The sequence below is a fragment of the Streptomyces sp. NPDC002476 genome (assembly GCF_042889785.1).
In the GTDB taxonomy this organism is placed as follows: domain Bacteria; phylum Actinomycetota; class Actinomycetes; order Streptomycetales; family Streptomycetaceae; genus Streptomyces.
Window position 1 is genome coordinate 115,343 of sequence record NZ_JBIARH010000008.1, and the last position, 57,671, is coordinate 173,013.

At 70.8% G+C, this 57,671-nt stretch carries 34 protein-coding genes and 2 pseudogenes (2 of these 36 running past the window's edge); 23 read left to right on the forward strand and 13 right to left on the reverse strand.

Annotation, left to right across the window (positions count from 1 at the left end; all coding sequences use genetic code 11):
* The 4 genes in view from ACFYXM_RS12525 to ACFYXM_RS12540 are tightly spaced (each overlapping or abutting the next) and all read left to right on the forward strand, a layout consistent with a single transcriptional unit that may run on beyond the window.
* Nucleotides 1–1,251: the 3' portion of an APC family permease gene (locus tag ACFYXM_RS12525; RefSeq protein WP_389288982.1), read on the forward strand. It extends 282 nt beyond the left edge of the window; 1,251 of the gene's 1,533 nt are visible here — the last part of the coding sequence; its start codon lies beyond the left edge, outside the window; it ends in the stop codon at nt 1,249–1,251.
* Nucleotides 1,248–2,681 (forward strand): FGGY family carbohydrate kinase, encoded by a 1,434-nt coding sequence (locus ACFYXM_RS12530; protein WP_389288983.1) that lies wholly within the window; start codon nt 1,248–1,250, stop codon nt 2,679–2,681. Before ACFYXM_RS12525 ends, ACFYXM_RS12530 begins: the two co-directional genes overlap by 4 nt.
* Nucleotides 2,678–4,114 (forward strand): NAD(P)/FAD-dependent oxidoreductase, encoded by a 1,437-nt coding sequence (locus ACFYXM_RS12535; RefSeq protein ID WP_389288984.1) that lies wholly within the window; start codon nt 2,678–2,680, stop codon nt 4,112–4,114. The genes ACFYXM_RS12530 and ACFYXM_RS12535 overlap by 4 nt, the downstream gene beginning before the upstream one ends.
* Nucleotides 4,111–5,361 carry an NAD(P)/FAD-dependent oxidoreductase gene (locus ACFYXM_RS12540; protein ID WP_389288985.1) on the forward strand — a complete coding sequence of 417 codons (1,251 nt, stop codon included), beginning with the start codon at nt 4,111–4,113 and terminating at the stop codon, nt 5,359–5,361. The genes ACFYXM_RS12535 and ACFYXM_RS12540 overlap by 4 nt, the downstream gene beginning before the upstream one ends.
* Nucleotides 5,362–5,954: 593 nt before the next feature.
* On the opposite strand, the gene ACFYXM_RS12545 is transcribed toward ACFYXM_RS12540, so the two are convergent.
* Nucleotides 5,955–6,764: a class I SAM-dependent methyltransferase gene (locus tag ACFYXM_RS12545; RefSeq protein ID WP_389288986.1), complete on the reverse strand. Its 810-nt coding sequence runs from the start codon at nt 6,762–6,764 to the stop codon at nt 5,955–5,957.
* A gap of 678 nt (nt 6,765–7,442) precedes the next feature.
* Between ACFYXM_RS12545 and ACFYXM_RS12550 the strand changes: the two genes are divergently transcribed.
* Genes ACFYXM_RS12550 through ACFYXM_RS12560 form a run of 3 tightly spaced genes read left to right on the forward strand, consistent with a single transcriptional unit; the run spans nt 7,443 to nt 13,128 of the window.
* Nucleotides 7,443–11,759: a hypothetical protein gene (locus ACFYXM_RS12550; protein ID WP_389288987.1), complete on the forward strand. Its 4,317-nt coding sequence runs from the start codon at nt 7,443–7,445 to the stop codon at nt 11,757–11,759.
* Nucleotides 11,760–12,677, forward strand: a complete 918-nt coding sequence (locus tag ACFYXM_RS12555) for a hypothetical protein (protein ID WP_389288988.1) — start codon at nt 11,760–11,762, stop codon at nt 12,675–12,677.
* Nucleotide 12,678: 1 nt separating this feature from the next.
* Entirely contained in the window at nt 12,679–13,128 is a 450-nt protein-coding gene (locus tag ACFYXM_RS12560; protein WP_389288989.1) for a hypothetical protein, read from the forward strand.
* A 603-nt stretch (nt 13,129–13,731) separates the two neighbouring features.
* Here the strand turns inward: ACFYXM_RS12560 and ACFYXM_RS12565 are convergent.
* From ACFYXM_RS12565 to ACFYXM_RS12580, 4 genes and pseudogenes are all read right to left on the reverse strand, one after another.
* The gene (locus ACFYXM_RS12565) at nt 13,732–15,378 is read right to left on the reverse strand and encodes an alpha/beta hydrolase (RefSeq protein ID WP_389288990.1); all 1,647 of its coding nucleotides are present in this window, start codon (nt 15,376–15,378) and stop codon (nt 13,732–13,734) included.
* 264 nt (nt 15,379–15,642) lie between these two features.
* Nucleotides 15,643–16,077 carry a carotenoid oxygenase family protein gene (locus ACFYXM_RS12570; RefSeq protein ID WP_389288991.1) on the reverse strand — a complete coding sequence of 145 codons (435 nt, stop codon included), beginning with the start codon at nt 16,075–16,077 and terminating at the stop codon, nt 15,643–15,645.
* 373 nt (nt 16,078–16,450) lie between these two features.
* A pseudogene (locus ACFYXM_RS12575) lies at nt 16,451–17,677 on the reverse strand (MFS transporter); the annotation flags it as partial.
* Between the two features lie 241 nt (nt 17,678–17,918).
* A complete protein-coding gene (locus tag ACFYXM_RS12580) occupies nt 17,919–18,788 on the reverse strand; it encodes an endonuclease/exonuclease/phosphatase family protein (RefSeq protein WP_389289103.1) in 870 nt (289 codons plus the stop codon).
* A gap of 481 nt (nt 18,789–19,269) precedes the next feature.
* Here ACFYXM_RS12580 and ACFYXM_RS12585 point away from each other — a divergent pair, with 481 nt between their 5' ends.
* A complete protein-coding gene (locus ACFYXM_RS12585) occupies nt 19,270–19,752 on the forward strand; it encodes a hypothetical protein (RefSeq protein ID WP_389288992.1) in 483 nt (160 codons plus the stop codon).
* 1,023 nt (nt 19,753–20,775) lie between these two features.
* On the opposite strand, the gene ACFYXM_RS12590 is transcribed toward ACFYXM_RS12585, so the two are convergent.
* From ACFYXM_RS12590 to ACFYXM_RS12610, 5 genes are all read right to left on the reverse strand, one after another.
* Nucleotides 20,776–21,990: a beta-ketoacyl-[acyl-carrier-protein] synthase family protein gene (locus tag ACFYXM_RS12590; RefSeq protein WP_389288993.1), complete on the reverse strand. Its 1,215-nt coding sequence runs from the start codon at nt 21,988–21,990 to the stop codon at nt 20,776–20,778.
* Between the two features lie 332 nt (nt 21,991–22,322).
* Nucleotides 22,323–22,721 carry an FGGY-family carbohydrate kinase gene (locus tag ACFYXM_RS12595; RefSeq protein ID WP_389289104.1) on the reverse strand — a complete coding sequence of 133 codons (399 nt, stop codon included), beginning with the start codon at nt 22,719–22,721 and terminating at the stop codon, nt 22,323–22,325.
* Between the two features lie 51 nt (nt 22,722–22,772).
* Complete coding sequence (locus tag ACFYXM_RS12600) at nt 22,773–23,261, reverse strand: hypothetical protein (RefSeq protein ID WP_389288994.1); 489 nt, start codon at nt 23,259–23,261, stop codon at nt 22,773–22,775.
* 57 nt (nt 23,262–23,318) lie between these two features.
* Complete coding sequence (locus ACFYXM_RS12605; protein ID WP_389288995.1) at nt 23,319–23,708, reverse strand: hypothetical protein; 390 nt, start codon at nt 23,706–23,708, stop codon at nt 23,319–23,321.
* A gap of 325 nt (nt 23,709–24,033) precedes the next feature.
* The gene (locus ACFYXM_RS12610) at nt 24,034–24,834 is read right to left on the reverse strand and encodes an alpha/beta fold hydrolase (protein ID WP_389288996.1); all 801 of its coding nucleotides are present in this window, start codon (nt 24,832–24,834) and stop codon (nt 24,034–24,036) included.
* Between the two features lie 610 nt (nt 24,835–25,444).
* Here ACFYXM_RS12610 and ACFYXM_RS12615 point away from each other — a divergent pair.
* From ACFYXM_RS12615 to ACFYXM_RS12650, 8 genes and pseudogenes are all read left to right on the forward strand, one after another.
* Complete coding sequence (locus ACFYXM_RS12615; protein ID WP_389288997.1) at nt 25,445–26,320, forward strand: MurR/RpiR family transcriptional regulator; 876 nt, start codon at nt 25,445–25,447, stop codon at nt 26,318–26,320.
* A 397-nt stretch (nt 26,321–26,717) separates the two neighbouring features.
* Nucleotides 26,718–27,605 carry an NAD(P)-dependent oxidoreductase gene (locus ACFYXM_RS12620; RefSeq protein WP_389288998.1) on the forward strand — a complete coding sequence of 296 codons (888 nt, stop codon included), beginning with the start codon at nt 26,718–26,720 and terminating at the stop codon, nt 27,603–27,605.
* On the forward strand, nt 27,602–29,158 hold the full coding sequence (locus ACFYXM_RS12625; protein WP_389288999.1) for an aldehyde dehydrogenase family protein: 1,557 nt from the start codon (nt 27,602–27,604) through the stop codon (nt 29,156–29,158). Before ACFYXM_RS12620 ends, ACFYXM_RS12625 begins: the two co-directional genes overlap by 4 nt.
* A 9-nt stretch (nt 29,159–29,167) precedes the next feature.
* The gene (locus ACFYXM_RS12630; RefSeq protein WP_389289000.1) at nt 29,168–30,394 is read left to right on the forward strand and encodes an amidohydrolase; all 1,227 of its coding nucleotides are present in this window, start codon (nt 29,168–29,170) and stop codon (nt 30,392–30,394) included.
* On the forward strand, nt 30,391–31,752 hold the full coding sequence (locus ACFYXM_RS12635) for a DUF3100 domain-containing protein (protein ID WP_389289001.1): 1,362 nt from the start codon (nt 30,391–30,393) through the stop codon (nt 31,750–31,752). Before ACFYXM_RS12630 ends, ACFYXM_RS12635 begins: the two co-directional genes overlap by 4 nt.
* A gap of 212 nt (nt 31,753–31,964) precedes the next feature.
* Nucleotides 31,965–32,060, forward strand: a pseudogene (locus ACFYXM_RS12640) (2-deoxy-D-gluconate 3-dehydrogenase); the annotation flags it as partial.
* A gap of 272 nt (nt 32,061–32,332) precedes the next feature.
* On the forward strand, nt 32,333–33,355 hold the full coding sequence (locus ACFYXM_RS12645; RefSeq protein WP_389289002.1) for a helix-turn-helix domain-containing protein: 1,023 nt from the start codon (nt 32,333–32,335) through the stop codon (nt 33,353–33,355).
* 833 nt (nt 33,356–34,188) lie between these two features.
* On the forward strand, nt 34,189–37,578 hold the full coding sequence (locus ACFYXM_RS12650; protein WP_389289003.1) for a S8 family serine peptidase: 3,390 nt from the start codon (nt 34,189–34,191) through the stop codon (nt 37,576–37,578).
* Between the two features lie 68 nt (nt 37,579–37,646).
* Here ACFYXM_RS12650 and ACFYXM_RS12655 read toward each other — a convergent pair whose 3' ends face one another.
* Together ACFYXM_RS12655 and ACFYXM_RS12660 are read right to left on the reverse strand one after the other, a co-directional pair.
* Nucleotides 37,647–38,249, reverse strand: coding sequence for an FAD-dependent oxidoreductase (locus tag ACFYXM_RS12655; protein ID WP_389289004.1), 603 nt, complete (start codon nt 38,247–38,249; stop codon nt 37,647–37,649).
* A gap of 43 nt (nt 38,250–38,292) precedes the next feature.
* A complete protein-coding gene (locus ACFYXM_RS12660; protein WP_389289005.1) occupies nt 38,293–39,120 on the reverse strand; it encodes an SGNH/GDSL hydrolase family protein in 828 nt (275 codons plus the stop codon).
* Between the two features lie 1,506 nt (nt 39,121–40,626).
* Between ACFYXM_RS12660 and ACFYXM_RS12665 the strand changes: the two genes are divergently transcribed.
* The 6 genes from ACFYXM_RS12665 to ACFYXM_RS12690 all read left to right on the forward strand — a co-directional run bounded on the left by ACFYXM_RS12665 (nt 40,627) and on the right by ACFYXM_RS12690 (nt 55,996).
* Nucleotides 40,627–47,430, forward strand: a complete 6,804-nt coding sequence (locus tag ACFYXM_RS12665; RefSeq protein WP_389289006.1) for an SDR family NAD(P)-dependent oxidoreductase — start codon at nt 40,627–40,629, stop codon at nt 47,428–47,430.
* Between the two features lie 8 nt (nt 47,431–47,438).
* On the forward strand, nt 47,439–51,947 hold the full coding sequence (locus tag ACFYXM_RS12670) for a beta-ketoacyl synthase N-terminal-like domain-containing protein (protein WP_389289105.1): 4,509 nt from the start codon (nt 47,439–47,441) through the stop codon (nt 51,945–51,947).
* A complete protein-coding gene (locus tag ACFYXM_RS12675; protein ID WP_389289007.1) occupies nt 51,937–52,266 on the forward strand; it encodes an acyl carrier protein in 330 nt (109 codons plus the stop codon). Before ACFYXM_RS12670 ends, ACFYXM_RS12675 begins: the two co-directional genes overlap by 11 nt.
* Before the next feature lie 2 nt (nt 52,267–52,268).
* Complete coding sequence (locus tag ACFYXM_RS12680; protein WP_389289008.1) at nt 52,269–53,075, forward strand: alpha/beta fold hydrolase; 807 nt, start codon at nt 52,269–52,271, stop codon at nt 53,073–53,075.
* Between the two features lies 1 nt (nt 53,076).
* Nucleotides 53,077–54,345: a glycosyltransferase gene (locus tag ACFYXM_RS12685; RefSeq protein ID WP_389289009.1), complete on the forward strand. Its 1,269-nt coding sequence runs from the start codon at nt 53,077–53,079 to the stop codon at nt 54,343–54,345.
* 283 nt (nt 54,346–54,628) lie between these two features.
* The gene (locus ACFYXM_RS12690; protein WP_389289010.1) at nt 54,629–55,996 is read left to right on the forward strand and encodes a N,N-dimethylformamidase beta subunit family domain-containing protein; all 1,368 of its coding nucleotides are present in this window, start codon (nt 54,629–54,631) and stop codon (nt 55,994–55,996) included.
* 364 nt (nt 55,997–56,360) lie between these two features.
* On the opposite strand, the gene ACFYXM_RS12695 is transcribed toward ACFYXM_RS12690, so the two are convergent.
* Complete coding sequence (locus ACFYXM_RS12695) at nt 56,361–57,416, reverse strand: hypothetical protein (RefSeq protein ID WP_389289011.1); 1,056 nt, start codon at nt 57,414–57,416, stop codon at nt 56,361–56,363.
* Between the two features lie 153 nt (nt 57,417–57,569).
* Between ACFYXM_RS12695 and ACFYXM_RS12700 the strand changes: the two genes are divergently transcribed.
* Nucleotides 57,570–57,671: the 5' portion of an AAA family ATPase gene (locus ACFYXM_RS12700; protein ID WP_389289012.1), read on the forward strand. The gene runs 2,688 nt beyond the window's last position; 102 of the gene's 2,790 nt are visible here — the first part of the coding sequence; its start codon is at nt 57,570–57,572; its stop codon lies off the right edge, out of view.

Genomic DNA, 57,671 nt, shown 5'->3' on the forward strand with positions numbered 1-57,671 from the left:
TACCAGTGGGTGTCGCGGATCGTCGGGCCCGTGTGGGGCTGGATCATGGGCTGGATCTCGTTCGCCTTCCTCGGGGTCGTCGTGGTCGCCGTGGACTACACGATCGCCTCCACGATTCTCCCCGAGCTGTTCCAGTACGTCGGCACGACACAGAACGCCTGGGTCATCACGGCCGGCGTGGTGCTGCTGCAGGCCCTGCTGGTCGCCGCGTCCACGCGCGTCACGCACAAGGTCAACAGCGCGGCGGTGACAGCGCAGCTCATCGGCATGATCACGCTGACGGTGCTGCTGTTCGCAGTGGGCTACTTCACCGGCAAGCTCGACTTCGCCAACCTGTTCGACACCGGGACGATCCCGGAGAGCGGCTACTACGCTCTGGGCGGCGCCACCGACGCCGGCCCCTTCGCCATGGCGTTCCTCCTCGGCGCGTTCACCATCGTCGGATTCGAGTCCGCGGCGAACCTGGCGGAGGAGACCAAGAACCCCGCCCGCGTCATCCCCAAGGCGATGGTCCAGGCCGTCCTGTCCCTGGGTGTCCTCGGCTTCCTCTTCCTGGTCGCCGTGACCGCCGCCGTCGGCCAGGTCGACGGCGCCGCCGAGTCGGCCACCCCGGTGGCCACCGTGATCACCGCCGTGCTCGGGTCCGTGGTGGGCAAGGCTCTCCTGGTCCTCGTCGTGGTCTCGATCTTCTCCTGCGGACTGGTGATCACCCTCAGCGGAACCCGCCTCGTCTACGCGATGTCCAGGGACGAGCGCTTCCCCGGATGGCGCCTGCTCAAGCGCATCCACCCCCGGACGGCGACACCGCTGAACGCCACCGTGTTCATGATGCTCATCGCGCAGATCGTCCTCGCGGTCTTCTCCCGTTCCACCGACGCCCTGTTCCAGCTGTTCTCCGCCGCCACCCTGCTGCCCGCCGTCATCTACGCCGGCACGGTCGCGATGTACGCGGCCAAGCGCTCCTCCCTGCCGCCGTCGCGCGGCTTCTCCCTGGGGCGCTGGGAGGTCCCGGTCCTGATTCTGGCCGCGGTCTGGCTGGTGTACGAGCTGCTCATCTTCCGGGACGCTTCCTTCCGCGGTCCCTGGGCCTACGTCCTGGTGCTGTGCGGGATCGGCGCCGTCTACCTGGCGGCGCTCCTCGTCCGGCGCGGACGCGCCGCCCTGACCATGCCGGACATGGCCGACGTCGACCGTGCCCTGGACAGCGCCGGCGCACCCGCCGCGGCCGACACGGAAGGGGCCCTGCGATGACCACGATCCTCGCCATCGACCAGGGCACCTCGGGCACCAAAGCCATCGTCGTCGACGCCGAGGACGGAACGGTCGCCATAGCCGAGGAGACCATCCGCCCCGCCTACCTGCCCGGAGGAGGCGTCGAACAGAACCCGCACGAACTGCTCGACTCCGTCCTCACCGCCGGCCGCCGGGCCATGAGCATGGCCGGCCGGCCCATCGACGGCGTGGCCCTGGCCAACCAGGGAGAGACCGTCCTGGCCTGGGACGAGGCCACGGGAACGCCGCTGTCCCCGGCGATCGTCTGGCAGGACAGCCGTGCGGAGAGCATCTGCGCCGAGCTGGCCGAGCACCGCGAGGACATCGCGCGGCGTACCGGTCTCGTTCTCGACCCCTACTTCTCCGCGCCCAAGATGGCGTGGCTGCGCCGCAACCTCACCCGTGACGGGGTGGTGACCACCACCGACACCTGGCTCGTGCACCACCTGACGGGCGAGTTCGTCACCGACGCCTCCACCGCCAGCCGTTCGCTGATCTTCGACCTGGACGGCGCGGCGTGGGACGGGCATCTCGCCGATCTGTTCTCCCTCGGCGACGAGCGGCTGCCGCGCATCGTCGGCAGCGACGAGGTGGTCGGCACCACGCGCGCGTTCGGACAGGAGACGCCGGTCGCCGGCCTGATCGTCGACCAGCAGGCCGCTCTGGTCGCCGAGGCATGCCTGGAGCAGGGCACGGCCAAGTGCACCTACGGCACGGGCGCGTTCCTGCTGGCGAACACGGGACCGGTCCCCGTGCGCTCCAGCGCGGGCCTGACGACGTCGGTGGCCTGGCAGGCCGCGGGGCAGACCCGGTACTGCCTGGACGGTCAGGTCTACACCGTGGCCTCGGCCGTGCGCTGGCTGCAGGACCTCGGCCTTCTCCAGTCCGCCACCGACCTCGACGCGCTGGTCGCGGAGGACAGCGAGGGCGTCGTATGCGTCCCGGCGTTCGCCGGACTCGCCGCTCCGTGGTGGGCTTCCGAGGCCACGGCCTCCCTCACCGGCCTGACCCTGGCCACCCGCCGTGAACACCTCATCCTGGCCGTACTCCAGGGCATAGCCGCCCAGGTCACCGAGCTGACGGCCCTCGTCGGCCGCGACCTCGGCCGACCCCTGGACCGGCTGCGCGCCGACGGCGGACTGACCAACTCCGCCGCCCTCATGCAGGCCCAGGCCGACATCGCCCAGCTCCCCGTCGACATCTACCCCAACGCGCACGCCACCCCCCTCGGCGCCGCCGCGCTCGCCCGCTGCGCGCTCGACCCCGCCATCAGCCTCGAAGAGGCCGTCGGCGACTGGCAGCCGACGGCCGTCTACGAACCCCGCTGGTCCGAGGACCGGGCCCAGGAGTTCCGCACCACATGGGCACAGGCCGCCGCTGCCTGCGCCACCAAGGGAGACCACTCATGACCCCCACCCCCCACCGTTCTCACCCCGAAGTCTTCGACATCGTGGTGATCGGAGGAGGCATCGTCGGCTCGGCCATCGCGCGCGAACTGTCGGGCCACGACGTCTCCGTGGCGCTGCTCGAAGCCCGCGACGACGTCGGAGACGGAACCAGCAAGGCCAACACCGCCATCCTGCACACGGGCTTCGACGCGAAACCGGGCACGCTGGAGTCCCGGCTCGTGGCTCGCGGCTACCACCTGCTGAGCGACTACGCCAAGGCCACCGGCATCCCCGTCGAGCACACCGGCGCCGTGCTGGTGGCCTGGAACCAGGAAGAGCTCGACGCCCTGCCCGCCCTGAAGGAGAAGGCCGAGGCCAACGGATACGAGCACTGCCGCATCGTCGACGCGGACGAGGTGTACCGGGTCCTGCCCGACCTCGGCGAGGGGGTGCTCGGCGGCCTGACCGTTCCCGACGAGTCCATCATCTGCACCTGGACCACCAACCTCGCCCTGGCCACGGACGCCAGGCAACGCGGGACGACGATCCTGCTCGAACACGCCGTGACCGGCATCGATGTGGGCGACGACACGACGACGCTGCACACCGCCCAGGGCGACGTGCGGGCGCGCTGGGTCGTCAACGCGGCAGGCCTCGGCGCCGACACGATCGACCGGTTCTTCGGCCACGACCGCTTCACCGTCACCCCCCGCCGCGGCGAGCTGTTCGTGTTCGACAAGCTGGCACGGCCCAAGGCCGGCAAGATCGTCCTGCCGGTGCCCTCCTCCCGCGGCAAGGGCGTGCTCATCTCCCCGACGATCTACGGCAACGTCATGCTCGGCCCCACCGCCGAGGACCTCACCGACCGCACCGACACCGCCACGTCCGAGGACGGCTACGACTTCCTCCTCAGCAAGGGCGCGCGGCTCATGCCGAGCCTGCTCACCGAGGAGGTCACCGCCAGCTACGCCGGACTGCGCGCCGCGATCGACCGCAACGACTACCTCATCGAAGCCACCCCCGAACAGCGGTACCTCCTCGTGGGTGGCATCCGCTCCACCGGCCTGACGGCCGGCATCGCCATCGCCGAGCACGTCACCGGGCTCCTGGCGGAAGCCGGTCTCGGACTCCGTGGCCGCAGCGACCTGCCTGCCCCGCCCCGGATGCCGAACATCGGCGAAGCCACCACACGCCCCTATCAGGACGCCGACCTCATCGCCGAGGACGCCGCCTACGGCACCATCGTCTGCTTCTGCGAACGCGTCACCGAGGGCGAGATCCGAGACGCCTGCCACGCCCCGGTGCCCGCGCGCAGTCTGGAAGGGCTGCGCCGACGCACCCGGGCCATGAACGGCCGCTGCCAGGGCTTCTTCTGCGGCGCTGCCGTCGCCGCCCTGCGTACCCGGCACCAGACCAACGACGGCTGCTGCAACCAGCACAAGGACAACCGATGACCCACCAGCTGCCCCTCATCGAGCCCGATGTCCTCATCATCGGAGGCGGTCCCGCAGGGCTCACCGCAGCCGCCGAACTCGTCGACCGCGGTGCCGGGCAGGTCCTGGTCGTCGACCGGGAGAAGCAGGCCGGCGGCATTCCCCGGCACAGCGACCACACCGGATACGGCCTGCGAGACCTGCGCCGCGTGATGACCGGCCCCGCCTACGCCCGTCACCTGACCGACCGGGCCGCACGGTCCGGGGCGGAGATCCGCACCAGCACCATGGTCACCGGCTGGTCCGACCAGCGCACCGTCGACGTCACCAGCCCCGAGGGCCGCTACCAGATCCGTGCCCGGGCCATCGTCCTGGCGACCGGCGGCCGCGAACGGCCCCGCACCGCACGCCGCATCCCCGGAGACCGCCCCCACGGGGTCTACACCACCGGGCAACTCCAAAACCTCGTCCACCTCCACCACCAGCCCGTCGGCAAGCGGGCCGTCATCGTCGGTGGCGAACTGGTCAGCTGGTCCGCGGCCATGACCCTCCGCGAAGCCGGCTGCACCCCCGCGCTCATGATCAGCAAGTACCCGAAGGCGGAGTCCTACAGCGCCTTCAACGCCGCGGGCCGCACCGTTCTCCGCGTTCCGGTCGCCACCCGCTGCCGTGTCACCCAGGTCCTGGGCAAGGGCCGCTGCGAGGCTGTCGAGATCGAGCACCTCGACACGGGCAGGCGCCGAACCGTCGAATGCGACACCGTCGTCTTCACCGGCGACTGGATCCCCGACCACGAACTCGTGCGTTCCGCGGGCATCACCCTCGACGAAAGCACCCTCGGCCCCCTCACGGACACCGCGCTGCGCACCAGCCGGCCCGGAGTCTTCGCCGCCGGCAACATGCTCCACCCCGTCGACACCGCCGACGTGGCCGCCCTCGACGGCAAGCACGTCGCCCAGCAGGTCATCAACCACCTGGACGGAAGGCGCGAGCCGACCGAGGGGGTCCGCCTGATCGCCGACGCCCCGTTCCGCTGGATCGCACCGCAGATCCTCCGCCCCGGCGACCCGGCTCCGGCCCGGGACCGGCTCCTGCTCTGGACGGACGAGTTCGTCCGCTTCCCGAAGGTGACGGTCCGTCAGGACGGCCGCGTCGTCACCCGCCGCACCCTCGCCTGGCCTGCGGCCCCCGGCCGGGTCTTCCGTATCCCGTCCTCGGTCCTCGACGGGATCTCCCGCACCGGAGGCCCCGTCCACATCACCATGTAGCCTGTCGCGCCACGAGTCCGCGATGGTGCCCCGCATCCGCCGGCCACCGTCGCGGACTCGCTCCGCCTCAGGAGCGTGAGACCTTTTCCCGCGCCCTGCGGGGGGTGTGCCTCCCGACGCGACGTCATGCCCCCTGTCCGACCCCGAGCACTCGTACAGCGGGAACACCTGGTTCTCGCTGGGCCCGCCGCTCCTCATCGATATCGGCATCGCGGTCGTTGGAGTGGTCACCATGCTCGTATGGCGCCTGTTCTCCGCCACCTCCCGGGCGGAACGCCCAAGCGTGGCCGAGCCGGAGTCCCCCGTGCCATCGTGGTGCCGCACGCAACCGCCCCCGCCTCCACGGCCGTTGCTCACGACGGAATGGATGCATGACGCCAACGGTGGGAACCGCCGCTCGGTGGGGTCGTCACCGGGCTGCCGGGCCCCGGTGACGACCGTGGCGGCCGATGCGGTCAGCCACCTGCTTCCGGAAGCGGGGATCCGCGCCATCGGCGCGACGGAAACGGTCTGACGGCCAAGGTGACCACGGCTGACCGGCGAAGGTCAGCCGGACGAAAGAAGCCTCAGCCCATCCACTCGGGCAGGCAACGTCAAGCCTGGCCATGCGCCATCAGGGCTGTGTGAGGCAACGCCAGTACACCGCCCGGACCGGCGAACTCCGCGGACAACGACTCAAAGTGGCTTTTGACCTCGGCGATGACCACCGGGTCCTGACTCGTCACAATCTGGCCGATCGTCGCCACTCCGGCGGCCGGTCCGTGCCACCACTCCTCCAGTGTCGTCCGGTGGTCCCAGGTCAAGGTGTCGCAGAGGACCTCCGTCAGACCCGCCTCACCGAGCAACGCGGCGAAGCCCTGCTCAGTACGGGGGAAGTCGTCCTCGGGAGCAAGAGCCGGCAGGTGAGCTGGACGGGTGATGCCTGCCGCCTGGACCGCCCTACCCAGCAGGGCCTGCCCGGCGGCCGTGGGAACCGCCCAGATGGTGACGGCTATCCGCCCGCCAGGACGCATCACCCGTCGCAACTCCCTCAAGGCTTCCCGAGGCCGTCCGACATGGTTGAGAACGAAGTTTCCGACCACGGCATCGAACTCGTCGTCGGCGAACGGCAAGCAGGGCAGAGCAGCAAGCCGCACGTCAGCTTCCGGAGCCGCCAGCGCGGCCCGGGCGACCATGCCGGGTTCGGCATCCACCGCCGTCACCTTCGCGCCCCGCTCACATGCAACTGCGGCGGCGGTGCCCGTGCCCGTCCCCACATCGAGGACCCGTACACCCTCCCTGACCCCGGCAGTGTCGAGGAGCCCAGGCACCGGATAGGCGCAGAGTTTGGCAAAACTCGCAGCATAGGCGTCAGCCTGCCCCGCCCACGCCCGCCGCTCGGACTCATCAAACGCCGTCTGCACTGCTCGTCCCCTCCCCGTAACAGCCACCGCCGCGACAACAAACCGGCGGACCCCGACGCTAACCCATAGATGATCAACAGCGACCGGGGATCAGAAGCACGCACTCACCGTCCTGCACGAGCGTGCCCCGCACGGGCGGCAAGGGCAGCCAGGACTGCCCGTGATGCTGCCTCGACGGCTCTCTCGTGGGCGCGCTGCCCGATGGAGGCTCGGACGCGACGTTCGAACCACCGGTGAAGGGCCACCGCCGTGCACGCTCGTGACAGCGCGCCCGAGAACGACGAGGCCAGGACCCCGGAGCAACAGGCGGAGCGGGGCGGGGAACGGCGGACTCCGCAGCCCGCGGGGCGTGGCGGCCGTACCCTCGACGCTCGATCCGTTCAGCGGTTGCAGCGCGGGGCGGGCAATGCTGCCGTGTCACGGCTGCTGGCTGCGCAGCGTCCGGCGCGGTCACCGGTCGGTCGGGGGCCGGCGGGCCCGCAGGGCCTCGGGGGCCCGGGGAATCGGGCGCCGGCTGGCCCCCCTGCTCAAGGGCAGACGTACGGCGGGTCTGCGCCGGACCGGCAGGAAGCCGTTCCCGGGACCTCGCCCGGCGCTGCCCCGGGGATGGGCGATTTCGGCGCGGAGGAGGGCGCGGCCCACGCCTCCGAAGCGCGCCCCGACGCCCCTCGTGCCGTCATGAGGCCGCCGAGCGACGAGAAGGCGGCGCGGCCGGATCGGCCGGCCGCGGAGCCCGTCCTGCCCGCACGGCTCCCGGACGGTGGTGCCGCGGCCGCCTCGGCCACCGCGGACGCGCGCAAGGGCGAACTGGAGTCGGCCCGTAAGGGAAAGCGGCCGGGCTCGTCGCTGCTGAAGGAACAACGCGCGGCGGACCCGAAGGCCACGGAGGGGGGCCGGGCGCGGCGGGGGGTGCAGGGGCCGGATCCGGACGGCGTACCGGCGCATGGCAGATCCCGAGGACAGCAGGGGGAAGGGCAGTCGGGGCAGGACCCCGGCAGGCCGGACAGGGGAGGCCAGGAGGGCGGAGGCGGCGACGGGGGCGGGGTCGGCTTCGTGGAGCTGGACGTGGAGCCGCTGCTGCCACCGCTGTGGGGGCAGTCACCGCAGGAGCACGAGGCGGAGGTGCAGGACTACAAGCAGGGGCTGGCGCGGGACCGGAGAGCCGGGAAGGAGAAGGTTGCCGCGTTCGTCAGCGGTCGCCGGGCGAGAGCGGGCCGACTGGCAGCGCTCGGGCCCCAGCTGACCGGGCAGGTCAATGGTGCCAAGGCGACGGCGCTGGCGGAGATCAGGTCCGCCGAGACCTCCGGTGCGGAGGCGGTGCGGGTGGCCGTGCGGCGTGCCAGGGCGAGCGTTCAGGCACAGGCGCGGGCAGCCCGTGGCCAGGTGGAGGCCCGTCACGCGGCGGCGGTCGCGGCGATGGGGACAGCGGTCTCGGGCGCGCGGACCGCGATGGACGGCGGAGCCCGTACGGCGGATCAGGCCGTCACCGGCAAGCAGAACGATCAGCTGTCGGCGCTCGGAGACCTCTACGCCCGTACGGAACAACGGATCCGGGACGCCGCCACGCACGCGGGGGACCTGGCGGTCGGCGAGGCCAGGAAGCGGGCCGAGCAGTACCGCGCCAAGATGATCCACCGCGATGACAATTTCTGGGACGGTCCGCTGACCGACAACCGCTGCAAGGCAAGGGCGGATGCCGCCAAGGCGGTCGGCGACGGGTACAAGGAGCAACTGCCCAAGGCTGCGGATGAGCCCATCGGCGACATACGAAAAGGCCGGCCGGACGCCGAGAACACGGTCCGCGAGATCTCCGACGACGTCCGCAAGAGTCTGGACTCGGTGCTGAAGCAGAGTCAGCAGGGCCTGGCCGATGCGCACCGACAGTCGGCCGGGAGTGCCGACGACGCCAAGGCGGGTGCGCTGCAGGGGATCGGCCGGGCGGTGAGTTCCGCAGAGGCGGGTCTGGCCCGGTTGGAGACGTCGCAACTGGCGGCGATCCGCGCGCAGGCGGCGCAGCAGCGGCAGGCCGCCGAACGCCAGGCCGCCGGTGTCAACGCCGCGATCGGCCAGAGCCTGGCTGCGGCGCGGGCAGGGCTGGACCGGAGCCTGCGGGAGTTCGTACGGATCCTCGGCACGGACGAGGCGCCCGATCCCGACCAGCTGGAAGAGGTGTTACGGGACACCGGCGACCGGATCGACGAGCGGTTGGAGGGGACGGCCGAAGGGCTGCGGGCGCGGGCCGCGCAGGCCGGGCAGTCGCTGGCGGCGCTGGGGGAACGTACGGCGTCGGGGATTTCGCAGACCTCCTCCGCCGCGGCGCGGTCCGCGCAGCAGACCGCGACGTCCACCGGGCAGACGCTGACCACCACCGCCACGCGGACGGCGAGTGGGCTGCGGCAGGTCCAGCAGTACTTCGCCGAGACCGCCAAGACCATGCGGAGCGGTCACGAGGACGCCAACAAGCAGGTACTGCAGGGGCTCGACAAGGCGTACACCGAACTCTCCGGCAAGTTCAAGGAGGGGGCGGACGGGCAGGTCGAGGCCGTCGCGGAAGGCCTGGAAAAAGCGGCCACGGGGACGGGGAAGGACGAGATCCATCCGAAGATCACCGAGGAGGCGGACAAGGCAGCCGCCAAGGTCAAGCCGCGCTGGGTGTCCGTCCTCGTCGTCGTCCTGGTCATCGTCGTCGTCATCGCCCTGACGCTGGTGCTCGGGCCCTTGATCATCGGGCCGATCGGGGCGCTGGCCGGGGCGATGGGGGCGAGTGCCGCCGCCGCGGGGGTGATCGGAACGGTCGTCGGCGGAGCCATCGTGGGGGCGGTGGCGGGGGCCGTGGGCCAAGTGGTGAGCAACGTCTGTTACGGCCTGCCGCCGCTGGAGGGGGTCGGGAAGGCGGCCCTCTTCGGGGCGATCGGCGGGGCGATCGGCGGCGGCGTGTCGGCGGCCGTCGCCAGGACCGCGCTGAGTACGGGGGTCCGCGTCGGTATCGAGATGACGGTCGAGGCGGGGGTCGAGGTCGGCCTCGGCGCCGCGGACGCCGCCATCACCGGCCAGAGCTACACCTTGCGGGACGCGCTGATCGGCGTGGCCACGTCGGTGGCGGTCACCGGCGTGATGGCTCATCCACGCGTGCGAGCCATGACCGAACGGGTCTCCACGAGCGTGACGGCCGGCCTGGGCAAGCTCGGCGTCGAAGTTCCCAAGCTCCCCACGGATGTCAAAACCCCCGACGTGCCCGACGCCCCCGACGTCAACGTCCCCAAGGCGCCCGGCGTCGATGTGCCCAACGCCCCGACCGGGCCCAGGCCGGACGGCTCAGGCCCGGCACCCGGCGGCACTCCCGGGGCCAAGCCCGATGTCGACGGTCCCGGTCCCAGGCCCGGCGGTGACGCCGGCGGCAGCCCGCAGCCGGGCCGCGGCCCCGGCGGTGCCACCTCCTGGGACGGCTCCAGCCTCGACCCCACCGGAGGCAAGGGCAGTGCGGACGGTCCCGTACGCCCTCGCGACGAGGCCGACATCGAAGCGGAACTCCGCAGAGTGCTCGGCCCGTTGGGCGACCGGGTCGATGTCAGGATCGACCCCGAACTGCCCGGCCGCACCGTCCGCGTCCACTACGACATCGACGACAACGGCCTGATCACCAACGTCCGCATGGCCGTCGGCCCCTCCGCCACCCCCACCGACATCCGCCTCCACGCCCCCACCGCCCGCACGATGATGCGCTACGGCGGCCTCTCCGGACGCGTGCGCCAACTCCTTCGCCAGGTGACCGAATGGGTCGGCATCCACGGCTCCCCGCCCGTCGGCTCGATGGCCTGGGAGGCCCGCCTCGAACTCCGCAAGCTCCCCGCCGTCATCGCCGACCGCGCCCGCGCCTACGCCGATGCCGACCCCGCCGCCCGCTCCGAACTCGAAGCCGAACTGAGCTTCCTCATCCAGCAGGTCAACACCCACGCCAACACCCTCAAGGAATGGAATCTGGACCCCGGGCGAGGCTATGTCGCCGCGGACAGCGAGGGGCTGAAGGCAGCCAGGAACCTCGGCTACACCGAAGCGGACCTGCCGGACGGTCATGTCTGGCGCCAGCCCAAGGACAGACCGCTGGAGCTCGTCCAGAACGATACCTCGACAAAGAAGCACTGGTTCATCCCGCCCACCGACGAGAATCCGCTCGGCAGCATCGTCGACCAGAAGCCGGAGACCGCCGCCAACCCCAAGCCGCGGTTCGATGCCGACCCGTCCATCACGCGGGAGGAGGCATTCGACAAGCTGGGCGGCAATGATGAGAGCAAGCCGTTGGGCAAGTTCATCAAGGTGCTCAAGGAGAATGGAGTCATCGGCTCGGAGGCCGATTTCATCGCGAAGATGCCGGATCCGGCGGGTCGCCTTTACGACGACGTGCGGCATGTCGCGAAAATAGACTTCGCGAAACAGCTGGCCGAAAAGGTCGAAAGTCACGCCGATCTTCTGCGTATCAGCAAGGAGCTGCACGGATCCGACCGCGGACCCCTGGGTGAGGCCTGGTACGAGAAGAATCACGCGCCCGACGGAAACTCCCAGGTCGTGATCGCCAAGGACGCCGTCGACGGTGTCACCCTGGAAAAACCTCGACGGCTCGACCTCGTCGAGGACGACACCATCGTGGAGATCAAGAACATCTCCAAGTACGACAAGGAAATAGAAAGTCAGCTCAATGACTTGATCAAGATACCCGGGAAAGATATATCGGTGGGTGGAGAAAGACGGTCGATCAATCTCGTACGGGTGGCTTTCCTGGATCCGCAGGGAGTGAACAGCAACGCGTCCTGGCTCTTCAAGTTCCTCAAGGCCAACGGAGAAGCGGATCTCGAACTCCAAGTGTTCAATGCCCGCGGGGATCCCCGGTTGCTCACCCCGGAGGACTGGAATTCCTTGGACTTCAGTACTGCGGCGGGGCGTGACTTCAAGGCATGGTTGGACGGCAGTACGGCCGAGGCAACGGGAGGCGGACAGTAGATGCTGGAACGGATCACGGTGGCGCTGGAGACCCCGGACGCGAGCGCGGCGGCTCACGCCCTGTGGGAGCACCGGCTGTGGGGCGACGCACAGGTGCCGCGTGAGGTCGACATCGACTCCCGGAGCGCACGCCCCTCACCGGACTGGATCGAGCGCTTCGCGGGCAAGGGGGACACCGTCGCTGCGTACTTCGACGAGAACGCCGAGCACCACCTCATCATGCGCGCCGACGGATACGTCGACGCCACCTTCGACTTCAAGGGCGGCCCGGCCGAGGTGATCGGGCTGCTGAGCGAGCTGCCCTTCCGCGTCGCGTCGTTCAAGACACTCCATGCGCAATGGCGCACCCGTGGCCCGCTGTTCTACCGGGCGCCCGGCTTCGGCGGACATCACCTCCGGCACGGCTGGGCCTGTGCCTTCCAGGGCTCCGGGCACCGCTCGCTGGTATCTCGCCGCTGGCTGGACCAGGACTGCTGGCGGCTGCACCACGGACCGAACGACACCACCCTCGTGCAGTTCCACGATCTGGACCTCGACGCGTCGGCCGCACTCCAGCAGGCGAAACCGGCACACCTGCGTATGGGCATCACGGACGAAGGGGGTTACTTGCAGGAGCCGTACGTCTACGACAAGGACATCCGTGGCTTCTACGACGCGGAACGCCGGGTGCTGGAAGTCGTCGTCCTCGGACGGGCCGTATCGCCGGTCGAGATGCGCGACGCCTGCGCGGTGCGACGTGATCAGGCGCTCGGTCCTGACCAACCGGTCGACAACGTGGCCTTCGTCTTCATGGATCCGGACGAGGCACGCGCCCATCTGCCCCGGCTCTGGCCGTACGAGTTGGAGTGCTGGACCATCGTCGACGAGGTCAAGACCCGACTGGATACCGAAGAGCCGCCCGAAGGAGTGAGTGTCTGAGATGAGTTCCGACACGGATGGCGCGGAGACGGCGGATCGCTTTCTGAAGTCGTTGCGGGCGCTGATGGTCGCATCCGCGGCGCAGGGGAGTGATGCCCGGCGCGTACGGGAGGAGGCGCTTGCCGCCATCGGTGAGTGGTCGGGCACGCCCGGTGCGGCGGGAGGGGACGTCGATGTCTCGCACATCCTGCGGGGGATCACCGCCGGGGACCGGGAACTGCTCGGGAACGCCCTGCAAGTGATCGACGCGTGGGTGCGGGAGCCGGGGGAGGAGAGCGGGAAGCGGGTGGATGACGTGATCGCGCGGGTGCGGCGGGAGTTGGGTCCGCTGATTGCGCGGGACCGGGAGGCGGAGGAGTCTGCGGAGCGGGAACGGCTGGGGAACGAGATACGGGGGGCCATTTCCCGGCGGCTCCGGGAGGCCGGGGCCGTGCGGTCGGATGATGAGTAAGGGCTGTCCCGTAATCCGTGGCGGGCGCGCGACGACAGCTGCGGCACCTCGCCGCGTTGTCGGAACGTCCGCATACTGCCAGTATGCGGACGCCCCTCCGCCTTGCGATGCACCACATCCGACGCCGCACGCTGATCCGCCACGGATTACGGGACAGCCCTTAGCTGACGGCTTGCCTCCCGGAGCTCATGGGACGGTGGTCTCGGAGGGCGGTGGCCAGGGCGAGTCCGTCCCCGAGGCGGCGCAGAGGTAGGGCGAGCCGGTCGCCGTGTTCAGCGGCACCGTTTCGAACAGCACAGCACAACACAACGCAGCACAGCGTGACACAGGACGGCACAGCACAGCACAACACAGGGCAGCACAACGCAGCACAGGACAGCACAGTGACCCCGGAGCCGGACCGATTCCGTGGTTGCCGCGCAGGCCCGGGAGGGGAAGGCCGCGGTGCTGCCCATGGCGGGCCACTTCTGCGCGGGCGACTGCCGCGTCCGCACCGTCGTCGGCGTCCGGCCGTGCCGACGGCGCACGATGGGGGCGGGACCCCGCCGAGAGGTCCCGCCCCGTCTTCAATGGATCATGTGGCAATGGGCCATGCGACCGGGCTCAGAAACGGTCCGGTGCACGTTCCGGGAGCGGAGACCCGGGCAGCACGTCCCGCTTCTGGTTCTTCCGACCCTCCGCGTTCGAGTCGGCGGTCGCCTCGCAGGTCACGTCCTTCGCCGGGAGCTTGCCGTCGAGCAAGTAGCCGGTGACCGTACCGTCCGTGCACGCGTTGCCGTTCGGGTAGACGCCATGGCCCTCGCCGCCGAGGACGGTGACCATTTTCGAGCCCTTCAGGGCCGCGTGCAGGGCCTGACCGCTGGGCAGCGGGGTCTGCGAGTCCCACTCGTTCTGGACGACCAGCGAGCCGACCTTGTTGTTCACCCTGGTCGCCGGTTCCACGGACTTGTCCCAGAACGCACAGGGCTTGATGCTGGACGCGAAGTCACCGAAGAGCGGGTAGCGGCCCTTGTCCTCGATGGCGTCCTGCCGGTAGCTCTCAGGATCGCGGGACCACGCGGCCGAGTTGTCACCGCACACCACGGCCCAGAAGCTCGCCGTTATGTTGTCGGACGGCACCTCGGCGGCGGCATCGGCGGCGCCCGCAGCTCCGGCCTGCCCGGATCCGGTGAACGTCGCGAGCTTCTTCGCGGAGGCGGGCTGGCCGGCCGCGGCCTTCTTCAGCTCCACGAACGCCTCGGTGGCGTACTCCGGGCTGAAGACCGCCCCCCGCATACCGCTTCGGATGTCATCACCGGTGGTCGGCTGCCCGTCCACCTCGATGGGCTCCTCTTCGGCCTGCGCGACCAGGTCCCAGAAGGTCCGGTCGACCTCCTTCGGGGTGTCACCGAGGCCGTACTTCTCCGAACGCGCGGCGGCCCACTCGGTCCACCGGTCGAACGCGGGCTCGGCGCCTTCCGCCCACCACTGGATCATCCCTCGCCAGGCGCGCGCCGGATCGACCGCACTGTCCAGCACGAACCGGTCGGCCCGGCCCGGGAAGAGCTGGGTGTAGACAGCGCCGAGGTAGGTGCCGTACGAGTAGCCCACGTACGAGATCTTTTTCTCACCGAGGATCGCCCGGAGCAGATCCATGTCGCGCGCGGTGTTGCGCGTGGTGATGTGCGGGAGCGTGTCGCCCGCCTTCTCCCTGCACTTGTTCGCGACCTCGCGCGCCCAGGTGACGTCCTTGTCGAACATCTCCTCCTTGTACGGCCGCAGCCAGCTCTCCTCCTCCGGCTCCAGATCGCAGGAGACCGGGCTGCTCAGTCCCACACCGCGCGGGTCGAAGCCGATGAGGTCGTACTTCTGCTGTACGGACTCGGGGAGGCTCTCCTGCATCTCCAGCGGCATGTAGAGCCCCTGTCCCCCCGGGCCGCCGGGGTTGGAGAACAGGACACCGTGCCGCTTGTCCGGCGCGGTGCTCTTGATCCGGGATATGGCTAAGTCGATTCGCTTGCCGCCGGGAACCCGGTAGTCCAGCGGGACCTTGATCGTGGCGCACTCGAACTCCGCCGGAGTGTCGGCATCGCACCGCTTCCACTGCGGCTTCTGCTTCACATACCGGTCCAGTGCGCCCGTGGCGGCGGACGAGGAGGCGGTCGACGTGGTGGCTGCCGTGGCGGCGGTGGCCGTCGAGGTGGCGAGCGCGGGAGCCAGCGTGGCCGTGATACTCACGGCCAACAGGGGCGCGAGACGTCGTCTGCGCACGATATCGATCCTTCCGGTCGTATGTTCGGACAGGAAAGATCATTCAGGAACCGGTCACGCATGCGGATCCCCCGCCGGGCTGCACCTCCCCTCCACCCTGGGAATGACACAACAGCCTTGGTTGGTCCTTGAGTTGTACGGGGCCGGGCCGCCTGCAGCGACGTGGCGAACAGTGCCGCCCGTCGAAAACGAACCTGGAACGCATCGACGGCCGCCTATCGCCGGGTGCGCCGACCACTGACGCCGCCGCGGGCGAGGGAACCGCTACTGGACGGTGTCCGGGATCCAGGAGCCGTGGATCACGGCCGGGACGCGGCGCGGGAGGTGGACCATGGCCACCGGGGGCAGGTCCAGATCGGAGGCGTCGAGCACGAGCAGCCGGGAGCTGTCCGTGTTGAGGTCGCTGACGACGGTCAGGAGGTACCCCCCGTCCTCCTCCATGGCCGCACCGGCCGGGACGAACACCGCCTCGCTGGGGAGCCGCCCGGTGCCGAACGGCTTGATCTGCCGGGCGCCGGTCGCGCGGTCGTACTTGACCAGCGCGTGCGTGCCGAGATCGTCGGGGAACGACAGCGCGTACTGGTAGCGGTGCTCGCGCCCGGTGAACGCATCGTTGATGGTGGGGAATTCGACCGTCAGGTCGTCGGTGTGCTCCTCCGTGACCCGGATCCGCGCGGCCCCGCCCTCGGCCCGGGGCATCACGCCGATACGGGTGGGCTGGGCGTCGCTCCAGGCGTACGGGATGCCGGAGTGCTCGGACAGGTCGAAGGCGACCGATCCCTCCAGGAAGACGACGTGGCTGGGTGGTGGTCTCGTCGGTGGTGGGGGAGCGCCCGGCGGCGCGGCGGGACAGCAGCGGGGTGAGGGCTGCGGCCGTGCCGGCGAGCAGAGCCGCCAGGTGGAAGGCCGCGCGGTATCCGTCGGCGAGCTGCGCCGGGCCTCCGGCCGAGCCGCCTCCGTCGGCGGCGGTTGTCGCGGTGACGGTGGTCGCGAGGGTGCCGAGCAGGGCCAGGCCCACGGCCCCGCCGAGCTGACGCGTGGTGTTCACCAGCCCGCCGGCCACTCCGGCGTCCGCCGGGCGGACCCCGCTGACCGCTGCGCCGGTGAGCTGGACGAAGGCGATGCCGAGCCCGAGGCCGAGAAGGACGGTCGGACCGGCCAGCCCGGCCAGGCCGGTGCCCGGTGTGCTGAGACGGGCCAGCCAGAACAGTCCGGCGGCCAGGGCGAGGAGGCCGGCGGCCAGGGTGCGGTACGGTCCGTGCCGGCCGGCCAGGCGCGGGGCCAGGGTGGAGCCGAGCATGTTGGCCGCGGCGAGCGGGACCTGGGCCAGGCCGGCGGTCAAGGGGCTCGCGCCGAGCACCTGTTGCTGGAGCAGCGTCAGGAAGAAGAACAGTCCGGCCCAGACGGCGCCGAGCAGGGCCATCAGGAGGTTGGCCGGGGCGACGAGCCCCTGCCGCAACAGTCCGCGGGGCACCAGCGGGTCCGGGTGGCGGCGCTCGGCCCGCAGGAAGAGGAGCGTCAGGAGTCCGGCCGCGGCGAGCGTCCCGAGGACGTACGGGTTGGCCCAGCCGGGGCCGCGGGCGGCCGTCAGCCCGTGGACCAGGGCGACGATCGCAATGGTGACGGACAGCGCACCGAGGAGGTCGGCCCGGGGCCGCCCGGCACCCCCACGCGGCTTGCCTGGTCCGCCCGGGCCCGGGGGGCCTCCCGGAACACCGGTGCCGGCGGTACCGGCCGGGAGCAGGCGGAGGGCGGCGGCGAGGGCGAGGACCGCGCCGAGCGCGCAGACGTGGAAGATCCAGGGCCAGCCGAACGCCTCGGTCAGCACTCCGCCGAGCAGCACCCCGGCCGCCCCGCCCGCCCCTGAGACGGCACCCCACACGCCCAGGGCGCGGGCCCGGCCGGCGCCCTGCGGGAAAAGCCGGACGACCAGCGCGAGCGCTGCGGGAGCAGCCGCGGCGGCTCCGACTCCCTGGGCGGCGCGGGCGCCGATGAGCAGCCACGGCGTGCCCGCCAGACCGGCCGCCGTCGAGGCGGTGGCGAAGAGGCCCAGCCAACATCCTGCAGGACCCCAAGGCGCTGGAAGTGGCGCACGAGTGCGTTGCCCGGGGAGAACAGGCCCGGGTCTTCCCCGATGTCGCGCTGAACGTGCTGGTCTGTGACGACCGTTTCGCCGTGGTGTCCGTCGCCGCCCCGAACCGTACGGGACACCACAGTGTCGTCGTGCGGCCGTCGGGGCTCCTGGACGGGCTGATCGGCGTCTTCGAGTCGTACTGGCAGATCGCCGTACCGCTCCCACTGGTCGGTGAGGCCGTCAAGGGCGAGGCGACCCCCGAGGGGCGGCGGCTTCTGAGCTACCTCAGCGCCGGGCTGACCGACGAGTCGATCGCCCGTGAGCTCGGGGTGAGCGAGCGCACCGTCGCCCGGCGCATCGCCCGACGGTCCGGTCCACGCGCTTCCAACTGGTTCGACCGCACCTGCCCTCATCCGCGACGGGCGGTGGCGCCGGCCAGGCGGCGGGCAACATCGGGATCATTCCTTCAGCCCGGTGTGACCCGAGCGATGACCGGCAGGTGGTCGCTGCCGGTGGGCGACAAGGTGCGGATCTGGCGGACCGTCGCCGAGCGGGCCATGACCTGGTCGATACGCGCCATCGGGAGGGCGGCGGGGAAGCTGAAGGCGAAACCTCGCTCCGCTGTGTTCATCCGTGAGGTGAGCGGGGCCAGCCCACGGTCTTCGACGGTGCCGTTGAGATCGCCGAGCAGGAGGACCGTCTTCAGCTTCTCGGCAGCGATGGCCCTGCCCAGCAGAGCGGCGCTCTCGTCCCGCCGGGAGGACGCAAGGCCGCTCGCGCGGACGCGGACGGAGGGCAGGTGCGCGACGTACACCGCGATATCGCCGTGCGGGGTGTGGACCACGGTCCGCAGCCCGCGACTCCACGTCTCTGTGATCCTCTGGGGTTTGATGTCCACCAGCCGGGTAGCGGTCAGCGGATGCTTCGACCAGAGTCCGACGGTGCCCCGGACCGCGTGGTACGGGTAGTTCGGGGCGAGGGTTCGCGAGTACACCGCCAGTGCCGGGGGCACCAGCTCCTCCAACCCGATGAGGTCGGGCCCGGCGCCGGCCAGGGCGCGGGCCGTTCCCGCCGGGTCGGTGTTCTCGTCGCCGACGTTGTGCTGCACGACGACCAGGTCGTTCCGGCCGGGAGCCGCCGCGGGCAGCAGCAGCCCGCCGAAGAGGTGCGTCCAGGCAACCGTCGGCAGCAGCAGCGCCACCAGCGTGGTCACTGAACGGCGCAGCAGGGCCAGGACGAGCAGCACCACGACCACCAGGCCGAGCCACGGAAGGAATGCTTCCAGCAGACTGCCCAGGTGGCCCACGGAGTTGGGCACCGCCCGGTGGAAGGCCATGAGCCCGGCCGTCAGCACCGCGAACACGGCGGGCACCCGCCCCCGTCTCCCGGCCGACCGGCACCCTGGATCCCGCTTCGTACTCCCACCCGCGGCCCGCGGCCCGGATCGGCATCGCGTCCACCGGGCCACTGCTGCCTGCTGCTCCACCATGGCGTCCCATCCGCTTGACCTTGCTGTTCAGGACGAGGCATGAGGGAAATCAGTTTCGACAGCCCCGCTCCCGCCGCTCCGGCCCCGGTGCGGTCGGGGGACGGGTGTGTTCGGAGACGGCGGGCCCACGGACGACGCAGAGGACGGCGCGGCGGGTTCGGCCCTCGCGTGTCGACGACACGGCCGAGTGCCGCATCGGGCAATGCTCGTCGGGTGCCGCATCGGGCAACGCCCGCTGTGTCAGCGGGGAGGGCTATCCTCTGGTGGTCAACCGCGTTCCATCAGCAGGAGGTTCGAGACCCTCATGCCTGCGTCGTCCCGTGACTCGATGCTGGAACTGCTCTCGGCCGACGGCCCGGATCCGGACCATGCCGAGGCGATGATGCTCTACGGCAGGCTGGTCGGAACCTGGAGCATCAGCAACCGATACCGGTACCCCGATCGGCAGTGGCGTACCGCAGAGGGTGAGTGGCGCTTCGGCTGGGCCTTGGGCGGCCGGGTGGTGCAGGACGTGCTCTTCTGCCCGGAGTTCCACGATCGGTACCCCGGCACCACCATCCGCATGTACGACATCATGACCGGTTTGTGGCAGATCACGTGGATCTCGCCGAAGCTTCCGTCGTGCTTTTCCCAGATCGGTCGGCCTGACGGCGCTGGTGGGATGATCCAGGAGGGTACCGACTCCGACGGCAGACGCTCGCGGTGGACGTTCACCGACGTCACGGCGACCTCGTTCCGCTGGCAGGGGTTCAGCGCCGGCCTCGACGGCGAGTTCGAGTTGTTCCAGGAGATGCACGCGACACGCGGGTAGCGCAGCATCCGCGACGGCGCCGGCCACCGCAGCACCTTCCCGCGACTCCGGAGGACTCCTGCCGGGCGTTCGCCAGGGCCCTTGCCGCCGGTAACGGCCCGGCTCTGTGCGCGTTGATCCATCCCTCCGCACAGAGCGAGTTCCTCTCCTCTGCCAACAGGGCCAACGACCGAAGGGCGGAGACGTGCGAGGGCGCGGTCTTCACGTACGCGAGCGAGCGAACCCTGTCGCCGGTACCGAAAGGCGTGGAGATTCCGATCTTCGGGAAAGTGGCCTACGCCAACAACGTGTGGGCGGGCCTGGAAAAGTGCCACGAGACCGGAGACGGCGGTTTTGACACGAATGCGGCTTCCCTCGCCTGGAAGAAGCAGGCAGGCGGCTGGATCATATCCGACGTCGACATCTGGCTCGGCTGCGCAGGTCGAGCCGGTCCGCCGTGGTCCGAGGAGCGCTGTCGTGCCGGGCGGCTTCGCATACGCGCTCCTTCGGCGGCCTGGCGGACAGGTTCGACCACGTTCGCGAGATCACGGAAGCCCTGGTTCTGGGCACCGAGGGAGTCATCGATGTGCCCCCGGACCCGCGGTACGTCACGCGGCTCGCCATGTACGGGACCGTGACCCCGAGCCTGTCCCTGCTGAACGACCGTCGGCTCGACGTGGTCGTGGCCGCCGCAGCCCCGCTCGGGTCCGGCCCCCGAAACGCAGCGCGTCCACCAGCACGGCCGGGGCGTGCTCTTCACCGAGCCGCAGCATGCGGCGGGTCGCCGACGCGATGCGGATCCGTCGCAGCCACGAGGCGTGCATTGTTCCTGAGCGATCGGAGACGGAATTCTGAACATCCCCGCCTGGCCCATGACCTGGCTGTTGCCGCCACCACGGTCACTTGCATCACCACAGTCACTTGCATCACCACAGTCACTTGCGTCACCACGATGGGCACAGCTGCGGCACACGCTGTGACCTCGAAGCGGCAACCGGGCCTGAGGGTCCCATGCCGCCAGGCGTGGCGGTCGAGGTCTCGTCGTCACATGGTGAAGACGAGACTGACGTTGTGTCCGCCGAACCCGAACGAGTTGGCCAGCGCAGCAGACCACTGACCGGTGCGCCGCTCACCGCGCACCACGTCCAGTTCCACGCGCGGGTCGAGTTCGTCGAGGTTGCGCGTGGCCGGCACCGTGCCGTCCCTGAGCGCGAACAGAGCGGCCATGGCGCCAACCGCTCCGGACGCGCCCATCATGTGGCCTGTCATCGACTTCGTCGCCGTCACCGCGGCGTGGCCGCCGATCACCCGGCCGACCGCCTCGGCCTCCGCCAGGTCACCGGACTCCGTCGAGGTGGCGTGGGCGTGCACGACCCCGATGTCCGCCGGGGTCAGACCGGCGTCGCGCAGGGCCAGTTCCATGGTGAAGGCCTGGCCTTCCGCGTCGGAGGCCGTGATGTGGTTCGCGCTCGAACTCACGGCACTGCCGGCCAGCGTGCCATAGGCACGTGCTCCACGGGCCCGGGCGAATTCGGCGCGTTCGAGCACCATCATCCCCGCGCCCTCGCCCATCACGAACCCGGACCGCTCGACGTCGAACGGGCGGGACACGGTCTCCGGGGCCACGGACCGCGTCGACAGGGCCTTCATCTGGGCGAATGCCGCGATGGTGAAGGGGTGCAGGCATGCCTCCACCCCACCTGCGACGACCACGTCCGCCCGCCCGCCGCGGATCAGATCCTGCCCCAGGGCTAGGGCCTCGGCCCCGGACGCACAGGCACTCACCGGAGTCCTGGCGCCTCCCTTCGCGCCCAGGTCCATGCTCACCCAGGCAGCCGGCCCGTTGGGCATCAGCATGGGGACCGCGAACGGTGACAGCCGGCGAATCCCGGCGCGTTCGAAGACGTCGTCCTGCCCCAGCGTGGTGAGGACACCACCGGTTCCAGTGCCGATGACGACGGCGCATCGTTCCGGCTCGACCTGCGGAGCACCGGCGTCCTGCCAGGCTTCCCGCGCACTGAGGATGGCGACCTGCTCACCGCGGTCCAGCTTCCTGGCCTCGGCCCTCGGAAGCAGGGAGGCAGGGTCCACCGTGAGCCCGGCCGCAACGTGCACGGGCAGATCCACGGCCCACTCCTCCTCCAGGAAACGCACCCCCGACTTACCGTCCAGCAGCCCCGACCACGACGACGGCGCATCGGCTCCCAGTGGCGTCATCGCACCGACGCCCGTCACCAGCACACGACCGTTACGAGTCACACGAGCCTCCTTGAATTGTATGAATGCTACATACTTCCTGACGTGCCCTCACGTGGATCATGCCAGCGTCGAGAAGAGAAATCAGGGTTGGAGTCGATCGATTTGAGAGCGGGACATTGTCCTATTACGACAATCGATGGCGAGATTCCGCATGCGCGTCGGGCGGCACCAGGGCGTACGCGACCGGTACGGAGGCATGGGCTGATGCAGGCAGTGGCGGGGTGCGCCGGGGTGTGGGCGAGCCGGTAGACGCGTCCGGCATGGAGCGCACCGGGCGAGGCCCGGGAACTCCGCGCGTCGGGCCGGAGGCGTCGGCGCGGAGGGGCCCCGGATCAGCCGGCCCGATGCGGGCGCGGCGTGAAGACGAATGGGGCGCGGGTCCGGGCCACCAGGTCACGGAGGTCCTCGAGCGTGCCGGTGAGGGCACCGGCCGTCCGCGCCTGCACCAGCACGTTGCCGAGCGCCGTGGCCTCGACGGGACCGGCCAGCACCTTGCGGCCCGACCGGTCGGCCAGACGTCGGCACAGCAGCACGTCGAGCGAGCCACCGCCGACGACGTGGATCCGGTCGATCCGCTCACCGGACAGCTCCTGGGTGCGCTCGACGGCGTCGGTGAACGCCTGCGCGAGACTCTCCAGGACGGCACGGACCAGGGACGGCCGGTCCGCGGGCGCCGGCAGCCCGCGCTCGTCGTACCACTGCGCGATGCGCCCCGGAAGGCCGCCAGGCAGTCTCCGCCCAGTACCTTCGAAGCGAGATGCGCGAAGGAGGGAAAGCGGTGGTCAGGCAGTGGGCCGCACGGGACAGGCCGTCTCGGCGGCCAGGCGCCGTAGGGCGGCTTCGGCCAGCAGGACGAGGGAGAGCACCGCGATCGCGGGCTGCAGGGGTGCCCAGTAACTCAGTGCGCCCGAGGCCCCCAGCAGGAGCAGGACCACCTTGTTGCAGACAGGGCAGCCGACGGCGAGGAAGGACAGCACCGCGCCGGCCGACCCGAGCGAACGCCCGGTTGCGTCGTCACGGCGCGAGACGGGCCGGGTTCGCACATAGGTGGCGAACACCACGGCCGACAGCACGCCGGCGAGGACGAGCACCGGGTAGTTCCACCACACCGGCGGCACCGAGCGGGAGAACAGCGGGGTCGGGATGAGGGCGGTGGGTACACCCAGGAGCAGGACCGCCACTGGTGTGGCCGCAGCCAATGCGGCATATCGGCGTCGGGGCCAGCAGCGCAGGGCGGCCCACGCCGCACGGGGGGAGCGGGAGACAGACAACGGACGACTCTTCCGGTTGAACGGGGTGACAGGGACGCGCGGAAACAACGCGCGGGTCTATACCCGCCGTACGGAGAGTTCGGTGAGGTCGGGAGGAGACGGTCGTGGCCCGGAGTACCGGACACCCGCGTGCCCGGGGCCCCGCACCGGAGGTGTCATTTCATCGGCCTGCGCCGGCAGAGCACGCTCGAGCAGTGCACCGCACCGCAGGTGCTCCTGCTTCGGCTGAATCTTCTTCAGGCACGACGCCTTTCCTGCGGAGACAGGTGCGTCGTGACTGGCGTCGTCCAGCGTCTCGTGACGTGGCGCCACGTGCAGGTCGGCAGCCGTCGAGGAGGGTGTCGCCCGGAACGCGGGCGGGGAGACGGTCGTGGCGCAGAACAGTGCGGCCAGCAGGGTCAGCAGCGCGAGGGCGGCGCCCATGGTGCCGTGCCGCTCGCGAAGCATCGCCGTTCCCCCGTCCCTCGGTCTCGACACCATAGCCCAGGCGCCGCCGGGAGTATCGACGCCGGAGCCACGCGCGTCACGAGAGACGGACCGGAGAGCACACCCTTGTGCCGACGGAGGGCCACGTGCCCTATGACGGCCGGTAGGACTTCCGCATCGGTCACGAGGGCGTCAGCCGTCGTGCCTGGGCTTCGGCCACCTCGGGCTGCCCGAGATCCGCGCCGAGCACCACCTGGACAACCCGGCCTGCGGCCGCGTCCTTCTCAAGGTGGAGAGTTGACGGGGGAAGCCGTCGGCGGCCAACTGCTTGACGGCTGCATCGATGTCAGGAGCCGCCTGCAGCCGCAGTGGCACCCTGGAGGATCAGGCCGGCCACGGCGTCGGGGCGGGCGATGAGAGACACGTGGCAGGAGTCGATCTCCTGCGTGTGGGAGTGGGCCCGTTGGGCCTCGAAGCGCTCCTGCTGGGGGCTGATGGTCATGTCCTGCCGTCCCACCAGGGCCCAGGACGGAATCTCCTTCCAGGCCGCGACCTTGGCCGTCTCGGAGAACGCGGTCGTGGCCGCCGGGCGCTGGGTGACACCCAGCAGGTTCGCCTGGTCCTTTGGCAGGCAGTTGGCGAAGACCGGGTGGACCTTGTCCCGCTTGAGGTACAGGTCGGTGCCGTCGGCGTCGGCCGTCCGATAGGGCACGGAGTTCGTGGCGGTGCCCAGGGCGCTGGGGAAACGGGCGGACAGCGACATACCGCTCTCACCGACGTCGGGCATCTGCGCGTTGATGTAGATCAGGGATTTGACCTGGGGGTTTCCCGCCGCGGCGGTACTGATGACGGCACCGCCGTAGGAGTGGCCGGCCAGTACGATCGGGCCTTTGATCGTCTTGAGGACGGAGGCGATGTACGCGGAATCGCCGTACAGGCCGCGCAGCGGGTTGGCCGGGGCCATCACGGTGTAACCGCGGCGCTGCAGCCGCTCGATCACCCCGTTCCAGCTGGAGCTGTCCGCGAAGGCGCCGTGGACCAGGACGACGGTCGGCTTGGCGGCGTCCGCATCACCGTTCGCTGCTGCCGGGGCTGTGCTCAGCGCGGACAGGGCGGTGACCGCGCACCCTGCCGTTGCCGTCGCCACGCGCAGCGCTCTGCTTCGGAGCAGTGAGCCGTGTATCGCGGGTACTGTCATGTCGACCTCGCTCTCGATAGGGGCCTACGGCACCTCAGCGTTCACGCGGTGGACCGAACGGGCCCGGCAACGGCATCCAAGCGGGTGACTTCGGCGAGGCATCGGAGCGACATCCCGCATCAGCCGTGGTCGCCCCGGCCGGTCTCGGGCTGCCGCGCCTGTGGGTTGCTGGGCCCACGCCGTCTTCCCCCGCCTGTCCCAGGCCGTGTGTTCACGGTGCCGCCCGCCGTGCGACGGCACTGCGAACACACGGCCCGGCGGGGCGTTCGCGCTCACCGTGGCCGAGATCGGGATCGAAAACGGCAAGAGCGACGACGTGCACGTCGTCCCGTCCTCGCCGACGCGGATGCCGGCGCTCGATGCCGCCATGAAGCGCGACCTCGCGGGGCCGTCGACTCCGCCGGTGTCCTCGCACTCGGCGTCGGACTTCCCGCACCGCACCTCGATGCGCGGATCTGCCTCGCCCGAGCACAGGGGGCTTCCTGCAAATGAAATTGCGATGTACGGTTCTGCAATCGCGCTTGCAGCGCGCTGCGTCTCGTACCCGGGAGCAAGACCTGTGTCCGCATTGCAGAACCACGACCCCGCCGACCGCGACGGCCAGTGGCTGGGCGACGCCCTGCCCGATGTGTCGCTGTCCAAGGCTCAGGCCCGGGTCGTCGACGTCATCGTCCGCAATCCGCAGCTGGCCTCGTACGCGGAGATCGCGGAGATCGCCGAGCGGGCGGACGTGAACAGTTCGACGGTGGTGCGGGCAGCCCAGACGCTGGGCTACCGGGGCTGGCCGGATCTGCAACGCGAGTTGCGGGCCCGCTACTTGGTGCACATCTCCACCGAGGAGACCCTGACCGAACACGGCGAGCACCGCAGCCCGCTGCACGACGCGCTCACGCACGACATCGAGAATCTGCGCCAGACCCTGGAGAGCAACTCCGCCGCCGACGCGGAGGCGGCCATCGCCACGCTGGCCTCGGCCCGGTCGATCCTGGTGGTCGGGGTCGGCTCCTTCGCCGGACCGGCCAGTGTCATGGCGCACCTCGGCTCCACCATGGGCTACCCCATCACGCTGGAGCACCGGGCCGGCGTCCATCTGGCGACCGCCGTCAACTGCCTCGGTCCGGGTGACGTGCTCGTGGTCGTCAACATGTGGCGGTCCACGAAACAGATCATCGTCGCAGCCGACGCGGCCCGTGCGGCGGGCGCCACGGTGGTGGCGATCACCGACATGCGGCGCGGCCGGCTCGCCACCTCCATCGCCCACCATCTGCTGATCGTGCCGTCGGAGGGCATCTCCTTCTTCCAGTCCGTCACGGCCGCCACCTCGGTGGTCTACGGACTCCTCGCCGGCATGCAGACGGCTCAGCCCGAGCGCAGCCGTGCCGCCATCCGGCGCACCCAGCAACTCTGGAAGGACCTGGACGTCTACCTCGACTGAACCGTTCCCCCCGTCGCATCGCGTGGACGCCCGATCCGGTCCGCGCGGTCGGCGACGCTCCGCAGCACGGCCCACATCGGGCGGCGCGCCCCACCGGCTGCCGCCGCCGTACCGCACACGCTCCCTCGTCGCCCGACCGGTGCCGCCTTCGGAGCGCCGGTGGCCCACCTGCCTTTCACCGCACCCCCTTCACCGCCCGCGTGCGAGCGCCGACCGCGCCGACGCGCCCGCCCCGGCCACCCCTCCCCAAGGTCCGCCGGGGCCCATCCGAACACCGTCTCTTTCTCCCCCGGCTCTTTCTCCCCCGGACCGACGAGGCCCGTCCCCCGGCCTCGCTCGTGTCCGTACGCACGTCCCCTCACGTCCGTACGCACGTCCCCTCATGACAGGAGCACTGATGAGCAAGCACATCGCCGTCGTCGGCCTCGGCTCGATGGGCGGTGCCATGGCCACCGCCCTGCTGCGGGCGGGGTGGCAGGTGCGCGGATTCGATCCGGCGCCCGCCGCCCGGTCCGCCGCCGCGAAGGCGGGTGTGGAGGCCGTCGAGGACCTCGACCAGTTGGCCGGCACGCCCTATGTGGTCCTGTCGCTGCCCTCGGCTCGCGTGGTCGAGGCGACCGTGCCCGCTCTGCTGGCGCGGCCGGGCACGCTCGCCATCGTCGACACCACGACGTCGGAGCCGGGCACGTCCGCCGAGTGCGCGGCCCTCGCGGCGGACAAGGGCGCGGCCTTCGTGGACGCACCCGTCTCGGGCGGCCGCGACGGCGCGGCCGATGGCCGGCTCGCCGCGTTCGTCGGCGCCGACCCCGACGCGCTCGACGCGGCCCGGCCCGTCCTGGACGCACTCACCGGCGGCCGGTACCGCCACCTCGGCGCCCCCGGCTCCGGAAACGTGGTCAAGCTCCTCAACAACGCCCTTGCGGCGGTCAACCTGGTCGCGGTCGGCGAGGCCCTCGCCGTGGCGAAGGCATACGGCGTCGATCCCTCCGCCGCCGCGGCGGGCATCAGCGGCGCGTCCGGCGCCAGCAAGGCGTCCGCGGCCATGTACCCGGACTGGGTGCTCACCGGCACCTACGACTCCGGTTTCGCCCTGGGACTCATGGCCCGAGACGCCGCACTCGCCGTGGAGACCGCCGGGCAGCGCGGTGAGACCCCGCAGCTGCTGGCCGTCGCCGGCCGCGTCTGGCAGGAGGCCCTGGCCGAGCTCGGCCCCGGCGCCGACTTCACCGAGATCGCCCGCACCGTAGCCCCCTCCCTCACCTCCGAAGGAGCCACCGAAGCATGAGCACCACCACCTTCCCGACGGACCTGAGCACGTCCGGCGCCGTCACTGCCCGCGCCGCTCTCGACGCCGCTTTTCCGCAGGGCCTGGGCTCGTTCGTCGACGGTCGGGTCGTCACCGGCCGCGGCGAGACCGTGCACCTCACCGCCGCCGCGACCGGAGAGGGCTTCGCCGACTACGCCGACGCCGGGGCCGAAGGGGCCGACTCCGTGCTGGCCTCCGCCGTCCGCGGGGCCGAGGTCTGGGCCGCGACCGACCCGTTCGAACGGGCCGCGATCCTGCGTGAAGTCTCCCGGACCATCGGCGAGCACACCGAGGAACTCGCCCTCCTCGAATCCGCCACCACCGGCAAGCCCGTCCGCGACACCCGCGCCGAGGCCGCCAAGGTCGCCGAGATGTTCGGCTACTACGCGGGATGGGCGGACAAGCTGCTGGGCCACACGATTCCCGTCCCGGGCAACTGGCACACCTACACCGAGCGGGTCCCCTGGGGCGTCGTGGTGGCCGTCACCCCGTGGAACGCGCCCCTGTTCACGGGCGGCTGGAACTCGGCCGCACCGCTCGCGGCCGGCAACGCCGTCGTCGTCAAACCCAGCGAGTTCACCCCCGCCTCCACACTGCGGCTGGCCCAGCTGGCCCACCGGGCGGGGCTGCCGGACGGCGTGTTCAACGTCGCCACCGGCCTCGGCTCCACCGTCGGCGCCGCCCTCACCGCCGACTCCCGGGTCGGCAAGGTGTCGTTCATCGGCTCGGTCGCCACCGGCCGCCGGGTGGCGGTCGCCGCAGCGGGCGCCGGTATCCCGACCGTCCTCGAACTCGGCGGCAAGAGCGCCAACATCGTCTTCGCCGACGCCGACCTGGACCGGGCGGCCGACGGCGCCGTGTCGGCCGTCTTCTCCGGAGCGGGCCAGTCGTGCGTGGCCGGATCCAGGCTGCTGGTGGAGCGTTCCGTGCACGCGGAGTTCATCGCACGTGTGGCCGAGCGAGCGTCCCGGCTGCGGCTGGGCGACCCCCTCGACCCCACCACCGAGGTCGGCCCCATCATCACCCGGCCCCAGTTCGGCACGGTCACCTCGCTGATCGAGGCCGGGCTCGCGGGCGGCGCCCGCCGGGTGACCGGCACACAGCTGCCCGACCGGCTCACCGACTCGCCGCTGGCGAGCGGACACTGGGTGCCGCCCACCCTGCTGGACGGGGTCACGCCCGCCAACCCGCTGGAGACCACCGAGGTCTTCGGACCGGTGGTCGGCGCCGACGCCTTCGACACCGAGGCGGAGGCCATCGCCCGCGCCAACGCCACGAACTTCGGCCTGGCCGGGGCGGTCTGGACCCAGGACGTCGCCCGCGCCCACCACGTGGCGCGCGCCGTGAAATCCGGCACCTTCTGGATCAACGCCTACAAGACCATTCACGTCGCGGTGCCCTTCGGCGGATTCGGGGACTCCGGACACGGCCGCTCCTCCGGCCCCGGAGTGCTGGACGAGTACACGCAGACCAAGGCCGTCTGGACGCCCACCCGGGCCGCCGGCGCCCCGTTCCCCTCACTGAGCTACTAGGAGGCACCCGTGACCACGAAGAATCCCGCCGACGCCGGCAGCCGGCTCAAGTCCGACACCTCCACGGGAGTGTCGGACTGGCAGGACCGCGTGCTCGAGCTGGCACGCGCCCTGCACGCGCATCCCGAAATCGCCTTCCAGGAAACCGAGTCCGCCGCGGCGATCACCGAGCTGCTCACCGAGGGCGGATTCACGGTCGAGCGCGGCACGGGAGGTCTGCCGACCGCGTTCACCGCCACCGCGGGCAGCGGCGAACTGACGGTCGCGCTCTGCGTCGAGTACGACGCGCTGCCCGAGGTCGGTCATGCCTGCGGCCACAACCTCATCGCCGGCGCCTCGGTGTCCGCCGCGCTGGCCCTGGCCCCGTACGTCGACGAACTCGGCATCACGCTGAAGGCGATAGGCACCCCGGCCGAGGAGCACGGCGGCGGCAAGGCGCTGCTGCTGGAGGCCGGCGCGTTCGACGGGGTGGGCCTGGCCCTGATGGTCCACCCGGTGCAGGACGGGGTCGGCTACAACCCCGCAGGGAGCACCGCGCAGGCGGTCGGCCGGTACCGGGCCGTGTTCCGGGGACGTGCGGCGCACGCCGCGGCCGCACCCCACCAGGGCGTGAACGCCGCCGACGCCGCCACGCTCTCCCAGGTGGCCGTCGGTCTGCTGCGCCAGCAGCTGCCGGGCGACCAGCGGGTGGCGCTGTTCGTCTCCGAAGGCGGCGTCGCCACCAACATCATCCCCGAGCGGGCCGTCGTCGACTTCGAGTGCCGGGCGTTCACCCTGCCCGAGTACGAGGCGCTGCTGGAGCGTGTCCGGCGGTGTTTCGAGGGCGCGGCCCTGGCGACCGGCGCCGAACTGACCGTCGAGGCCACCGAACCGCTCTACGAGCCGCTCGTGCAGGACGACGCGCTGGCGGGCTTCTGGACATCGGCCATGGCCGCCTTCGGGCGGGACGTCACCTCCGGCGACCGGCTCGCCGGCGGTTCGACCGACATGGGCAACGTCAGCCAGGTCATCCCCAGCCTGCATCCATGGCTGAGCATCCCGGGAGTCGATGTGCCCATCCACTCCCACGCCTTCGCGGCCGTCGCCGACACACCCGTGGCGTACGACATGATGTTCGAGGCCGCCCGTGCGCTCGCCTGGACCGTCGTCGACGCGGCGGGCGAAGCCGAGCACCGGCACCGGTTCATCGCCGCGGCCTACCGCCGTGACGTCGTCAAGGAGGCGGCGGCGACATGAGCAGCCCCACCGCCGCGGCCAAGGACCGCGTCGCCGGGTCGCGTCAGACCCTGCCGATCGCCGCCCTCGCCCTGGTCATCGCCCTGGTCGTGCAGGCCCTCGGGCAGCTCGACATCGACCTGGGCATCGGCTCCGTCATCGTCTTCCCCATGGTGTGGGGTCTGATCCTGGGCCTGCTGGTGTCGGTCCAGAAGGTCCGCCCCCTCGGCATCCGTCTCCAGAAAGTGGCGTCCGCGCTCGTCGGCGTGGCCGTGATGCTCCTGGTCGCCCGGCTCGCCTTCAACATCGGCCCCAGCCTGCCGACACTCGTCAAGGCCGGGCCCGCGCTGCTGCTCCAGGAGATCGGCCATCTGCTGGGCACGGTGGCCGTCGCCCTGCCGCTCGCCGTCGCACTGCGCCTGGGCAAGGCCACGGTCGGAGCCACCTTCTCGCTGGACCGCGAGCCGTCTTTCGCGATGGTCTCGGAGAAGTACGGGCCGGACTCCGACCAGTACCGCGGTGTCCTGGCCATGTATGTGTTCGGCACGATGTTCGGAGCGGTGTTCATCACGCTCCTGACCTCGCTGGTGTCGAACTGGAACATCTTCGACCCACTGGCCCTCGCCATGGGCGCCGGAGTCGGCTCGGGATCGATGATGGCCGCGTCCTCGGCCAGCATCGTGGCCGCGTACCCGGGGCACGAGGAGGCCATCCTCGGCATGGCGGCGGTGTCGAACCTCATCACCACCATCCTCGGGGTCTACGTGGGCATCTACGTGGCACTGCCGTTGGCCGACCGGTTCTACCGCTTCCTCACCCGCCGTCAGGACGCCCGCACGCCGGAGGCGACGACGCCCGACGCCCTCTCCGCCCCGGACGGCCCGACGGACGACGCCGCCGCGAACCGCGCCTTCCGAGAGGAAGTCGCCGCCGCCTCGGGCGAGATCAGGATTCCGCTCTGGCTGTCGCTCGGCGTCCTGACGGTGCTCGGCCTCGGCACCGCCTCGGTCGCGGCCGGCACGATCGGCTGGGACATCGTCGGCGGCTACGCCGTGCTGCTGGGGCTGGTGCTGCTCGGTCTGTTCCTCGCCAAGGTCAGCCGGAAGATCTCCGCGATCGTGTGGATCACCACGGTGGGCGCGTACGTGTCCAGCCCGTGGTTCTTCGCCTCCGGCAGCCTCAACAGTCTGGTCGGATCGGTGGACTTTCTGTCCATCGCCACGATCATGCTGACCCTCGCGGGACTGTCGCTGGGCAAGGATCTGCCGTTGCTGCGCCGCATCGGCTGGAAGATCATCCCGGTCGGGCTCGTCGCGATCACCGCTTCGTTCCTGCTCTCGGCAGTGATCGCCGAGTTCACCCTCGGCGCGTGGGGCTGATTCCCTCCTTCACGCCGCGGGCATGACCGCCCGACGGCTTTGCCACCAGGGCGTGTTTCGAAAGTCCCGTCCGGCCCGCAACGCCTGAGGGCTGTCCCGGAATCCATGGCGGGCGTGCGACGACGCTCCTTTCGAAACACGCCCTGGCGCCGCCGGCTTCCCGGCCGAGACCGTCCGCACGATCACGGTGCGACGCGGATGGAGGAGGAATCATCAGCGCGTTCGACCTGGCGGAGCCGCTCGCCGTGGTGACCGGGGCCCGGTGCGGCATCGGGCGGGCGATGGTGCGTGCGTCGGCCCGGGCCGGATGGCGCATGCTGAGGCCGCGGCGACCGCTTGTTCCTCCAAGCAGCGGTCGGTCGGCCGCCCTGTACGGTCACCGCTCTCGCCCCGCCGTCCCCCGACGCGGAGTTCGCGTCCGTGTCACGGCGACTGGAACGCAGGGCATCCTGGCCGGGTGGACCAGGTGGACAGCCTGCGACGACATGCTGACAGCGGGATAGGATGCGGCCGAGAAGTACCTTTTCGGCCAGGAGAGGTGCGCCAGGACAGGACACGATGGCCGCCCGAGGAGGACCGGATGCTGCAGGCGCTGGGACTGGGCCCTGCCGAAGAGGTCGTCTACACGACTCTGCTGGCCTGCCCGGCGGCCTCCGCGCAGGACCTCGCCCGGCAGAGCGGTCTCGACGAGGCCGAGACCGCACGCATCCTGCTCGACCTGACGGCACGCGGCCTGGTGGCGGTCGCCACCGAGTCCGCAGCGGCCGACTCCGACGGTTGCGGGGTCGATCTCCAGTCCGCCCACTACCGGCTCACCCCGCCCTCGGTAGCCCTGGCCCCACTCCTTGTGGCGCAGCGCAACGCGCTGTACCAGGCCGAGACCGCGTTCTCGATGCTGACCGAGCAGTACCGCACCACCAACGCCCAGACAGCGGGCGGTGTCATGGAAGTGGTCGTCGGCGTGGAACAGGTCGCCCACCGATTCCACCAACTGCAGTGCGGCGCCCAGCGGGAACTGCTCGCCTTCCTGGTGGGCACGCCCATCGCGGTGCCGCGTGAGGAAGCCGACGTCTCGGAGAGTTCCGCGCTGGACCGCGGGGTCGACTTCCGGGTGGTGGCCGACAAGAACTATCTGGACGGTCACGACGTGGTGCGGGACGTGCGGGCGGCCATCACGACAGGCGTTGAGCTTCGGCTGGTCGACTCGCTGCCGCTGAAGATGCTCGTATCGGACCGGGAGCGTGCCATGGTGCCACTGGACATGGCGGACTCCGACGGCGAGCCGAGCGCGATCGTCGTGCACCGCAGCGGCCTGCTGACGGCTCTGGTCCATCTCTTCGAGAAGGAATGGGCCCAAGCCCGGCCGATCTACACCACGACCACGGGTGTGCGCGAGGAGCCGGCAGCCGATCAGCAGCCGACCGAGGAGGAACGGGAGGTTCTCGCCCTGCTGCTGGCAGGGATTTCCGACCGGCGCGCGGCCTCCCAGCTCGGGCTCTCCATACGGACGGTGGAACGACGGATGCGCCGTCTGATGGATCTCGCCGGAGTGGAGTCGCGCCTGCAGCTCGGGTGGCACGCCGCACGTGCGGGCTGGCTCTGACCTTTTCCTCGGCTCGAAGGCCGAGGTGTCCCCTCCGTCCGCAGGCGTTCCTCCGTCCGCAGGCGTTCCTCCGTCCGCAGGCGTTCCTCCGTCCGCCGGCGTTCCCCCGTCCGTCGGTGGGGCCATCCTGTGCGGACGAACCGTCAACTCCCTTGCATGTCTCCCTCTTTGCCATCGGTGATCCCGTGGTCCGGGGTGCCGGCACGACCGGAACAGCGGTACGTACCCCCGCGGTCCCGACCAGGTGCAGCCCCTCGAAGCCAAAACCTGCGCCGAGGTTTCAACGGGATCGGTCCGTCAGCCGTCCGCCGCCCCCGCGACCTCGACCCGGACGAGCAGCGGTCGCGCGGCGAGGAACCGCCGTGGCTCCCGGAGACGGAGAGCGAAGCCCGGGGCTCGAACTGTTTGCCCACCGGCTCCCGGAGCCCACTGCCCGCACCCTCGCCTCCTGACGGGCCATGGTCGACGTTCGGTTCGGCGCGCAGCCGGCTCCTGAGCCGCCGGGTGCGTCGCGGTCGGAACTCACCCCGTATACAAGGAAGTTGGCACGTCGGGAAGCTTCCGCGGAGGCCGGGGAACGGTACTGGCCAAGGTGTGGGAAGCGTGCCGCGTGCTCCTTCGGCGAGATGCTCCGAGCGATCACCGGCCCGGTGGCGCACGCCCTCGTCCGTCGGCCTCGAAGTCCCACCGAGCCGACGAACCGGCCGAGGCGTCTGAGTGGCGGAGACCCGTCACGTGGGAAATCCGTCACGCACGGCACCCCTGAGTGATCCGCATGTCTGCCAGGATGCAGCCGCGGCATGGCATGTTCACGGAATCAACTAGGGAGACTCATGCGCTCCATAACGCGTATAGCGCTGGGCGCGGCGACCGCCGCCGTCCTGGCAGTCACCGGGGTCGCGCCTTCAGGGGCAGCGGACACGCCACCTGACGGAAGCTCGGGGAAGCGCCCCATCACCGGCAGCGGGGCCACGGCAGCGGGCGGAAAGCAGGTGACCGTCACGCTCGTCACCGGCGACAAGGTGCTGGTGACCACGGACACGTCGGGCCGCAGCTCGGCGGCCGTGCTGCCCCGCGAGGACGGCACACAGCCGATGGTGCAGACCTATCAGAGGGGCAAGGACCTCTACGTCTATCCGGAGGGCGCCTCTCAGGCGATCGCTCAGGGCAAGGTCGACGAGCAGCTGTTCAATGTCACCGGGCTCATCCGTCAAGGATACGACGACACGCATACCGACACGCTGCCGCTCATTGCCACCTACCGGGACAGTGTGAACGTCGCCGACAGCGCGCCGGCGGCTCCGCGCGGAGCCGAGCGGGGACTGAGCCTCCCGGCTGTGGACGGCGTCGCGCTCAAGGCCGGCAAGGACACTGCCGCCGCCTTCTGGCAGGACGTCACCAACCCGCGCTCACGTTCCGGTTCCACGCTGAAGAAGCTGTGGCTGGACGGCAAGGCCGAGGCCACGCTGGACCGGTCCACCACACAGGTGCACGCGCCGGAGGCCTGGGCGGCCGGCTACGACGGCAAGGGCACCAAGGTCGCCGTGCTGGACACGGGCGCGGATGCCGAGCACCCGGACCTGGTGAACCGGGTGGACGCGGCCAAGAACTTCACGGATTCCAAGACCACCGACGACTATGTGGGCCACGGCACGCACACCGCCTCCACGGTCGGCGGGTCCGGAGCGGCGAGTGACGGCCGCAAGAAGGGCGTTGCCCCCGGCACCTCCCTGCTCGTCGGCAAGGTCCTCAACGACGCGGGCTACGGCCAGGACTCCTGGATCATCGCGGGTATGCAGTGGGCCGTCGACCAGCAGGCCGACGTGGTCTCCATGAGCCTGGGCAACCCCAGGATCGGCGACTGCACCGACCCGATGGCCCAGGCCACCAAGCAGCTCGCGCAGAACAGCAACACCCTGTTCGTCGTCGCCGCCGGCAACTCCGGCCCGGGCACCGAGACCGTCTCCTCGCCCGGCTGCGTGCCCGGCGTGCTGACCGTCGGCGCCGTCGACCGCGACGACACCACCGCGCAGTTCTCCAGCCGCGGTCCGGTGGCGGTCACCCACACCCTCAAGCCCGAGATCGCCGCCCCCGGCGTCGACATCTCGGCGGCCAGTGCGGGCGGCCGCGGCGTCTATGCCTACCGGACGATGTCCGGTACCTCCATGGCCACCCCGCATGTCGCGGGCGCTGCGGCCGTCGTCCGCCAGGCGCACCCGGACTGGACCGCGCAGCAGATCAAGGCTGCCCTGGTCTCCTCCGCCCGCACCGGCGGCAAGGTCCCCGGCGCCGATCAGACCGGCGGCGGGGTGCTTGACGTGTTCGGCGCGGTGAACCAGAAGGTGCTCTCCGCGCCGGCTGTCCAGGCCGGCAGCTACAACTGGCCGCAGGACCCGTCGGACCGCACCACCGTGCAGGTGCCCTTCACCAACACCAGCGACAGCGACCTGACGCTCCATCTGAAGGTCAGCGGTGTGCACGGCAACGACGGCAGCGACGTCACCTCCGGAATCATCAAGCCAGCGGAGAACAAGGTGACGGTCCCGGCGGGAGCCACCGCTCAGGTGCCGCTGCAGATCGACCCCACCGCCCGTCTGAAGCCCGCCCAGTACGGTGCGGTCACCGGCCGGATCCTGGCTACCGGCGGCGATGTGCACGTCTCCGTGCCCGTCACCCTCTACGTCCAGCCGGAGACGGTCACCCTCCGGGTCAAGGTCGTCGACCGCAACGGCAAGCCCGCGACCGGCTCCTCCTCCCTGGACGTCGCCAGCCTCGACTCCGACGAGGGCGAGCGCCGCACCAACGCGGGTGCGCCCGAGCAGACCTACCGTGTGCGCCCGGGCGAGTACGCCATCAGCAGCTTCGTGACGACGCCCGACGCGAGCAACAAGCCCGAATCGGTCAGCTATCTCGCCCACCCGCAGGTGCGGATCACCAAGGACACCACCGTCGTCCTCGACGCCCGCAAGGCCCACCAGCTGAGCCTGCACACCGACCGCCCCTCGACGCTGCAGGGCACCACGCTGAACTACGCCCGCACGTGGGACGACACCTGGCAGCTCAGCGGAACACTCACGGCCGACGGCGCCGTGCAGAAGTTCTACGCGGACATCGACGGGCGCGCTCGGAAGGGCACCTTCGAGTTCCGGCCCACCTGGCGCGCGACCGGCTCCGAGGGCGGCTCGTCCTACGTCTACAACCTGTCGTTCCCGACCGAGGGGCCGCTGCACTCCGCTCAGGCCTACCAGCCCAATGACTCCCGGCTGGCCCAGGTCACCGAGACGTGGCACGCCATGGGCAAGGAGGCCGACTACATCGACGCGCTGTTCCTCCGTCCCTCCGGGAGCAGCTCCACCCAGATCCCCGTGAGCCTGTACCAGACGGTCCACGTGCCCGGTACCCGCACCGCCTACTACACGACCGGCGACGACGCCTGGTACCACGGTGCGATGACCAGCTTCCCGTTCGCCGCGTTCATGGGCGACCAGGGCCGCACCTACAAGGCCGGCCAGCGGAGCGCCGAGGAGTGGTACGGCGGCCCCCTGCGGCCGGCCGCGCCGCGCGACGCCGACGGCAAGCTGATGCTGACCGCCGAGCGGCAGGGCGACCTGATCGGCTTCCAGAACGCCCTCTGGGTCGACGGCTCCGGTGACCACTGGTCCTACGGCGGGTCGTTCGGCGACATCGGCAAGATGTCGCTGAAGCGCAATGGGGAGGAGATCGGCAGACTCGCCTATCCGTACGGGGTGTTCACCGTGCCGGACGAGGACTCCGCGTACGAACTCACCCAGCACCTGGAGAAGATCTACACCGGGGACCGCAACTGGCTGCGTTCCACCGCTGCCGACACCACCTGGAGCTTCCGCTCGCACCGGGAGCCGGACGTCTACTCCCGCGGCCTGCCGATCCTCCACCCGGCGTACGACGTGCCGGTGGACGGCATGAACACCCTTCCCGCGCAGAGCGGCATCAGGGTGGGCCTGTCGGTCGAGGGCCATGCCGGGTACACCCCGGGCGAGATCAAGTCGGCCTCGCTGTCGTACTCCTACGACGGCGGTACCACCTGGACCCAGGCGCCGACCGAGCAGCAGGACGGCAAGTGGACAGCCGTCCTCGACCACACCGGCGCCTCCGGCAAGCAGGTCATGACGAAGGCCACCTTCACCGACTCCAACGGCAACGCGGTCACCCAGACCGTCACCCGCGCCTACGACGTTCGGTAGCCACGCGGTTCGGCCGGGTGGGCCCCAGCACAAGGGCCCACCCGGCCACGCGGTCGTCCTCAACGGTTTCAGGTCCGCGAGGGCGTCGCTGAGGCGGTCGGCCGGGCAGGCCGCCGTCTTGTGCCAGTTCCGGCGAGCCGTCGGCCCGACCGTGCAGAAGCTGCTCCACCGGCGTCGAGGCATTCGGCCCGCGCCCCGGGCGGCCTCGCTCGGCGCGACGACGCATCATGCGCGCCGCGACCGAGTCCGCCCGGGCGATGCAGCCCCGGACCCGACGCGTGACCACACCAGGCTGCGTGGTCGGCGACCCATCCGGCCACGCGGACGCCGTTGTCGCAGATCAGCCCGATCGACTCGGCCAGCTCGGGGCTGGGGATCACGCCGACGCCGACCAGTACCAGGTCGGCGGGCACGACGCGGCCGTCCGCGAGCTCCACGCCGCCGACCCGGTCGCCGTGCGGAACGATCCGGCGGACGGTGGCGCCCAGCACGATGTCGATTCGGCCCCGTCCGGGTCGAGGTCGCAGGGGGTGACCCGGTAGCCGCGGCCGGCGAAGCCGAGAACGAAGGCGCGGCCCGGACCGCACGCCGCACCGGTCATCAGGATGATGCGACTCCGCGGGCGGAGGGCCACGGTGATCCGGCGTCGGCGATCGCGCCGTCGGACTCACCGATACCGCGCGGTGTCCGGGACCGCCCGACAGCCTGCCGCGATCAGCCGGTGATCGCGTTCAGCAAGGGCAGGTACCCTTCGCTGTGCCCGGCCTTGTTGGGGTGGTAGGACTCGTTGATCTTCTCCCACTCCAGGCTTGTCACCCAGGCCTGACCCTTGGAGCAGATCGTGTGCGGGTCGAACGCTGTGCGCGGGTCGAGGAAGGTGAACCCGGCCTTCCCGGCTTCGGACGCCAGAACCGAGTCGAGGGTGTCGGATCCCGAATTGAGTGCCGTCCGCTCGCGGTCACTCAGCCCGAGAATGCCGCAAGTGCCGCCGATCGTGTAAAGCCGGGGGTAGCCTACGACCACGACCTTGGCGTTCGGTGCCTTTGCCCGAATCGCCGCGTACGTGCTTGCCAGAGCACCTGGCAGACTGCTGGTCGCGGCGGCCTTCGCGGCCTCCACTCCGGCGATGCAGTCCTTGTCGTCGATGGTGAGGATGCAGTTCTTCAGCACGTCGACGAAGCCGACGTCGTTGCCGCCCACGTGCACCGTCACCAGTGTGGTGTCCGCGGTGAGCTGCGGAACCTGCTGGTTTGTCAGATCTGCAGTGGTCGCGCCGGAGCACGACGCCTCGACGAAAGAGTACGAGGGGTGCTGCTGGGCCCACAGCCGAGGGTACGTCGACGGGCCACGACGACACGGGTCGTCAGGGTTGTCGTATTCGCGTGTGCCGGGCGCGACGGCGTACGAGTCGCCGAGCGCCACATACTTGCCGGCGGCGGTCGGCTCGATGTCGGCGGCGTACGCACCCGGGACCGCGAGGCAAACGGCAGCCACCGCGACGGAGACCGACGCGAGGCACCTGCGAGCTCTTGACGAGCGCATGTTTCACTCCTGGAGTGTGTGAGAGGTTGCTGGAAGACCTGCCGGAGCAGGCGGAGCGCCGGTGCAGTGTGGTGAACGGGGGGTGAGCCCCAAGGCTGCCTCCCCGGGGCTCCGAGCCGTCCACGCGGCTCGGAGCCCCGGCGGACGCAGGACTCCGACCGGTTGGAGCACTTGAGGACCGTCGGCCCTGAACTTCTGCGATCAGAGCGTGGGCTTTGGCCTCGCTCCCGTCGTACCGGTTCGGGAACGCCGATCGCTGCACGCTCTGTGCCAGTTCGCCCGCTGTGAAACCGGGGTTGTCGGCATCGTTCGGAATGGCCTGATCCAGGAACGCGTTGGTGGCGTGCACCAGGTCCATGCACTCTTCCGGGGTGCCCCAGCCCTGACTCGGGCGCTGCTGGAAGACGCCGAGCGAGTCGCGGTCGCCACAGTCCGGATAGTTCATGTGGGAGTCCACCCAGCCCGTCTCGAACGCGGCGAGCAGCTTCTTGTCGGTGGCGCCGCGTTCGACCGCTGTCCGGAAAATACGGTCCGGGTGATGTCCGGGTCACGGTCCGCCGGAACGGCGCAGCGGGAGTCGAGGAGTTCGGCGTTCGCGTGGTGACGGGGCGTCAGCGGCATCTGCGGAAGCGGCCTCCGGAGTCACGTTCCCCGCGAGCAGAACCCCGCTGCCAGGCAAGTCGCCGCGCGCGTGAATGACTTGGGTAACTTTGATCTCGACTTTTTCGGCAGGCTGGACATTGAAATGCCTCCTTCTGGCTCCCGCCTCAAAGCGGCCGAAGTGGAAGCCATTTTCGTGGGGGTGCGCCAATTTGGCGGAGGGACCGTATCTCGATTGGCGTGTGTGCGTCAATACAAAATTTTGCCGAGGGGTATTCGATCAGTCGAGGATGGCGGTTTTCCTGCCCCGGCTTCCGTCGGTCCGGGTCCGGTGGTCTACGAATGAAATAGCTGCGCCGCCTCTGCCTTCATCGATATGGGTGCGTCGGGCGGGCCTGGTGGATTCCTGTGTCGCAGGCGTCCGTGGCGCGTCAAGTGTCAGGCGTCGATCCCGTGCCTGCGGGGTGCTGTTGTCATATGCGATGAGTTCGTGGTTCGCACGGACCATGCATGTGCATTCGTAAGGGTATGTTCAGGCGATTTCGGAAATTTTGCTGCTTAATTCGTTTCGGGGTCGGGCGACTCGTGTCAATGTGTGTTGTTCGCTCGACGGGTCCTGATAATTCGATCCGTCGATGTCAAGCTGTGCCCGAAGGGGCGGAGCGGATTGTCGAACTCCGTAGTACGATCGCGTCTGCCCGCTCTCGAACGCCTTACCCCCCACCCTCCCTGAGGCGCTTGATTCGTCGGCAGTTCGCTCTTCTTTCGAGGTCGAGTCGGGCCTGCGTGTTTTTATGTGTCTCGCAAAGAGAGTGGCTGGCGTCGTTCCTGGACATTCGATCTTGAGCGCCTCCTTGTCCCCTGGAGATTTTCATGTGCACGCCTGGTGTCGGCACTGATGGTGGCATGTCCACGACGGCGGACGTCGTCCTCGCAGTGCATCCGTTCGGTGTCGCGTCGGCACGGTTCACGGCGGCCGCCGCGCGCGCGGGCGGACTGGGAGTACTCGACCTGACGGGCGATGCCCGGTCCGCTCGTGAGCAGTTGGGCCTGGCCACCGAGTGGGCGCGCTGCGGGTTCGGCGTACGGCTCGAAGAAGGGAACGGCATCCCCGCGTCGGACCTTCCTGCCTGTGTCCACACCGTGGTCCTCGTCGCCGGGGCGACAGCGGACGCTGCCGACTTCCCCGGGCAGCGCGTGCTGGCCGAAGTGACCTCCGGCGCTCAGGCGCGCGCCGCCGTGGCGGCCGGGGCGCACGGACTGATCGCCCGTGGCCATGAGGCCGGCGGCCGGGTGGGCGAGCTGAGCACGTTCGTGCTGCTGCAGCAACTGCTCGCGGACGCGTCCCACCGGCTGCCGGTGTGGGCCTGTGGCGGAATCGGCGCGCACACTGCGGCAGCAGCGGTCGCCGGTGGCGCCGCCGGTGTGGTCCTCGACACCCAGACCGCGCTCCTCGCGGAGGCGGAACTCCCCGCGGAGATCACCAGCGTGCTCGTCGGACTCGACGGCTCGGAGACCGTGGTCGAGGACGGTCTGCGCGTGCTGCGACGACGTGCCCCCGGCCCGGACGGCATCGCAGCCCCCCTGGAGATCGGCCAGGACGCGTTCCTGGCGGTCCGTTTCCAACGGTGCTGGGGCACGCTGGGCGCAGCGATACGCGGCATACGCGGGGCGGTGAGGGACGCGCTTGCCGAGGACGTGCCTGTCCTCGGGCCGGACAGCACGGGCAGCCGTGCTTTCGGTACTGGGCTCCCGGTTGTCCAGGGGCCGATGACACGGGTGAGCGACCAAGCCGCGTTCGCCGCCTCCGTGGCCGCCGAGGGCGCCTTGCCGTTCGTCGCGCTCGCCGTGTCCGACGGGCAGCGGACACGCGCGCTGCTGGAGGAGACCCGCAGCACCCTGGGCGAGGAGCCTTGGGGTGTCGGAGTCCTCGGCTTCGCCGACGAGGACATCAAGGACGCGCAACTGGAGGTCATCCGGGAGGTCCGTCCCTCGCACGCCATCATCGCCGGTGGACGTCCCGCACAGGCCGTGGCTCTTGAAGAAGTCGGCATCTCGACCTTTCTGCACGTGCCTTCGCCCGGGCTGCTGGGCCAGTTTCTCGAATCCGGTGCGCGCAAGTTCGTCTTCGAAGGCTCCGAGTGCGGTGGCCACGTCGGTCCCCGGGCCAGTTTTCCGCTGTGGCAGGCACAGCTCGACATGGTGGACGACTTCCTCGCAGCTGCCGGGAAGGGCGCCGCCGCCGAACTCCAACTGCTGTTCGCCGGCGGCGTGCACGACGAGCGGTCCGCCGCCATGGTCGCCGCCATGACCGCCCCCTTGGCCGCGCGGGGTGCCGCGATCGGAGTCCTCATGGGTACCGCCTACCTCTTCACGGAGGAGGCCGTGGCGGCAGGCGCGGTACAGCCGCTCTTCCAGCAGCAGATGGTCGACGCCGAGCGCACCGAACTGCTGGAAACCGCACCCGGTCACGCCACTCGCTGTGTCCGCAGCCCCTTCACGGACGAGTTCGCGGCCCGCAAGGAACAGCTGCGGGCCAGTGACGTGCCCAGTCGCGAGGCATGGGAGCGGCTGGAACAACTCAACGTCGGCCGACTGAGGTTGGCGAGCAAGGGCATCGAACGTGTCGGTGACGAACTGCGCGAGGCCGACGAGGACCGGCAGCGCTCCGAGGGCATGTTCATGGCCGGGCAGGTCGCCGTCCTCCGGTCGGAGGTCACCACCGTCGCCGCGCTGCACACCGCGGTGACCACCGGCGCGCAGACCTTTCTCAACAGACGCAGGGCTGCACTCGATGCCGGGTCGGACGAGCCGACCGCCGCACCCGAACCACTGGACATCGCCATCGTAGGGATGGCCTGCGTGTTCCCCGAGGCGCCCGACCTGGAGTCCTTCTGGGGGAACGTGCTGTCCGGCACCGATGCCATCACCGAGGTGCCCACCTCGCGCTGGGACCCTTCCCTCTACTACGCCGAGGACGGGGCGGGGGAACACACACCCTCGCGGTGGGGCGGCTTCCTGCCCGAGATCCCCTTCGAACCCCTGGACTACGGCATCCCGCCCACCTCCTTACCGAGCATCGAACCGGTCCAACTGCTGGCCCTCGACGTGGCGCGACGCGCGCTCGCCGACGCCGGTTACGCCGATCGTCCCTTTCGACGGGACCGTGCCTCCGTGGTGTTCGGGGCCGAGGCGGGAAGCGACCTGTCGAACACCATGACGCTCCGAACGGTCCTGCCTGCCTACGTCGGACAGCTTCCACCCGGGCTGGATGCCCAGCTGCCGCGCCTGACCGAGGACTCCTTCCCCGGTGTCCTCGCCAACGTCATTGCCGGGCGGATCGCCAATCGCCTCGATCTCGGAGGGGCCAACTACACAGTCGACGCCGCCTGTGCCTCCTCCCTCGCCGCTGTCGACATGGCCTGCAAGGAACTGACGGTCGGCACCAGCGACATGGTGCTGTGCGGCGGCGCCGACCTGCACAACGGCATCAACGACTACCTGCTCTTCGCCTCCGCGCACGCCCTGTCCCCCTCCGGCCGTTCCGCGCCCTTCGACCGTTCCGGCGACGGCATCGCACTCGGCGAGGGCGTGGCCTGTGTGGTCCTCAAGCGACTTGCCGACGCCGAACGGGACGGCGACCGGGTCTATGCCGTCGTCAAGGGCGTCGGCAGCTCCAGCGACGGCCGGGCCCTCGGCCTCACCGCGCCGCGCGCGGACGGTCAGCGCAGGGCACTCACGCGGGCCTACCTGAACGCCGGGATCTCACCGGCCGAGGTCGGCGTGGTCGAGGCTCACGGCACCGGCACCGTCGTCGGCGACCGCACCGAACTGAGCGCCCTGACCGCGGTCTTCACCGAGGCCGGAGCAGACCCCGGCGGCTGTGCCCTCGGCTCGGTGAAGTCCCAGATCGGCCACACCAAGTGTGCGGCGGGCCTCGCCGGACTGGTCAAGACCACGCTCGCCCTGCATCACGGTGTCAAGCCCCCGACGCTGCACCTGCGACAGCCGAACCCGGCCTGGGACGAACGCACCAGCCCCTTCGCCTTCCACACCAGGGCCAGGCCGTGGCCCGCGCCGCCCACCGAACGTGTCGCCGGTGTCAGCGCCTTCGGCTTCGGCGGAACCAATTTCCACGTCGTTCTGCGCGCCCACGGCGACGGCGCCCCACCCACCCACGCCTGCAACGAGTGGTCCGCCGAACTGTTCACCTTCCGCGGCGCCGACCGGGAAGCCGCCGCCAAGGCCGCCCGCGAACTTCTCGCTCTCGCCGAGTCCGACCACACCGCGCACCGGGCGCCGCGCCTGCGGGACCTCGCCCTGGCCGCCTCCCGGCGGGCCGACCTCGCGGCCGTGCGCGGCCTGCCCACGCACATCGCCGTACTGGCCTCCTCCGTGCCGGAGCTGACGGCAGCGCTTCGCCGGGCCGTCGACGGCGAACACGCTCCCGACGACGGCATCCATCTCGCGGACGGCACCGAACCGGGCGAGATCGCCTTCCTCTTCCCCGGGCAGGGCAGCCAGCGACCTGGCATGCTCGCCGACCTGTTCGTCTCCTTCCCCGAACTCCAGCGCTTCCTTCGCCTCGACGAGTCCGTCGCAGCGGCCCTCTTCCCACCCGCCTGCTTCGACGAGGCCGGACGCCAGGCCCTGGCCGAGCGTGTCACCGACACCCGTGTCGCCCAGCCGGCCCTCGGCATCACGGGACTCGCCGCCCACCATCTGCTCGGCCGTGTCGGTGTCCGCCCGGCGATGGCGGCCGGACACAGTTACGGCGAACTCGCCGCCCTCGCCGCGGCCGGCGTCCTCGGCCCCGAGGAACTGCTGTGGTGCAGCAGGGCGCGTGCCGAATCCGTCCTCGCCGCCTGCGGCGACGACCCCGGCACCATGGCCGCGGTCACCGCCTCGGCACCGGAGGCCGCTGCCGCCCTGGAGGAGGCGGGCTTATCCGATTCCGTCGTCGTCGCCAACCACAACTCACCGCGCCAGACAGTGATATCAGGCCCCACCGACGACGTGGAGACAGCCGTGGAGCGGCTGCGCGAGCAGGGGCTGAAGGCGAAACGGATCGCCGTGGCCTGCGCCTTCCACAGCACCCTGGTCGCCACCGCCGGAGGCACCTTCGCGGCGATGCTGGCCTCGGTACCGCTGGAGACACCGTCCATCCGCGTGTGGTCCAACCGCACTGCCGCGGTCTATCCCACCACCCCCGAGGCGATACGCGCCGAACTGGCCGCCCAGATCGGATCGCCGGTCCGCTTCGTCGAGCAGATCGAGGGCATGTACGAGGCAGGTGCCCGAATCTTCGTCGAAGCGGGACCCGGGGCGGTGCTGACCAGGCAGGTCACCGAAATCCTCGGCGACCGCCCGCACCGCACCGTCACCCTGGAGGCCCGGCGCGGCACGGGCCTGACCGGATTCCTTGCCGCGCTCGCCGAACTCGCCGTCGCCGGGGCCGACGTACGCACCGGTTGGCTGTTTCAGGGCCGCGACGCCGTCGATGCGGTCCAGGCCCCCCGCCGCAGGCGCGCGGGCTGGACCATCGACGGCCACCTCGTCCGCACCTCCGACGGCGCCATCCCCGCCACAGCTCTGCATCCCGCCCAGCGCATCCCGGAGGCACTTGTGACCAATCGTTCCGGCAGACACGCAGAGCATGGAAACGTGCTCCGCACCGAACCCCTCCAAGGCGCGTCGGGGACCGGAGGCGATGCCCTCATCAGTGAATTCCTGCGCACCAGCCGGGACATGATCGCCGCTCAGCGCGACGTTCTGCTGAGCTACCTCGCCGCCGACCCCGGCGTCCGGACCGGACCGGAGTCCGTGGGATACGCACCCCGTGAGCTGAACGGAGCGATTCTCCCCGTGACTGCGGCACCCGTCGACGAGACGGTCCCGGAGCCCACCGCGCCGCAGCCCGCGCCGGACCCTGCGCCGACCGAGCTGACCACGGATGCGGTCCTCGCGGCCGTCCTGGACGTGATAGGCGAACGAACCGGCTATCCGGCAGACATGATCGAACCCGATCTGGATCTCGAGGCCGACCTGAGCGTCGACTCCATCAAGCGCGCCGAGATCGTCGGCCGGCTCGCTCGACGGCTCCAGTTGCCCGCCACCGACGATGCCGCCACGGAGAAGCTGACCAGGGCGCGCACTGCGGCGGGCATCGCCGAACTGATCGTCGCCGCGCGGCAGGACGACACTCCACCGCCCGAGCCCCCCGCTTCCGAGCCCGCCGCGACAGAACCGGCCTCACCGCCCGCCCACGCCGAAGCAGTCGTCACGGCCCCCAAACGGCTGGTGATGTCGGAATACGACCTCGCGCCCGCCCCCCTGGAGCCCACCGAACTCGCCGGACGGACATTCCTGGTCATCGGCGAAGGCCCGCTCGCGGTGGCCGTCGCCGAGCGGCTCGACTCCTGCGGTGCCCGGACGGTGACCGCCACCAAAATCCCCGAGGGCGACCGTTTCGACGGCCTGATCCACCTCGCCTCCCCGGACGGCGGTCCGGCCCACGAGCCGGTGCTGCCCGGCGCCGTCCCCCTCTACCAGTCCGCCCTGGCCGCCGGGCCACGCCGACTACTGGTCGTCGGTGCCTCCGAGGGCCTGCGCGGACTGTTCCGCTCACTGTCCAGGGAGTACCCGCAGACCATCGCCCGCGTCATCGAACAGCCTGCCGGCGCAGACCCGTCCGTCGCGGCCGATGCGATCGTCGCGGAGCTGACCTCCACCGACCGCGAGCCGGTCGTGCTGCGCACGGGGAACACCCGGCGTGGACTGCGGATGACCGAGACCGACCGCGGCGTCCTGGGCAGCGCCGGCGCCGGCCCCTCCGACGACGGCGCCGCCGAGGCTGCGGCTCTCGGACTGGACGACGAGTCGGTGGTACTCCTCGTCGGCGGGGCGCGTGGCATCACTGCCAGGTTCGCCACCGTCCTTGCCACCGCTGCCCGCTGCCGCCTGGAGCTCTTCGGCCGCACGCCGTTGCCCGTCCCGGAAACCCCCGCGACGGCTGCCACCACTGAAGCCGAGCTGCGAGCCGAGCTGATCGCGGGCGGCATGAGATCCCCGGCTCAGGTCGAACGGGAGATCGGAAGGATCCAGGCCGAGCAAGAGGTCCGCGACACCGTCCACCGACTCACCCGGCTGGGCAGCCGTGTGCGCTACCACTGCGTGGATGTGCTCGACACCGAGGCCGTGCATCGCGCGGTGAAGGACGTGCACGCCGAACACGGCAGACTCGACGCGGTCGTCTACGCGGCCGGTGTGATCGAGGACAAGCTGTTCGCCGAGAAGTCCCCGGAGTCCTTCCACCGGGTCTTCGGCACCAAGACCGACGGCGCCAGGACTCTGCTCGACGCCGTCGACGGACTCTCGCACGGCCCCCGCCTCGCAGTACTGTTCGGCAGCATCGCGGCCACCCTGGGCAACCGCGGCCAGACCGACTACGCCGCGGCCAACGACGCCCTCGAAGCCATCGGCCGCGCTTGGGGTGACCGGAGCGACCGCCGCGGGCTGACGGTCCATTGGGGTCCGTGGGCGCCCACCGGCACCAACAACGGCATGGTCACGCCGGAACTGATGCGCACCTACGCAGCACGCGGCATCCGCCTCATCGATCCCGACGAGGGCGCCATGAGCCTGCTGCGCGAACTGGCGTGGGGCCCGCAGGAGAGCGCCGTCGTCGTCTACACCGCGTCGGGGTGGTGACCGCCGCGATGGCCAGGGCCTGCCCGATCGCCATCGTCGGTATGGCCGCGCTCTTCCCAGGAGCGCCCGACCTCGACACGTACTGGCACAACCTCGTCCATGGCGTCGACGCGATCACCGACGTTCCCGCGGCCCGCTGGGACGCCGTGTACTACGCCCCGGACGCCGGACGCCGTGCTGACCGTGTCTACTGCCGGCGCGGAGGTTTCATCGACGACCTCGCCCACGTCGACGTCACCGCATTCGGGATCATGCCCGCCTCCGTGCAGGCCACCGAACCCGACCAGCTGATCGCACTGCGGGTGGCGTCCCAGGCGGTCCGCGACGCGGGCGGCGCCGACCGGCTCTTCACCGACCGGCGCCGCACCGGAGTCATCCTGGGCCGCGGCGGATACCTCACCCCCGGCCTGGTCCGCCTCGACCAGCGGGTGCGCACCGCCGGCCAGCTCGTGCGTACGCTGCGGGAACTCCTGCCAGAACTCGGAAAACAGCGCCTCGAGGAGGTGCGTCGCGCCTTCACCGACCAACTGGGCCCCGAGGCACCGGAGTCGGCCATCGGGCTCGTGCCCAGCCTGGCCGCCTCCCGGCTGGCCAATCGACTGGACCTGCGGGGCCCGGCCTATACGGTGGACGCCGCGTGCGCCTCCTCACTCATCGCGGTCGACCATGCGACCCGCGAGCTGGAGAGCGGCCGGTGCGACGTCGTCCTGGCCGGGGGAGTCCACCACTGTCACGACATCACGCTGTGGAGCGTGTTCTCACAACTCGGTGCCCTGTCCCGGAGCGAGCGCATCCGGCCGTTCCACCGGGACGCCGACGGGGTGCTCATCGGCGAGGGCACCGGCGTCGTGGTGCTCAAACGGCTCACAGACGCCGACCGCGACGGCGACCGGATCTACGCCGTGATCACCGGCACCGGCGTCGCCGGCGACGGCCGCACCGGCAGTCTGTTCAGCCCGGACTCCGCGGGCCAGGCCGAGGCGATCCGCGAGGCATGGCGCAGTGCCGGCCGGGACCCCGCCGAGCCCGGTTCCGTCGGGCTGCTCGAAGCCCACGGCACCGCCACCCCGGCGGGCGACACCGCCGAGCTGGAGACGGTCGCCGCGGTCTTCGGCCCGCCGGGCGACGCGCCCCGCGGCGTGATCGGTTCGGTGAAGTCCATGATCGGCCACACCATGCCGGCCGCGGGGATCGCCGGGCTCATCAAGGCCGCACTCGCCGTGCACCATGGCGTTCTCCCGCCGACCCTGCACTGCGACGACCCGCACCCGGCACTCGCCCGCACCCGCTTCACCACCGTGGACGCCGCGGTGCCGTGGGTGACCGACACCCACGGCACCGTACGCCGTGCCGCGGTCAACGCCTTCGGCTTCGGCGGCATCAACGCCCATGTCGTCCTGGAACAGCCCGCCTCCGCCGCTGCTGGGTCCGTCACCGGCGTACCCCCGGCCGTGGTGCGCGAGCCCGAACGGGTGCTGCGGCTGGCAGCCACATCACCCGCCGAACTGGCCCGCCTGCTCGACCGCGACGACGCAACCCTCCTCGCCACCGCCTCGGACGAGACCGGGCCCGAGCCCGCCGGCCCGGTCCGGCTCGGCGTGGTGGACCCGACGGCCAAACGGCTGGCGCTGGCCCGCAAGGCGGTCGACCGGGGCCGACCATGGCGAGGAAAGAGCGACCTGTGGTTCGTTCCGGAGCCGCTGCTGGGTGACGCCGGCGGCCGTCTCGCCTTCGTCTTTCCCGGCCTCGAAGCCGACTTCGACACCAACTGCGACGACGTGGCACGCCACTTCGGCCTGCCGTGGTCGCTTTCCGGCAGCGACGTCACGGTCGGCGACATCGGCCGTCAGGGCACCGGTGTATTCCAACTCGGCCGCCTCCTGCACGCCGCACTGGAGCGGATGGACATCGTGCCCGACGCGCTTGCCGGGCACAGCCTCGGCGAGTGGACCGCCATGGCCGCCGCCGGGATCCACGCTCAAGAGGAGGTCGATGCCTTCCTGGCCACGTTCGATCCGGACGCCCTGCGTGTGCCGGGACTGGCCTTCGCGGTGATCGGTGCGCCCGCGGATCGCGTCATGGAAGCCCTCGACGGGCAGACGCAGGTCGTGCTCTCGCACGACAACGCCCCTCACCAGTCCATCGTCTGCGGCCCTTCGGACGCGGTCGAAGCATTCGTCGGCCTCTTCCGCGAACGGGGTGCGATCTCGCACATCCTGCCGTTCCGGTCGGGCTTCCACACCCCCATGCTCCGGCCCTATCTGGACCCGATACGGAAAGCGGCGGACACCTACACGCTGCAGCCCGCACGGCTGCCCGTCTGGTCCGCCACCACGGCGGGGGAGTACCCCTCGCGACCGCGAGAAATACGGGAGCTGTTCGTACGACACCTCCTGGAACCGGTCCGCTTCCGCCAGATGACCGAGGCCATGCACGCGGCCGGCTTCCGCGCCTTCGTCCAACTCGGAGCCGGCCAGGTCGGCTCACTGATCGCGGACACGCTGCGGGGCTCCGAACACCTCGTGGTCGCCGCCCACTCCCCGCACCGTTCCGGCCTTCCCCAACTGCGTCGCGTGGCCACGGCGTTGTGGGCCGACGGAGCCAGGCCGAACACGGCCGCGCTCCGCCCCACTCCCGCGCGAGAGGTCGCGCACCGCTCGGTCCGGCTCGACCTCGGCGGCGCGCTGATCTCCCTCGACGAGCCCACGCGTACGGAGATCGGCGCCGCCCTGGCGCGGCCGCACCGGGTGGCCGAAGGCACGCTGCCGTCCGCCCTCGACGCCCTCGCCGCCGAGGACCCGCTGGCCGCCGAGTTCTCCGCGCTGCTCGACGACACGGCAGCGCTCGCGGCGGACGTCCTCGCCGCGCGTCGGTACGGCGGCCCGCGATCCACCGCGCCTCGGGCTTCCGCGCACGCTCCGCGGCCGAACGGGCCCTCCGCCGGCCCGCCACCGTCCACCCCGCGTGAACTGCGGACCTCGCTGCGGGTCTCGATCGACACCATGCCGTACCTGCTCGACCACTGCTTCTTCAAGCAACCGCCGCAGGCCGCTCCCGCAGACCGCTGGCCCGTCGTACCCGGCACCACCATCATCGGGCACATGATGGATTTCGCCGAACAGGCGGCTTCCGGCCTGCGCGCGGTCGCTGTCCACGACGTCCGGCTCAACCAGTGGATCAACGCCATCCCCGCGGTGGACGTTCCCGTCCACATCACCCCCGAGACCCCGCACCCCTCCGGTGCTGCCCGGGTGACGGCCACCCTCGGTCCCTACGCCCGAGCCATCGTCGAACTCGCCCGGGAACACGGCCCCCTGCCGGCCACCGCCTGGACCTTCCCGAAGGAGGAGGAACGCCCCTGCGAGCTGACAGGCCGTGAGCTGTACACCCGTCGTTGGATGTTCCATGGCCCACGCTTCCAGGGCGTCACCGAACTGACCGCGATCGGCGACGCCCACGTCCGAGGAGTCATCACCACCCCACCCGCTCCGGGAGCCCTGCTGGACAACGTCGGCCAACTGCTCGGCTACTGGATCATGGCCCAACTCCCCACCCGCACCACCGTCTTTCCCGTCGGCATGCGCGAGATCCGCTTCCACGGCGCGCCCCCCGAGCCGGGCGAACGGCTCGACTGCCTGATCCGTATCGCCTCCGTCACCGACACCACGCTCGAAGCCGACATGCAACTGGTCCGACAGGGCCGGGTCTGGGCCGAACTCGCAGGCTGGCGCGACCGCCGCTTCGACAGCGACCCGCACATCCGCCGGGTGGACCGCGAACCGGAACACCACACCCTCTCCGAGCCGCAACCCGGCGGCTGGGTCCTGCTCCACGAACGCTGGCCCGACCTGGCCACCCGCGAGCTGATCATGCGGAACATGCTGGCGGGCGAGGAACGGACAGCCTACGAAGCACACACGCCCCGCGGCCGCCGCCAGTGGCTGCTCGGCCGGATCGCGGCCAAGGACGCCGTGCGCCGACGATTGTGGGACGCCGGAAACGGCGGGATCTTCCCCTCCGAACTACGGGTCGTCAACGACCCGTCCGGCCGCCCGCACGTCACCGGCGCCTACGGCCGTACCCTCCCCGACCTCCACATCTCCCTCGCGCACCGGGCGGAGGCCGCGGTCGCGATCGCCGGAAACGGCCCCTGCGGAATCGACATCGAAGAGGTGATCGACCGTCCGGGCGGAACCCTTGAGGTGGCGCTCGGCGCCCGGGAGCGGGACCTCGTCGCTTCACTGGCCCGCGACACCGGCGAACCCGAGGCCCTGTGGTTCACCCGCTTCTGGACCGCCAAGGAGGCTGTCGGCAAGGCACTCGGCACGGGCCTGGCCGGAGCCCCGAAGAGCTTCGAGATCAAGGCCGCCACCGGTACGGCACTGACCGTCCTCACCGGCGGTGACACCTACCACGTCCATCACCGGACGGTCGGCAGCCCACCCGGACTGCCCCCCAGGAACTACGTCGTCGGTTGGACGACCGCCCACGATGAGGAGAGCGACGATGACTGCTGAAGACCACCGCGCCGTACCGCCCACTCCGCTCGAACCGGCCGTGCTGGAGGAGGTGACCGGCATGCTGCGGGAGGTGCTCGGCGAGTACGAGCTCACGGACACCGCGATCACCATGGACACCCGTTTCCACGACGACCTCGAATTGGAGAGCATCGACCTCGTCACGCTCTCCGCGGCGCTGCGCGAACACTACGGCGACACCGTCAACTTCGCCGCGTTCATCGCGGACCGCGGACTTGAGGAGATCATCGCTCTGACCGTGGGCGATCTCGTGCTCCACGTCGTGGCCTCCCTCCCGGCCGCTCGCGAGGCGGTCTGAGCATGGCGAAGATCCGCGTCGGCGAACTCGACGTCCACGTACAGCGCATGTCCGCGGCCGGTTCCCCGGCCGAGAGCCCGCCGCCCCTCGTGGTGCTGATCCACGGCCTGCTCATCGACAGCCTGGCGAGCTACTACTTTTCGCTCGGCCCCGCCTTCGCCGAGAACGGCATGGACGTCCTCATGTACGACCTGCGCGGGCACGGACGGACCAGTCGGCCTGCTGCGGGCTACCGCCTGGAGGACTTCGTCTCGGACCTGGACGAACTCCTCGACGCACTCGGGGAGGACCGCCCGGCGCACGTCGTGGGCAACTCCTTCGGCGGCGTCATCGCCTACGGGCTCGCCGCCGCCCGGCCCGACCGCGTCCGGTCCGTCATCGCGATCGAGTCCGAACCGCCGATGAAGTCGTGGGCCGAGAAGATGGCCGCGGGCCTCACCGGCGAAGAAGGCGGCCTGTTGGTCAAGGATGTGCGCACCTGGCTCGCCGCGGACCCCCGGCGCAACCCGCGCCCCTTCCAGCTCGCCGGACGGATCCTGGAGAGCACCACGCTGAGGGAGGACCTCCCGCGCAGCCGTGTCCTGGGCGACGGGCTCGCCGGCATCCGCTGCCCCGTCTTCGCCCTGTACGGTGCCGACTCCGAACTCTCGGGCCAGGCCGGCCGTTTGGCCGCCACCCTCGCGCACTGCCGCACCGTCGTCCTGCCCGACCAGGGACACTCGGTGCTCGTGGAGCGTACGAAGGAGACGGCCGACCTGATATCGGGCTGGCTCGCGGACGACATCCACACACCCCTGAAGGCGGGCTAGCATGAGCCGGTTCCTGTTCGTCGTCCCGCCCCTCGTCGGCCACGTCAACCCGGCGGTCGGCACCGCGGCCGTGCTCGCCGCGCGCGGCCACGACATCGCCTGGGCCGGACCTGTCGACCTGGTGCGCCGCCTGGCCGGACCCGACGCACACGTGTTCCCTTGTGTGCCGCCCGACGCGAAACCGGACCACGCCGGGGAGATCGTGGGCCGGACGGGTCACCTGAAGGGCCCCGCGGCCTTCCAGTTCCTGTGGGAGCGCTTCCTGATCCCGCTCGCCGACCACATGGCCCCCCGCATACGCACGGCCATCGAGGAGTTCCGCCCGGACGTCGTGATCGCCGACCAGCAGACCATCGCGGGCGGCATCGTCGCCGAGTCGCTCGGCCTGACCTGGGTCACCTCCGCCACCACCTCGGCCGAACTGGTCGACCCGCTCGCGGGCATGCCCAAGGTGGCAGCCTGGTCGGACGGCCTCATCGAGGCGCTGCGTGGCCGGATCGCGGACGGCAGGGGCGCTGCCGACCCGAGGATGTCCCCGTACGGCGTCCTCGCCTACACCACCAGAGCCCTGCTCGGCCCGGTCGCACTCCCCGAACAGGTATGGCTGGTGGGCCCGTCCCTCACCGACCGCCCGGCGCCGACCGACTTCCCCTGGGAATGGCTGGAAGGGACCGAGCGCACCGTCCTCGTCAGCCTGGGCACCGCCAACGCGGAAGCGGGCGGGCCGTTCCTGAACGCCGCGGTCCAGGCGCTGTCCGGCCTGCCCGGAGTACGCGCCGTCGTCGTCGACCCCGCCCACAACGTTGCCGCAGCAGGTGAGAACATCCTGCTGCGTCCGCACGTGCCGCAACTGCCGTTGCTCGCCCACGTGGACGCCGTCGTCTGCCATGCCGGGCACAACACGGTCTGCGAGGCGTTGTGGAACGGCGTCCCCCTGGTGGTCGCCCCCATCAGGGACGACCAGCCCATTGTCGCGGGCCAGGTCACGGCCGCGGGCGCGGGCGTCCGGTTGCGCTTCGGCCGTGCCGACGCGGGGCGGATCGCCGACGCCGTCGGCACCGTCCTGGACGAGGCCGCCGGATACCGTGACGCTGCGCGTGCGATCGGCCGTTCGTTCCGGGCGGCAGGCGGCAGCGTGGCCGCGGCCGACCGTCTCGAAGGCCTCCTGCCGCGTGCCACATCGCCATCCATACGCCGCGGCCCGCGCCCGCATGACGTCGAGCAGGGCGCGGCCCGCCGTGCCGTGCGAGGCTGCTCGCGGGGGCGGTGACGCGCGATCCGGACACGCGGGAGGCGACGTGGGCCCCGACAGGCAGGAGATACCGCGGCACGGAACGGAAAACGGCTCGGTGCTGCGCCGCAGAACCCTCTTGAAGGCGGGCGTCGGGCTCGGCTCGGCGACGGTCGGCGCCTGCGCCCCTTCCCCTCCCGGCCGCGACAGTCGGGCGGCGGCTTCGCACCGGCCCGAGGCGGAACGGGAACGTCCAGGGACACCCGACTGGCGTATCCGGTCGCAGGGTCCGGCGACGGCCGTCGCCGGGTACGCCGACCGGGTGAGTGTGACACCGGGCGAGGAGTGCGGTCTGTACGTCTCGACGAGCGCCTCGTCCTTCCGCGTCTCGGCCTTTCGTATCGGCTGGTACGGCGGGGCCGAGGCCCGGCTCGTCTGGTCGTCCGAGCGCATACCGGGCCGCGTCCAGGCGGAGCCGCGCTTCCTGACCGACACCCGCACGGTCCGCGCGGGCTGGCGGCGCACACTGAGCTTCGGCACGGCAGGCTGGCCGGAGGGTGCGTATCTGCTCCGGCTCGACACGGAGGACGGTCACCAGCGCTACGTCCCGTTGATCGTGCGCTCCGCGCACGGCACGGGCCGGACGGTACTGATGCACGCGCCCGCCACCTGGCAGGCCTACAACCGGTGGGGCGGCTACAGCCTCTACGAGGGCCCCTCCGGGGCGTACGCCGCACGGTCCCTCGCCGTGAGCTTCGACCGGCCCTACGACTCCGACGGCGCGGAGAAGTTCATGGTGTACGAGCGGGCGGCGGTGGTGCTCGCCGAACGGCTCGGCATCCCGCTCGCGTACACCACCGGGGTCGACGTGCACCGCGACCCGGAGGTACTGCACGGGGCGGTCGCCGTCATCTGCCTCGGTCACGACGAGTACTGGACCCCGCAACAGCGTCAGCACGTCGCCGGGGCCCGCGACGCCGGCACCAACGTGGGCTTCCTGGGCGCCAACACCTGCTTTCGCCGCGTCCGCCTGGAGCAGGACGGGACAGGGCCCGAGCGCACGGTGGTCTGCTACAAGTCCTCCTTCCCGGCCGATCCCTACTACACCACCCACCCCTCCTTGGTGACGACGGACTTCCGCCGGTCCCCGGCGTCCGACCCGGAGTCCTCGCTGACGGGCGTGCTCTACGAGGACTATCCGACGGATGCGCCCTATGTCGTCCACGCGGCGGATCACTGGCTGTACGAGGGAACGGGGGTACGCCCCGGCGACGGCTTCGACCATCTGGTCGGTGTGGAGTACGACCGGGTCACCCCGGGCGCGCCCGTCCCCGAGCCCCTGGAGATCACGGCCCATTCCCCTCTGGTGTGCAAGGGGCGCCGCAGCAACAGCGACTCGGCGTACTACACCGCGCGCAGCGGAGCGGGCGTCTTCGCGACCGGCACCATGCGGTGGGTGGAGGCCCTGATGGCCGGAACCCCCGAGGGCGGGCGTGACCACCGTATGGACGCCCGTACCCGTGTCTTCGTCACCCGCACGACGGAGAACCTCCTGCGTGCGTTCGCGCAAGGCCCCGCCGCCCACCACCGGCCCGCACCGCGTCCGAACGTGGCGGAGGTGTACAAGGACAGGGAAGGAAGCAACTCCCCGCCCGTCGCTCCCGGCCTGCTCCGGGCGGACATCCGCTGACCGATGGCCCATACGCCCGCGACAGCTCCAGGAATCGCGGTGCCTGCCGGTGAGCGCCTCCGGACCGCACATGACCGTCCGCTCGCCTCGCGAACGGCACCGAGGGTCACACACTGCATTGCCGCTGGTCACCGTCACGGACCGGGTACCGGGAGCCGTCACACCGGAAGGGACGGCGACCGGCATCGCGTACCGGGCCCGCCGGCGTCGGGCCCGGTACGCGGTCCGGCCGCTGTGCCGTGTCAGCGAGCCCTGGTCGTCTGCCACCAAAGGCGGACGGCTGACACTTTTCGGGTACGATCCGGTGAAACAGGTACCCGGCTCGGTTCCCCGGTCGTCTACACACACGAACCGCCTGGGCGGCTCAGGGCCGGCTCAGTCTCTGGAACAGTGCCTCGATCGCGTCCTTGTCGGCTATCAGCGGCAGCGTGTCGAAATACAGCTCCCACTCTCCTCCGGCGCCGAACCGCTCGACGATCCCGAAGGGCACGTTCTCCCCCTTGACGCTGCTCACCGTGCCGTGCCACTCCACATAGGTCGTGGTCCGGCCGAACGCGACCTGGCCCGCCTTCAGCCTGACGTCGGCGTGGTCGAAGAGGCGCTTGAGGTAGGCGGTCTTGCCCGCGGTGGTGGCGAGCGGCCCGGACAGGCCGGGGCCGGTCAGCCTGGCGTTCCCCATCCGCCCGGTCAGCGCGGCGATGTCCTCACCGTTCCACGCCGTCAGCCGGTCCGTGATCTCGTCGGCCCGGAACCGCTCCGGTGTCGCACCGCTCACCGGCCCCTCGTCGGCGACCCCTTCGAACAGGTTTCGCAGCTCGGGAGCGGCCGAGCGGTACACCGTGTAACGGTCGTAGTAGCGCCGGGCCTGGATGGTCTTCCCGTCGTCGGACAGCAGATTGCGGGCGATCTGGGGGTAGGCGACCCTGTGCCCCTTGACCGTGACCTCGTTCCATTGACCGAACATCATCACCGCGCCGTCGGCCACCACATCGGTGCCCCGGTAGCGCAGGTCGGGGACGATCCGCAGCGAACCGGTGATCGAGGTCCCGATCGATGCGTGGCCGTGTTGCGGTGAGGCGCCCGCTTCCCACAAGGTCGCCTCCGGGTCGAAGATGTCCAGGTACGCGGCGATCCTCGGGTGGCCGAAGTCGCCCGGACTCGGCGGCGTGCCGGTCGGCATCTCCCCGAAGGCGATCTGCCGCTTGAGGAATGCGCAGCCGTTCGGGGTGAGCCGGCCTTCCAACCGGTCCAGCTTGTCGCGGACCTCGGCGCACTCGACGCCCCCCGACCTCACGGTGGTCGACGCCGATGGACCGGCGACCGCCGCACCGAGGGACGACATGGTGACGAGCGCCGTCGTGAAGACCACGGTCCGTGTCTTCAACGTTCCCGGACGTCGTACCAGCCGACTCGCGATCATGGTGATCCCCTTTCGTTCGTTCCGCTGTACTGCGAGCCGGGCCCGGTCTCTTGAGCACGACGGTATGCGGGTCCGGAGGCCGGGGAATCGGTCAGGACTTAGGTAATTGCTCCTGACGGTCACCGCGGCCGGAGGGCGCGATAGGGTCCGCGCATGCTGTATGGGCGGAAGAACGAGCAGGTCAGGCTCGAAGGATTGCTCGCTGCCGCCGCCCGGGGCGCCAGCGCGGCGCTGGTCGTGCGCGGCGAACCCGGC

Bases quoted from the DNA above. Each gene is read 5' to 3' on its own strand.
- ACFYXM_RS12620 (WP_389288998.1), top strand. From the start codon at position 26,718: ATGAGCAAGCACATCGCCGTCGTCGGCCTCGGCTCGATGGGCGGTGCC.
- ACFYXM_RS12550 (WP_389288987.1), top strand. From the start codon at position 7,443: ATGAGGCCGCCGAGCGACGAGAAGGCGGCGCGGCCGGATCGGCCGGCC.
- ACFYXM_RS12570 (WP_389288991.1), bottom strand. From the start codon at position 16,077: ATGCCCCGGGCCGAGGGCGGGGCCGCGCGGATCCGGGTCACGGAGGAG.
- ACFYXM_RS12560 (WP_389288989.1), top strand. From the start codon at position 12,679: ATGAGTTCCGACACGGATGGCGCGGAGACGGCGGATCGCTTTCTGAAG.
- ACFYXM_RS12685 (WP_389289009.1), top strand. From the start codon at position 53,077: ATGAGCCGGTTCCTGTTCGTCGTCCCGCCCCTCGTCGGCCACGTCAAC.
- ACFYXM_RS12695 (WP_389289011.1), bottom strand. From the start codon at position 57,416: ATGATCGCGAGTCGGCTGGTACGACGTCCGGGAACGTTGAAGACACGG.
- ACFYXM_RS12650 (WP_389289003.1), top strand. From the start codon at position 34,189: ATGCGCTCCATAACGCGTATAGCGCTGGGCGCGGCGACCGCCGCCGTC.
- ACFYXM_RS12670 (WP_389289105.1), top strand. From the start codon at position 47,439: ATGGCCAGGGCCTGCCCGATCGCCATCGTCGGTATGGCCGCGCTCTTC.
- ACFYXM_RS12540 (WP_389288985.1), top strand. From the start codon at position 4,111: ATGACCCACCAGCTGCCCCTCATCGAGCCCGATGTCCTCATCATCGGA.
- ACFYXM_RS12580 (WP_389289103.1), bottom strand. From the start codon at position 18,788: ATGGCCTTCCACCGGGCGGTGCCCAACTCCGTGGGCCACCTGGGCAGT.
- ACFYXM_RS12585 (WP_389288992.1), top strand. From the start codon at position 19,270: ATGCTGGAACTGCTCTCGGCCGACGGCCCGGATCCGGACCATGCCGAG.
- ACFYXM_RS12660 (WP_389289005.1), bottom strand. From the start codon at position 39,120: ATGCGCTCGTCAAGAGCTCGCAGGTGCCTCGCGTCGGTCTCCGTCGCG.
- ACFYXM_RS12605 (WP_389288995.1), bottom strand. From the start codon at position 23,708: ATGCTTCGCGAGCGGCACGGCACCATGGGCGCCGCCCTCGCGCTGCTG.
- ACFYXM_RS12675 (WP_389289007.1), top strand. From the start codon at position 51,937: ATGACTGCTGAAGACCACCGCGCCGTACCGCCCACTCCGCTCGAACCG.
- ACFYXM_RS12635 (WP_389289001.1), top strand. From the start codon at position 30,391: ATGAGCAGCCCCACCGCCGCGGCCAAGGACCGCGTCGCCGGGTCGCGT.
- ACFYXM_RS12665 (WP_389289006.1), top strand. From the start codon at position 40,627: ATGTCCACGACGGCGGACGTCGTCCTCGCAGTGCATCCGTTCGGTGTC.
- ACFYXM_RS12530 (WP_389288983.1), top strand. From the start codon at position 1,248: ATGACCACGATCCTCGCCATCGACCAGGGCACCTCGGGCACCAAAGCC.
- ACFYXM_RS12535 (WP_389288984.1), top strand. From the start codon at position 2,678: ATGACCCCCACCCCCCACCGTTCTCACCCCGAAGTCTTCGACATCGTG.
- ACFYXM_RS12625 (WP_389288999.1), top strand. From the start codon at position 27,602: ATGAGCACCACCACCTTCCCGACGGACCTGAGCACGTCCGGCGCCGTC.
- ACFYXM_RS12555 (WP_389288988.1), top strand. From the start codon at position 11,760: ATGCTGGAACGGATCACGGTGGCGCTGGAGACCCCGGACGCGAGCGCG.
- ACFYXM_RS12680 (WP_389289008.1), top strand. From the start codon at position 52,269: ATGGCGAAGATCCGCGTCGGCGAACTCGACGTCCACGTACAGCGCATG.
- ACFYXM_RS12645 (WP_389289002.1), top strand. From the start codon at position 32,333: ATGCTGCAGGCGCTGGGACTGGGCCCTGCCGAAGAGGTCGTCTACACG.